The 57046-nt window shown below is 59.7% G+C and carries 49 protein-coding genes and 1 riboswitch (2 of these 50 running past the window's edge); of the genes, 21 read left to right on the plus strand and 28 right to left on the minus strand.

All coding sequences use genetic code 11. From position 1 onward, the window contains the following. Positions 1–121: the 5' portion of an elongation factor G gene (gene fusA / locus M6G53_RS00505; protein WP_253328276.1), read on the minus strand. The gene continues 1985 nt to the left of window position 1, outside the view; the window shows 121 of its 2106 coding nt (coding positions 1–121); it begins with the start codon at positions 119–121; its stop codon lies beyond the left edge, outside the window. 238 nt (positions 122–359) lie between these two features. After that, on the minus strand, positions 360–608 hold the full coding sequence (locus M6G53_RS00510; protein ID WP_004938127.1) for a glycine zipper domain-containing protein: 249 nt from the start codon (positions 606–608) through the stop codon (positions 360–362). 221 nt (positions 609–829) lie between these two features. On the opposite strand from M6G53_RS00510, the gene M6G53_RS00515 reads away from it, so the two are divergent. Then, on the plus strand, positions 830–2329 hold the full coding sequence (locus tag M6G53_RS00515; protein WP_253328277.1) for an alpha/beta hydrolase: 1500 nt from the start codon (positions 830–832) through the stop codon (positions 2327–2329). Positions 2330–2362: 33 nt separating this feature from the next. Here the strand turns inward: M6G53_RS00515 and M6G53_RS00520 are convergent, their stop codons facing one another. The 4 genes from M6G53_RS00520 to M6G53_RS00535 form a co-directional block, all read right to left on the minus strand. After that, positions 2363–3400: an ABC transporter ATP-binding protein gene (locus M6G53_RS00520; RefSeq protein ID WP_253328278.1), complete on the minus strand. Its 1038-nt coding sequence runs from the start codon at positions 3398–3400 to the stop codon at positions 2363–2365. Next, positions 3397–4980, minus strand: a complete 1584-nt coding sequence (locus M6G53_RS00525) for an ABC transporter permease (RefSeq protein ID WP_253328279.1) — start codon at positions 4978–4980, stop codon at positions 3397–3399. The genes M6G53_RS00520 and M6G53_RS00525 overlap by 4 nt, the downstream gene beginning before the upstream one ends. A gap of 33 nt (positions 4981–5013) precedes the next feature. Next, positions 5014–6030, minus strand: a complete 1017-nt coding sequence (locus M6G53_RS00530) for an iron ABC transporter substrate-binding protein (RefSeq protein ID WP_047730668.1) — start codon at positions 6028–6030, stop codon at positions 5014–5016. A gap of 273 nt (positions 6031–6303) precedes the next feature. Beyond that, positions 6304–6879: a hypothetical protein gene (locus tag M6G53_RS00535; protein WP_072627606.1), complete on the minus strand. Its 576-nt coding sequence runs from the start codon at positions 6877–6879 to the stop codon at positions 6304–6306. 710 nt (positions 6880–7589) lie between these two features. On the opposite strand from M6G53_RS00535, the gene M6G53_RS00540 reads away from it, so the two are divergent. From M6G53_RS00540 to M6G53_RS00565, 6 genes are all read left to right on the plus strand, one after another. After that, positions 7590–7859: a hypothetical protein gene (locus M6G53_RS00540; RefSeq protein WP_033643162.1), complete on the plus strand. Its 270-nt coding sequence runs from the start codon at positions 7590–7592 to the stop codon at positions 7857–7859. Between the two features lie 175 nt (positions 7860–8034). Beyond that, positions 8035–9654 carry an ABC transporter substrate-binding protein gene (locus M6G53_RS00545; protein WP_253328280.1) on the plus strand — a complete coding sequence of 540 codons (1620 nt, stop codon included), beginning with the start codon at positions 8035–8037 and terminating at the stop codon, positions 9652–9654. A 142-nt stretch (positions 9655–9796) separates the two neighbouring features. Further along, positions 9797–9970, plus strand: a riboswitch (M-box (ykoK) riboswitch). A 73-nt stretch (positions 9971–10043) separates the two neighbouring features. After that, a complete protein-coding gene (locus M6G53_RS00550; RefSeq protein ID WP_253328281.1) occupies positions 10044–11066 on the plus strand; it encodes a magnesium transporter in 1023 nt (340 codons plus the stop codon). 128 nt (positions 11067–11194) lie between these two features. Next, complete coding sequence (gene mgtS, locus M6G53_RS00555) at positions 11195–11287, plus strand: protein MgtS (protein WP_004938109.1); 93 nt, start codon at positions 11195–11197, stop codon at positions 11285–11287. A 109-nt stretch (positions 11288–11396) separates the two neighbouring features. Next, on the plus strand, positions 11397–11576 hold the full coding sequence (locus tag M6G53_RS00560; RefSeq protein ID WP_366519470.1) for a hypothetical protein: 180 nt from the start codon (positions 11397–11399) through the stop codon (positions 11574–11576). Positions 11577–11602: 26 nt separating this feature from the next. Further along, positions 11603–12979 carry a cation diffusion facilitator family transporter gene (locus M6G53_RS00565; RefSeq protein ID WP_253328283.1) on the plus strand — a complete coding sequence of 459 codons (1377 nt, stop codon included), beginning with the start codon at positions 11603–11605 and terminating at the stop codon, positions 12977–12979. Here M6G53_RS00565 and M6G53_RS00570 read toward each other — a convergent pair. The 3 genes from M6G53_RS00570 to M6G53_RS00580 form a co-directional block, all read right to left on the minus strand. Next, positions 12922–13176: a hypothetical protein gene (locus tag M6G53_RS00570; protein ID WP_253328284.1), complete on the minus strand. Its 255-nt coding sequence runs from the start codon at positions 13174–13176 to the stop codon at positions 12922–12924. The genes M6G53_RS00565 and M6G53_RS00570 overlap by 58 nt on opposite strands. Positions 13177–13242: 66 nt before the next feature. Further along, positions 13243–13683: a GNAT family N-acetyltransferase gene (locus M6G53_RS00575; protein WP_253328285.1), complete on the minus strand. Its 441-nt coding sequence runs from the start codon at positions 13681–13683 to the stop codon at positions 13243–13245. A gap of 47 nt (positions 13684–13730) precedes the next feature. After that, positions 13731–15461, minus strand: a complete 1731-nt coding sequence (locus M6G53_RS00580) for an ABC-F family ATP-binding cassette domain-containing protein (RefSeq protein WP_253328286.1) — start codon at positions 15459–15461, stop codon at positions 13731–13733. Between the two features lie 450 nt (positions 15462–15911). Here M6G53_RS00580 and M6G53_RS00585 point away from each other — a divergent pair, with 450 nt between their 5' ends. Continuing rightward, complete coding sequence (locus M6G53_RS00585; RefSeq protein ID WP_253328287.1) at positions 15912–18341, plus strand: DUF3772 domain-containing protein; 2430 nt, start codon at positions 15912–15914, stop codon at positions 18339–18341. A gap of 48 nt (positions 18342–18389) precedes the next feature. On the opposite strand, the gene M6G53_RS00590 is transcribed toward M6G53_RS00585, so the two are convergent. Then, on the minus strand, positions 18390–18557 hold the full coding sequence (locus M6G53_RS00590) for a hypothetical protein (RefSeq protein WP_253328288.1): 168 nt from the start codon (positions 18555–18557) through the stop codon (positions 18390–18392). A gap of 166 nt (positions 18558–18723) precedes the next feature. Here M6G53_RS00590 and M6G53_RS00595 point away from each other — a divergent pair, with 166 nt between their 5' ends. Further along, complete coding sequence (locus M6G53_RS00595) at positions 18724–19185, plus strand: GNAT family N-acetyltransferase (protein WP_253328289.1); 462 nt, start codon at positions 18724–18726, stop codon at positions 19183–19185. Between the two features lie 49 nt (positions 19186–19234). Here the strand turns inward: M6G53_RS00595 and M6G53_RS00600 are convergent, their stop codons facing one another. Continuing rightward, positions 19235–21373, minus strand: coding sequence for a TonB-dependent siderophore receptor (locus tag M6G53_RS00600; protein ID WP_436286506.1), 2139 nt, complete (start codon positions 21371–21373; stop codon positions 19235–19237). Between the two features lie 387 nt (positions 21374–21760). Between M6G53_RS00600 and M6G53_RS00605 the strand changes: the two genes are divergently transcribed. The 3 genes from M6G53_RS00605 (at position 21761) to dsdA (ending at position 25224) form a co-directional block, all read left to right on the plus strand. Beyond that, positions 21761–23203 carry a sensor domain-containing diguanylate cyclase gene (locus tag M6G53_RS00605; protein WP_253328290.1) on the plus strand — a complete coding sequence of 481 codons (1443 nt, stop codon included), beginning with the start codon at positions 21761–21763 and terminating at the stop codon, positions 23201–23203. A 97-nt stretch (positions 23204–23300) separates the two neighbouring features. Further along, positions 23301–23774, plus strand: a complete 474-nt coding sequence (locus M6G53_RS00610) for a VOC family protein (protein WP_253328291.1) — start codon at positions 23301–23303, stop codon at positions 23772–23774. Between the two features lie 115 nt (positions 23775–23889). Continuing rightward, a complete protein-coding gene (gene dsdA / locus M6G53_RS00615) occupies positions 23890–25224 on the plus strand; it encodes a D-serine ammonia-lyase (protein WP_253328292.1) in 1335 nt (444 codons plus the stop codon). A gap of 48 nt (positions 25225–25272) precedes the next feature. Here dsdA and M6G53_RS00620 read toward each other — a convergent pair whose 3' ends face one another. The 3 genes from M6G53_RS00620 to tet(41) form a co-directional block, all read right to left on the minus strand. Then, on the minus strand, positions 25273–26709 hold the full coding sequence (locus M6G53_RS00620) for a 6-phospho-beta-glucosidase (RefSeq protein ID WP_301286067.1): 1437 nt from the start codon (positions 26707–26709) through the stop codon (positions 25273–25275). Between the two features lie 130 nt (positions 26710–26839). After that, positions 26840–27574, minus strand: coding sequence for a MurR/RpiR family transcriptional regulator (locus M6G53_RS00625; RefSeq protein WP_253328294.1), 735 nt, complete (start codon positions 27572–27574; stop codon positions 26840–26842). Positions 27575–27830: 256 nt separating this feature from the next. Then, complete coding sequence (gene tet(41) / locus M6G53_RS00630; protein ID WP_253328295.1) at positions 27831–29012, minus strand: tetracycline efflux MFS transporter Tet(41); 1182 nt, start codon at positions 29010–29012, stop codon at positions 27831–27833. Positions 29013–29076: 64 nt separating this feature from the next. On the opposite strand from tet(41), the gene tetR reads away from it, so the two are divergent. Beyond that, complete coding sequence (tetR, locus tag M6G53_RS00635; RefSeq protein ID WP_253328296.1) at positions 29077–29709, plus strand: tetracycline resistance transcriptional repressor TetR; 633 nt, start codon at positions 29077–29079, stop codon at positions 29707–29709. Between the two features lie 212 nt (positions 29710–29921). Here tetR and M6G53_RS00640 read toward each other — a convergent pair whose 3' ends face one another. Further along, complete coding sequence (locus M6G53_RS00640) at positions 29922–30818, minus strand: DMT family transporter (protein WP_253328297.1); 897 nt, start codon at positions 30816–30818, stop codon at positions 29922–29924. Between the two features lie 129 nt (positions 30819–30947). Between M6G53_RS00640 and M6G53_RS00645 the strand changes: the two genes are divergently transcribed. Together M6G53_RS00645 and M6G53_RS00650 are read left to right on the plus strand one after the other, a co-directional pair. Beyond that, entirely contained in the window at positions 30948–31517 is a 570-nt protein-coding gene (locus M6G53_RS00645) for a helix-turn-helix domain-containing protein (protein ID WP_253328299.1), read from the plus strand. Between the two features lie 123 nt (positions 31518–31640). Then, entirely contained in the window at positions 31641–33566 is a 1926-nt protein-coding gene (locus tag M6G53_RS00650; protein WP_253328300.1) for a DUF3857 domain-containing protein, read from the plus strand. Between the two features lie 38 nt (positions 33567–33604). Here the strand turns inward: M6G53_RS00650 and M6G53_RS00655 are convergent, their stop codons facing one another. The 3 genes from M6G53_RS00655 to M6G53_RS00665 all read right to left on the minus strand — a co-directional run bounded on the left by M6G53_RS00655 (position 33605) and on the right by M6G53_RS00665 (position 36749). Then, positions 33605–33964: a DUF1937 family protein gene (locus tag M6G53_RS00655; protein WP_253328301.1), complete on the minus strand. Its 360-nt coding sequence runs from the start codon at positions 33962–33964 to the stop codon at positions 33605–33607. Positions 33965–34063: 99 nt separating this feature from the next. Continuing rightward, on the minus strand, positions 34064–35296 hold the full coding sequence (eutH, locus tag M6G53_RS00660) for an ethanolamine utilization protein EutH (protein WP_253328303.1): 1233 nt from the start codon (positions 35294–35296) through the stop codon (positions 34064–34066). Further along, positions 35289–36749, minus strand: coding sequence for an FGGY-family carbohydrate kinase (locus M6G53_RS00665; protein ID WP_253328304.1), 1461 nt, complete (start codon positions 36747–36749; stop codon positions 35289–35291). The genes eutH and M6G53_RS00665 overlap by 8 nt, the downstream gene beginning before the upstream one ends. A 257-nt stretch (positions 36750–37006) precedes the next feature. Between M6G53_RS00665 and M6G53_RS00670 the strand changes: the two genes are divergently transcribed. From M6G53_RS00670 to M6G53_RS00680, 3 genes are all read left to right on the plus strand, one after another. Then, the gene (locus M6G53_RS00670) at positions 37007–38410 is read left to right on the plus strand and encodes an NAD(P)/FAD-dependent oxidoreductase (protein WP_253328305.1); all 1404 of its coding nucleotides are present in this window, start codon (positions 37007–37009) and stop codon (positions 38408–38410) included. Next, a complete protein-coding gene (locus M6G53_RS00675) occupies positions 38400–39623 on the plus strand; it encodes an FAD-dependent oxidoreductase (protein ID WP_253328306.1) in 1224 nt (407 codons plus the stop codon). Before M6G53_RS00670 ends, M6G53_RS00675 begins: the two co-directional genes overlap by 11 nt. Positions 39624–39736: 113 nt before the next feature. Continuing rightward, a complete protein-coding gene (locus M6G53_RS00680) occupies positions 39737–40507 on the plus strand; it encodes a DeoR/GlpR family DNA-binding transcription regulator (protein ID WP_039566063.1) in 771 nt (256 codons plus the stop codon). A 62-nt stretch (positions 40508–40569) separates the two neighbouring features. Here the strand turns inward: M6G53_RS00680 and M6G53_RS25480 are convergent, their stop codons facing one another. Both M6G53_RS25480 and M6G53_RS00695 read right to left on the minus strand, forming a co-directional pair. Continuing rightward, on the minus strand, positions 40570–43335 hold the full coding sequence (locus tag M6G53_RS25480; protein ID WP_301286068.1) for a gamma-glutamyltransferase: 2766 nt from the start codon (positions 43333–43335) through the stop codon (positions 40570–40572). 161 nt (positions 43336–43496) lie between these two features. Then, positions 43497–44360 (minus strand): LysR substrate-binding domain-containing protein, encoded by an 864-nt coding sequence (locus M6G53_RS00695; protein ID WP_253328307.1) that lies wholly within the window; start codon positions 44358–44360, stop codon positions 43497–43499. A gap of 143 nt (positions 44361–44503) precedes the next feature. On the opposite strand from M6G53_RS00695, the gene M6G53_RS00700 reads away from it, so the two are divergent. Then, on the plus strand, positions 44504–45625 hold the full coding sequence (locus M6G53_RS00700) for an agmatine deiminase family protein (RefSeq protein WP_253328309.1): 1122 nt from the start codon (positions 44504–44506) through the stop codon (positions 45623–45625). 62 nt (positions 45626–45687) lie between these two features. On the opposite strand, the gene M6G53_RS00705 is transcribed toward M6G53_RS00700, so the two are convergent. The 8 genes from M6G53_RS00705 to M6G53_RS00740 form a co-directional block, all read right to left on the minus strand. Beyond that, positions 45688–46890: an MFS transporter gene (locus M6G53_RS00705; protein ID WP_253328310.1), complete on the minus strand. Its 1203-nt coding sequence runs from the start codon at positions 46888–46890 to the stop codon at positions 45688–45690. Further along, positions 46868–48097, minus strand: a complete 1230-nt coding sequence (locus M6G53_RS00710) for an ATP-grasp domain-containing protein (protein ID WP_253328311.1) — start codon at positions 48095–48097, stop codon at positions 46868–46870. The genes M6G53_RS00705 and M6G53_RS00710 overlap by 23 nt, the downstream gene beginning before the upstream one ends. Further along, positions 48094–49332, minus strand: a complete 1239-nt coding sequence (locus M6G53_RS00715) for an ATP-grasp domain-containing protein (protein ID WP_253328312.1) — start codon at positions 49330–49332, stop codon at positions 48094–48096. The genes M6G53_RS00710 and M6G53_RS00715 overlap by 4 nt, the downstream gene beginning before the upstream one ends. 26 nt (positions 49333–49358) lie before the next feature. Next, positions 49359–50138, minus strand: a complete 780-nt coding sequence (locus M6G53_RS00720; RefSeq protein WP_253328313.1) for a metallophosphoesterase family protein — start codon at positions 50136–50138, stop codon at positions 49359–49361. A gap of 22 nt (positions 50139–50160) precedes the next feature. Continuing rightward, on the minus strand, positions 50161–51216 hold the full coding sequence (locus M6G53_RS00725) for an alanine--tRNA ligase-related protein (protein ID WP_253328316.1): 1056 nt from the start codon (positions 51214–51216) through the stop codon (positions 50161–50163). Positions 51217–51221: 5 nt separating this feature from the next. Next, positions 51222–51743 (minus strand): dCTP deaminase, encoded by a 522-nt coding sequence (locus M6G53_RS00730; protein WP_253328317.1) that lies wholly within the window; start codon positions 51741–51743, stop codon positions 51222–51224. A gap of 18 nt (positions 51744–51761) precedes the next feature. Next, positions 51762–52283 (minus strand): dCTP deaminase, encoded by a 522-nt coding sequence (dcd, locus tag M6G53_RS00735; RefSeq protein WP_253328318.1) that lies wholly within the window; start codon positions 52281–52283, stop codon positions 51762–51764. A gap of 69 nt (positions 52284–52352) precedes the next feature. Continuing rightward, a complete protein-coding gene (locus M6G53_RS00740) occupies positions 52353–53141 on the minus strand; it encodes a class I SAM-dependent methyltransferase (protein WP_253328319.1) in 789 nt (262 codons plus the stop codon). Between the two features lie 593 nt (positions 53142–53734). On the opposite strand from M6G53_RS00740, the gene M6G53_RS00745 reads away from it, so the two are divergent. Together M6G53_RS00745 and M6G53_RS00750 are read left to right on the plus strand one after the other, a co-directional pair. After that, a complete protein-coding gene (locus tag M6G53_RS00745) occupies positions 53735–54877 on the plus strand; it encodes an efflux RND transporter periplasmic adaptor subunit (RefSeq protein ID WP_253328320.1) in 1143 nt (380 codons plus the stop codon). A 1-nt stretch (position 54878) separates the two neighbouring features. After that, positions 54879–57046, plus strand: the 5' portion of a protein-coding gene (locus M6G53_RS00750; RefSeq protein WP_253328321.1) for an efflux RND transporter permease subunit. 970 nt of this gene lie beyond the right edge of the window; 2168 of the gene's 3138 nt are visible here — the first part of the coding sequence; it begins with the start codon at positions 54879–54881; its stop codon lies off the right edge, out of view.

Genomic DNA, 57046 nt, shown 5'->3' on the forward strand with positions numbered 1-57046 from the left:
CCAGCTTGTGGCTGACCCCGGTGTAAAACAGAATCCGCTCGGTGGTGGTGGTCTTGCCGGCATCGATATGCGCGGAGATGCCGATATTGCGGTAACGTTCGATAGGGGTGGTGCGAGCCATAATCAACCTTTCTTAGCCGCGTGAAAGAGGGCGGCTTAAACAGCATGGATAATGGTGATAATCCTCATAGGGTTATCTGCCGGATCGCAGAGCCTCGCTCTGGTCACAAACTAATCGTAGTTGAAGGCGTTGGTTTTTTTAAGCGATGGCTGCAATAGATGAAATTTTGCGCGCAGGCGCAAAGAGGGGCGAAAAAAAGGCCCCTAACGGGCCTGTTGTCGAGCGGCGCATTTGCCGCTTATTTGCGCCCCAGCAAGAAGCCGAAAACGATGCCGACCGCCGCCGCAACGGCCACGCCGGCCAGCGGGTTGGCCTCCACCTGGGTTCTTACGCTGTCCGCTGCGTCACGGGCGGCATAACTGGCCTGGGAGGCGTATTTGCGCGCCGCGCCGCGCACCTGATGCTCCGGCGAATCGACGGCTTTGCCGAACGCTTCTTCTACCGCGCCTGCGGCTTCATTGGCTTTGTCTTCCGCTTTACCAAACATGCTGCTCTCCTGATCCTTGTGGGTTAACGAACCCTAAGCCTAGCAGGTGGACGCCGTTTTTTGCAGCATTCTGTGCGTTATAAGAACAATCCGAGCAGTGTAAAATCTGGCCGGCCGCGCGGTGACGGCTTCACCCGCGCGGCTTTTTGTGTTCTATTGGCTAGCGGTTTAACCGGGTATCGTTAACCTTTGACCGATTCGTTGAGTTGAAAGGACTCCCCATGTCAGTACTGCGTATTGTGGCGCTGCTCGTCGCGACCGCCGCCGTGTCGCCCGCCCAGGCCAAACCCGCGCCCCACGACGCGGCCGGCGCCGAAAGCGGCATCCGTTGGCAATCTTGCCTCAACAGCGGCTTTCAGCGCTGGTTCGATGAGCCGCCGCCGCCGGGGCTGCGCTGCGGCTATCTCGAGGCGCCGCTGGCCTACGGCACGCCGCCCGCTCATGCGGCGCAGGCGGGCGAACAGACCGTGCGCCTGGCGCTGACCCTGTTGCCGGCCACCGGGCCGAAAAAGGGCAGCGTGGTGATGATCAGCGGCGGGCCGGGCCTGCCGGGTATCAATCCGTATCTGGGCAACGACGCACAGGTGGCCAGACTGCGAAAATCCTACGACATCATCGGTTACGATCCGCGCGGCGTCGGCCAGTCGACGCCGAAAATCTCCTGCCAGGTGGCCGAAGGCGACGAAACCCCGTCACCGGACGACAACGACGTGGCCGGTGCTGAGAGCCAGACCCGCACCCTGATTGCCGCCTGCATCAAACAAACCGGCGCGGACGTGCTGCAACATATCGGCACCGACGAGGCGGTTAACGATCTCAACGTCATTCGCCATGCGCTGGGCGAGCCAGGGCTGACGGCGGTGGCGTACTCTTACGGCACCAAGGTGGCGGCGCTGTATGCCGAACGTTTTCCGAAGAAAACGCGCGCGCTGGTGCTGGACGGGGTGGTGGATCTGGCGGAAGACGACTTCACCCAGCGGCTGAACCAGGAGCGGGGCTTCCAGCAAAGTTTCCTGCGCTTCGCCGCCTACTGCGGCAAAACTGACAGTTGCCAGCTCGGCGGCGGCGCCAATCAGGCGCTGCAGCGCTATCATGCCTTGCTGCGCAAGCTGCGTGAGCAGCCATTTGTCACCGCGGCGGGCTATGAAATCTCCGCCGAGGATGTGCTCACGGTCACGCGCTCGCTGCTGCTGTGGCCGGAACGCTGGCATGAGCTGGCGACCGTGCTGCGCCAGCTCGATGCCGGCATCGCTGGGCAGCAAGTGTCCGATCTGATCGACGAAAGCTATTCGCCGGATGCCGATGACGCCCTGAATGTCATCACCTGTGCTGACGTCGCTAACCCGACGGCCGATCCGCAGCGGCTGCGCAGCCAGCGGCAGGAGGTCAACACCGCCGCCCTGTACGCCCACTATCTGCCACTGCACGAGTACCCGCTGGAAATGTGCGATCTGTGGCCGTACCGCGGCAAAGATCGGCCGCACACCCCGGTGGCCGCAGCCGCGCTGCCGCCGCTGCTGTTCGTCGCCCAGCGCTACGATCCGACCACGCCGTACCGCAATGCGCAGGTGATGGCCGCCGCCTTTAAAAGCCCGCTGATCACCCGCGAACGCGATGGACACACGCTGGTGCTGAACGGCATCGACAGCTGTGTTGACGAAAGCGTGGTGGATTATCTGCTGGCGCCGAAAAAGCCGCGTCGCGACAAGACTTGCCGTTGAAGAGGCCGGGCGGAAGCCCCGGCCTTAAGTGAGTCAACCGGCGAAAATATGCGCCTGGCCCATCACGTTGAGAGTGACCTGAGAGCCGGGCTGAAGACCTTCGCGGCTGACGGTTTTGATCTCGATTTGCGCGCCGCCGGCGGCCATTTGCAGGTTGAGCGTAGAGACGAAACCGGCGAAATCGATGCCGGTGATCACCGCCTGGCCGCGCTGCGCCGGATCGGACAAACCGATTTGAATCTGCTCCGGGCGCAGCATGATGCGCGCCGGGCCGCTGCGTTGCCGATCGTCGACGGCAACGCGCCCCAATGCGCAGTCGGCCCAGCCGTGCGCCAGTTCGGCGGTCAACACCAGCGTTTCGCCAAGGAAGCTGGCGGTCGGCTCATCGACCGGCCGCAGATAGAGGTCTTGCGGCGCGCCCACCTGCGCCAGCCGGCCGTTGCGCATCACCGCTACCTGATCGGCGAACGACAGCGCTTCGCTCTGATCGTGGGTGACCAGAATCGACGCCACCTTGGCCTCCGTCAGCAGTTCGGCGACCGCTTTGCGGGTGGCGGCGCGCAGGCCGGTATCCAGCGCCGAGAACGGTTCGTCCAGCAGCATCAGCCGGGGTTGCTGCGACAGGGCGCGCGCCAGTGCCACCCGTTGCTGCTGCCCGCCGGACAACTCGTGCGGCCACAGCGCGGCCAGACGGCGATCCAGCGCCACCATCTCCATCAGCGCCTCGATGCGCCGTTGTTTCTCACGCTTGCTGCCTTTAAGGCCAAAACCGATGTTGCCGGCGACGGTAAAGTGCGGGAACAGCGCGCCATCCTGCGGGACGAAGCCGATGCCGCGCAGATGCGCCGGCACCCAGCCGCCGCCGTTGCCCATGGCTTGCCCCTGCAGCAGGATCTGGCCGCCGTCAGGAATTTCAAAGCCGGCGATGATGCGCAGCAGGGTGGTTTTGCCGGAGCCGGAGGGGCCGACGATCGCCGTGCGGCTGCCGGCGGCAACCTGCAGGTCGATGTGTTCCAGCACCCTGGTGGCGTTATAAGATTTTTCGATACCGTGCAGTTCGAGCGTGCTCATAGTCCCGCCGTGCGTTTGGATTGAGAATAAAGAAGCCAGGTGAGCGGCAATGACAGCGCCACCATAATCAGCGCATAAGGCGCGGCGGCGACGTAGTCTATCTCGCTGGTCAGCGCCCAAAATCCGGTGGCCAGCGTGCGGGTGCCGTTCGGCGCCAGCAACAGCGTGGCGGTCAGTTCATTGGCGATCGCCAGAAACACCAGCGCCGCGCCCGCCGCGGCACCCGGCGCCGCCAGCCGTAGCGTAGTGCTCCACAGCGCCTGCGCCGGCGATTTGCCGAGGCTGCGCGCCACGTTTTCCAATTCCACCGGCGCCTGTGCGATGCCGGCACGCAGATTGATCAGCGCCCGAGGCATAAACATCAGCAAATACGCCAGAAGCAGGGTGATTTCGGTTTGGTAAATCGGCCGGACGCTGTGAATGGTGATGGTCACCAGGGCCAGCGCCACCACGATGCCGGGCAGCGAGCTGGTCACGTAGTTGCAGCCCTCCAGCACGCGGTACAGCCGGGCCGGATAGCGCACCGACAGCCAGGCCATCGGAATGGCGCACAGCGTGATCAGCAACGCGCCGACGGCGGACAGCGACAGCGTTTGCCACAGCGCGGGCCACAGCTCGGCGTTGCGCCACACCTCGAATCCCCCCAGCCACAGCCAGCGGGCCAGGGTAATGAAAGGCACGCCCAGCGCCAGTGCGGTCAGCGAAATCGGCAGCAGCAGCGCCAGCGCGGCGAACGGCAGCGAAAGGCGACGCGGCGTTTGGCTGCGGGCGCTGCCGGAACCGACGCGAGCATAGCGCGCGCGGCCGCGGCTGAGAGCCTCAAGCAACAGTAACCCGAGGCAGCACAGCACCAATACGCCGGCCAGCATGTTGGCCGCCGGGCCGTTGAAGGTCGACTGGAACTGATCGAAGATCGCGGTGGTGAAGGTATCGAAACGGATCATGGCATACAGGCCATACTCCGCCAGCAGGTGCAATGCGATCAGCAGGGAACCGCCCCAGACCGCCAGCTTCAGCTGCGGCAGCACCACGCGGCAAAAGACCGCCAACGGCGGGGAACCGAGCGAGGTGGCGACGTCTTCGATACCGGGATCCAGACGGCGCAGCACGGCGGCGGCCGGCAGGTAAATGAACGGGAAATAGGCGAGCACCGAGATGAAGACCCCGGCGCTCAAGCCGTGCATCGACGGCACCAGGCTGATCCAGGCATAGCTTTGCACAAAGGCCGGCACTGCCAGCGGCGCGGTGGCCAATACCGCCCAGAGACGGCGGCCCGGCAGCGTGGTGCGCTCGGTCAACCAGGCCAGGGCCACGCCCAGCACGGCGCAGACAGGCAGCGTCAGCACCACCAACAGCAGGGTGTTCAACAGCAGTTCCGCCACGCGCGGGCGGAAAACCAGAGCGTTGACCGTTTGCCAGCCGGTTTCAAACGCCACGCCGATAACGAATCCCAGCGGCAACAGCGCCAGCAGCGACAGCAGCACGGCGCTGGCCACCACGATCGCCCCCGGCCGCGGGTGACGAGGGACAACAGAATAACGCCGCGCGGTCTGCGCGGCGTGGGGACTCGGGTTTGACATAACGATCAACAACTCTCGGTTTGCCGGCGGGCCTTACAGCAGGCCGGCTTCGGTCATCAGTTCGACCACTTTTTTACTGTTCAGCTGCGCGGCGTCTACTTTCGGTGCGTCCAGATCTTTCAGCGGCACCAGTTTCGGGTTGGAGGCCGCGCCGACGCCGACGGCGTATTCGAAGGCGTTGTTGGTGCGCAGGATCTCCTGGCCCTGTTTGCCGGTGATCCACTTGATGAACGCCTGCGCCTGCTGCTGATGCTTGCTGGAAGCCAGCACGCCGCCGCCGGAGATGCTGACGAACGCGCCCGGATCCTGATGTTTGAAGTAGTACAGCTTGATGTTGTTGCTGTTCTCGCCGGTTTTAGCGCCATCCACGAACGGGTAGTAGTGATAGATCACGCCGCTGTCGACCTGGCCGGCATTGACCGCTTTCATTACCGTGCTGTTGCCCTTATAGGCGGTGAAGTTGGTTTTCATCGCTTTCAGCCATTCCAGCGTCGCTTTCTCGCCTTTCAACGCCAGCAGCGCGCTGACGATCGCCTGGAAATCGGCGCCCGACGGCGAGGCGGCCCAGCGGCCTTTCCATTCCGGCTTGGCCAGGTCCAGCAGCGACTTCGGCAGCTGCGCTTCGGTCAGCTTGGCCGGGTTGTAGACGAACACGGTAGAGCGGGCGGCGATGCCGATCCAGCGGCCGTGGCTTGGGCGATACTGCGGTTCCACCTGGGCCAGCGTCGCGGCGTCCAGCGGGGCGAACAGCTTGGCGTTATCCACCAACACCATCGCCGGGGAGTTTTCCGTCAGGAAGACATCGGCAGGCGAAGCGCTGCCTTCTTGCACCAGCTGATTGCCCAGCTCGCTGTCGCCGCCGTTGCGCAGCGTGACCTTGATGCCGGTGTCTTTGGTAAACCCGTCGACCCAGGATTTCACCAGGTTTTCATGTTGGGCGTTGTAAATGACGATGCCCTGATCGGCCGAGGCCGCCTGAGCGCCGAAGGCCAGCATCATCGAGGAGGCGAGCAGGGCGACGGGGCCGAGAGATGAAATACGCAGCTTCATGCAGTTATCCTTTTAGCGTTCGAATGAGGAAAACGAATATCGCCTGGCAAGCGCAAGCAGCCCGATTTTAGCCAAGAACATCAATAATGATAGTGAAAACGATTCGTATTAAATTATTTTTGACGATCGCTCACAAAATGAATGGCCCTAAGGATAAGTTAAGTTTCGGCTGGAAAAATCTGAATTGATTGTCTGAATAGAATTGGGCTGCGTTATCTCACAGTGAGCGGCCACCTGCCATCGCAGGCAGCCGCCCGTCAGGCTTGCTTCTTGTCACGCCAGCACAAACTCACCGTTGCCAACGCCGAAGAACTGCCCGTTGATGCTGCCCGCCCACTGCGGCGGATGAACCAAAGAGGCCAGCACCCGGCCATTCTCCAGCAGCGTCAGGACGATCGAACCGGGGTTGATGGCCAATTGCAGGGTTAACGGAACGCCGATCAGATTTTCGGCATCGGGCACGGTGCCTTGCAAATAAATCGTCGGGATGTTGATGTTACCGTCTGAGCCAGTGCCGGTGGCCTGGCCGACAAAACGCACCGATGTACCGCTTGATGGGGCATTGGGACCGATATTGGCAAGCTGCGCGGAAATTTGCACGGTCTCCGCATGTGGCGCGCAGCCACACCCGCATCCACAGCCCTGGAAGCTGAAGTAGCCGCAGATATTTTGTTGGCACCCGCATCCACACAAGGATTGCGGATGCACTTGCTGGTTGAACGCCGGTTTCAATTGCGGATGTTGGTTGAGCAGCGCCTGGCGGCTCTGCACTTCCGCGTTATAAGCGTCACGTGATTGTTTATTCAATGCGTTAGCCTGTTCAGGCGTAATATCTTGCAATGAAGGCATAGGTAAACTCCTGTGATTTTTTGCTGAGTCAGTCTGAAGTGCATATCACGCTGAATCCGGTTAGCCACCAGACAGGTAATTGCATCTGAATGGAAATAGTCATTGCCCTCGAAAGAAAAACGGTATGGAAAGCAGACCGTTGCATCTTATTCTCACGGCAAGCGTTTATATTTCCGGTTTGTTCTTACGGGAATTATTTTTGATTCAATCATTCGCCAGTCATTGATTTTATAACCGGCGGTGGCTTCATGTATATCTCGAAGCCATTTAAAGGTAGTTAGGTGTCATAGAGATATCAAGTGAGGTTTTTAATTTTATTTTTAAATGGAAATGCTACTGATTTCTTTAGTCCATTATTTTGCTGTTAACCTTTTTTTGCAACCAATTAATTAATATGAATTAAGTGATTATTATATTTTATCATGTTGATTTTTATTAAATTATTTTTCTGTTTCATTTTTTTTAAATATTCTCAGTGTATTCATAGAGGTGACAGGTAAGTGTGGATTTACATTTGACTTACATCAGTTCCTTGTCAACGCTGTAATGGCAATTAAGCTGTTGCAATGGTGACGTCTTGTTATCGAACGGCGTTCTTTTTCTCCAGTCTTTTCATATCGTTCTTCAGCGTTTCGTTCAGGTATTAATAACACGGCCTGTCAACGCGAATGACGAGCCATATTCAGTAAAAAATCGTGAGAGAGGTGCCTATGTCTAATGGTCCGTTTTATACCAATCCTATCGTGGTCATCGATGTAGCTAATGATTGCGTGCATGTGGAAATGGCGATCGATGGAGGATTATACGAAAACGTGTTTCCGCTGTCGGTAGCGGCTAATGAACCCTATCCGAAATTGCTGGTGAATCTGGCGATCCAGGCGCAGGCGAGCGGTAAATCCTTAATGGTATGGGGGGAGCCCGGTCCAGAGCCGGTTAAAGGCCTGCCGCTGTTTGGTATCACGACCGTGAACATCAAGTAGAGGACGGCAACGCACATTGTGTTTGCAAGCGAAAAGCGCGGTGAGGGATATTCCTTTGATAATGAAAGAAATTCAACACCGCTTTTGGTTATGACTCATAGCGATTAATGATTTAATTTATTCCACTGCCACATTGCATATTGAACGCGATAAAACACTAAACAGGGATATCGACGTGAAATATTCATTTAATGGCAAGAATTTGGCTGGTTTAATCCTCCTGGCTTTTAACGCGGCGGTCGCTCAGGCGGCCGATGTACCGGCGGACGCTAAACTGGCGCCGGTACAGGAATTGGTGCGCGCCAACGGGTATGAACCGGCGACGCTGGATCCGAACCTGGCCGAGAGCAATGTGGAGTTCTACATTTTCAACGATCTGTTCGAAGGTTTGCTGCGCGTCGGGAAAGACGGCGAAGCGATCCCGGCGCTGGCGCAGAAATGGGAGCAGCAGGGCAACGTCTGGACCTTCCATCTGCGGCCGCAGGCCAAATGGTCGAACGGCGATCCGGTGACCGCCGACGATTTCGTCTACAGCTGGCGGCGCCTCACCGATCCGCAGACCGCGTCGCCGTACGGCAGCTATCTGGCTTCGGCCTACGTGCTGAATGCCGCGGCAATCAACGCCGGCAGCAAACCGCCGAGCGAGCTGGGCGTCAAGGCGCTGGACGCGCACACCCTGCAGGTGACGCTGTCGGAGCCCAACTCCTACCTGCTCAAGCAGCTGGTGCATTTTCCGGTCTTGCCGGTTAACCGCAAGGTGGTGGAGCAGTACGGCAAAAACTGGACTCAACCGGCGCATTTTGTCGGCAACGGCGCGTTCCGCCTCAGCCAGTGGGTGGTGAACGAAAAGGTGGTGGTGGAGCGTAACCCGCAGTATTGGGACAATGCCAACACCGTGCTCAACAAGGTGACGTTCTTGCCGATACAGGGCTTCCCGGAAGTGGCGCGCTTTCGCGCCGGCGAGGTTGAGTTAGGGTATACCACGCCGCCGGAGCTGTATCAGCAGCTGAAAAAAACGCTCGGTGAGCAACAGCTGGTGACCTATCCGCTGCTCTCCACCAGTTATTTCGCCTTCAACAACCGCCAGGCGCCGTTTAACGATGTGCGGGTGCGCCAGGCGCTGAATCTGGCGCTGGACAAAGAGATTATCGCCGGCAAGGTGCTGGGGTACGGCCAACAGCCGGCCTGGACCTTTACCCCCACGGGGGCGGGCGGCTATAGCCTGCAGCCCGGCGCTGCGGCCGGCTGGACGCCGGAGCAACGCCACGCCCAGGCCAAGCAACTGCTGGCGCAGGCCGGTTTCAACGCCGAAAATCCGCTGCGCTTTACCGTGCTGTACAGCAACGACGCCACCATCAAGAAGATCGTCATCGCCGCCGCCGCCATGTGGAAAAAGAACCTTGGGGTAGAGGCCACCTTGCAAAGCCAGGAGCGTAAAGTGACGCTGGATACTATCAACCGCGGGCAGTACGGCGTGGCCTTTACCCGCTGGCTGGCGGATTACAACGATCCGTCTACCTTCCTGAACGTGTTCCGCTCCGACAGCAGCGAGAACAGCCCCAAATACCATAACCCGGACTATGACCGTATTCTGCATCAGGCGACGGCGGCGCAGACGCCGCAGCAGGTGCAGAACTACTTCCAGCAGGCCGAGACGGTGCTGGCTGCCGATACGCCGGTGGCGCCGCTGTACTACGAGGCCAATGCCACGCTCATTAAACCCTACGTGAAGGGGATCGATTTTACCCGTCAGGGCGCCTTGTACGATAAAAACGTCTACCTTCTCGAGCACTGAGAAATATAAAAGCGGCTGATTTATATCAGCCGCTTTTATAGATTCGTGTTTAATAACATTATCCTAAATACTCCATAAACGACGGGCAATCTTTTCTTCCCGCTGAAGAAAACACCGCCTATACTGCGCCGGTAGTTTATATGCAGTATCTCGTTTGGCGAGGCTCCTATACAAACACAGGTTACTGATCTGACGACATCGAGAGATGCCCAAGGTTAAGACAGGCTTTATCGGATTAAGGTTCAGCCCAAAGTAACTTCCGAGCAACAATTCGGATACGTTGTATAGTGCTAAAACCTGGACGCGGAGATAGGCAGTCTGCACTCCCTCTGTGGTTACGCCCCTATGCGATTCGCTGTTGAAGTTCAAAACAGAAATAGGGACTGACAATGATCAAGTCACATCAACATTATTCTTCTCCGGCGCTGAGCGCGACTGAAACTCTCGACGAGACCTCGGTCGCCGGCTATATGAACGCCGATTTTATTACTGTTCCCGCGACGATGACGGTCAATCATGCCCGGGAATATTTACTTTCACAGCTTAAAACGGACGAAATTCCCACCCAGGTATTTATTACCGCAGACGATTATCATCTGCGCGGCACGCTGTCGGTGAAAAAACTGCTGCAGTGCGACGAGCAGGATAAAGCGGTCGGCGTGATGATGGATCACAGCTATTTTCAGGTTTCCCCCGACGACGATCGCAACGACGTGGCGCATCTGCTCGGCAAGGGCGGCCTGGACGTGGTGCCGGTGGTGGCGAACAATACGCTGGTCGGCGTGCTGGGGGAGCGAGAGATCGCCCGCCTGGTCGAGGATGAAAATACCGAAGATGCGCAGCGCCAGGGCGCGAGCCTGCCGCTGGACAAGCCTTATCTGGAAACCAGCCCGTGGGCGCTGTGGCGCAAACGCTCGGTCTGGCTGCTGATGCTGTTCGTCGCCGAGGCTTACACCGGCAACGTGCTGAAGGCGTTTGAGGATCAGCTCGAAGCGGCGATTGCGCTGGCGTTCTTCATCCCGCTGCTGATCGGCACCGGCGGCAACAGCGGTACCCAGATCACCTCCACGCTGGTGCGTGCCATGGCGCTGGGCGAAGTCAGCTTGCGTAATCTGGGCGCGGTGATCCGCAAAGAGGTCACGACCTCGCTGCTGATCGCCGTCACCATCGGCCTGGCGGCCTGGGTGCGTGCCTGGATCATGGGCGTCGGCATGGAGGTGACGCTGGTGGTCAGCCTGTCGCTGGTGGCGATCACCGTGTGGAGCGCGATTGTCTCGTCGATCATTCCGATGCTGCTGAAACGGCTCGGTATCGATCCGGCGGTGGTGTCGGCGCCGTTTATCGCCACCTTTATCGACGGCACCGGCCTGATTATTTATTTCAAAATTGCCCAGTACGTCTTGGGAATTTAAACGGATCCCGCTCTAAAAAGGGCGGGAATGTAAAAAAGAGGAGGACGTTAAAAACCATGGATACCGACCAACCCCGATATTTAACGCAAGGGGCTTTTATCGATAACATTTAACCTGAGGACAAAATAATGGGAAACATGACTATTTTTATGGGGTTTCTGGCAATGATCAGCTCACTGGGCCTGTTGGCGGCCTATATGAGCACCAAATGGGATGATTGATGAACGCAAAAGATCCGCCTAGATGCATCCTCCCCGTAACCGCTGTTTATTATGGGGAGGATTTTTAGCGGCGCGCCGAACGCGCGGCCTGATACGGGAGTTGATAATAATGACGATTCTTATTCTGGGATTGCTCTACGCCATTTTAATGATCTCGGTGGGCGTTAATGAGATTTATTTTTATTCCACCGGAGAGTCCAATTTTCTTACCAGCCTCATGCTGACATTTTCCGGCAGTATGCTGCTGATCGCCTTTGTCTGGCAATTATCCGCTAAAGTAAAAAAATAAATCACCGTCCGAATGTGAGCAGCACAATGCAAAATGAAAAGCAGGCCGTGGCCAGAAACTCGATGATTGCCAGCGGGTTACTGGCTACGGGCAAGTTCGTCGCCGGCATTTTTACCGGCAGTATTGGCCTGATATCCGAAGGGATCCACTCTTTTACCGACTTTATCGCCACCAGCATCACCTGGCTGGCGGTGCGCATCAGCGATAAGCCCGCCGATGACGATCACCACTTCGGCCACGGCAAGGTGGAAAACCTGGCGGCGCTGTTCGAGGTGCTGCTGTTGTTGGGGGCCGCCGGCTGGATCGTTTATGAGGCGGGCAGCAGCCTGCTCGGGCAGCCGCATGAGATCGTCGCCGCGCCGGTGGTGATCGCGGTGCTGCTGATTTCCATCTGCGTCGATTTCTTCCGCGTGCGGGCGCTTAACCGCGTCGCCAAAGCGACCGACAGCGCGGCGCTGGAAGCGGATGCGCTGCATTTCTTCTCCGATATGCTTTCGTCCGGCGTGGTGCTGCTGGGCATGGTGTTTGTGCTGCTGGGCTTTGGCCGCGCGGACGCCATCGCCGCGCTGATCGTCGCCGGCTTTATCTTTGTCGCCGCGATCAAACTGGGTAAACGCTCCTTCGACTCGCTGATGGATGCCGCACCCGCCGGGGCCACCGAGGCGATCCGCGCCACGCTGGAGCGTTTTCCGGCGGTGCTGGCCTGCGACAGCGTGCGCATTCGCAACGCCGGTGCGGTGCTGTTCGTCGAAATCACGGTGGCGGTGTGCCGCACCTTGCCGCTGGAACGCATCGACGCGCTGAAGCGAGAGATCGTCGAGCGGCTGCGGGAGCCGTACGCCAGGGCGGAATTCACCGTCATTGCGGTGCCGCAGACCCGCAGCGATGAAGACATGGCGACGCGCATTCGGGCGATCGCCGCCAACCACGGCGCGCTGGTGCAAAATGTCACCTTGCAGCAGTTGCCGACGCGCATGGCGATCGGCATGGATTTGGCGGTGCCGGCCCACGCCAGCGTGGCGCAGGCGCATGACATCGCCACGGAGATAGAGGGGATCCTGCGTCAGGCGATCGGTGAAGACACCGAGATAGAGACCCACCTGGAGCCGCAGACGCCGCATTGGCTGACCAGCGAGGATGTCGATGCGACGGAACTGGCCGATATTCGGCGCATCCTGCAGTCGGCGCTGGAGCAGGGAGAGAGCGTGCAAGACGTACACAACGTCCGCGCGCGCAAGACCGACGGCGGTATCATCGTCAACTTCCACTGCCGGGTGTCGCCGGCGGTGACCATCGCCGCCGCGCACGACGCGGTCGATCTTGTCGAGCGGCGGCTGCGCTTGCTTTATCCGGCCATCACGCGCGCGATAGGGCACGTCGAGCCGATCAAACCCGGCATGTGAATCAGCTCGGCCAACTGCGGATAGAGCGCCGCGTTGGCCAACAGCAGCGGGTTGCCGCGCCGCAGCCCCTGTTTGAAGTCGACCGCCAGGCTTTGCCGCCGTTGATAAAAGCTGAAGGCGAGATCGGCGGCAGCGCGGGCGATCTCACGCGCAAAGCGGTAACGCGCCTCGATGTCCCGTGGGGAAAGTGAAGTCATGGCAGGCTCGATAGCAAAGAACGAATCGGGTTACCCTGCCATAAAAGGATGAAGGTAATGTGTCGCTCAGCGCGGCGGGTAAGAAAAACGTAGCAATATCATGGCATCAGGGGCCGAAAGCGGTTCGGTCGTGGCCCCGGCCGGTATTACCGAGCGCCAAAACGCCAACCCGCGCGGATTATCCGGGCTGACCGACAGCGACCAGCCGCCGGGGTGCTGCGCGAACAGGGCGCGGGCGGCCCGTTGCCCCATCCCGGTACGCCGCCATTCAGGCTTGATGTAGAACTCCGCCATTTCGACGGTGGCGCTGTCCAGGCGCCTGACCAACGCGAAACCGGCCGTTTGCCGATCGCTCAAAATCAAATAAGGGTAGCGGCCGGCCTCGCGCCAGTAGAGCGGCAGATAGGGGTATGCCTCATCGGCGCCCAGCTCGCGCAGGCAAGCGGACAGCATGGCCGCCAGCAGCGGCCGCTGTGCGCACGAGGCTGATACCAGGGAAAATGGCATGCTGTTCTCCGTCAAAAAACAGGCCGCCGCCCGGCGGCCTGTCTGGGTTAGCCCAGATTCAATCGGGCGGTGATGTCGGCAATCTCGCGGCGCCAGCGCGCCTGCAGCGCCGGTTTCTGGTGCTTCGGCTTGCGCGCCAGATCGTCCGCCAGTTTGCTTTCGAGGGTAAACAGGGCGGTCAACAGCGCGTCTTCGCCTTCCAGCCGCTCGGCCGGCGTCGGGTTTTCTGCGTTGGCTGGGTTCGCCGTCGGCAGCGCCGGCGCTTCGCCCGCCAGGCGCTGATACACCGGCGCCAGATCGTGCCACTCCTCCAGTTTTTGCTGGTCGATCAGCCAAAAGCGGTTGCAGCTCTGTTCGATCAGCATCCGGTCATGGGTGACCAACATGACGGCGCCGGCGAACTGGCGCAGCGTTTCCGCCAGCTCTTCTTTGCCCGCCATGTCCAGGTGGTTGGTGGGCTCGTCCAGCAGCAGCAGCGAATGGTTGGCCAGCGTCAGGCCGACGAACAGCAGCCGCGAACGCTCGCCGCCGCTCAGCGAACGGATCTGCTGATGGTGGCGCAGGTAAGGGAAACCGGCGCCGATCAGCGCCATTTTCCGCTGTTCCTCGGTCAGCGGCGCAAACTGCGCCAGCGCTTCGCTCAACGTGTCTTCATCGCGCAGCTGTTGCAGGCTCTGATCGTAATAGCCGATGCGCACGCGCGGGTGGAAGATCGCCGGGCGTTCGGTGGGCTGCTGATATGCCTGCCACAGCAAACGCAGCAGCGACGATTTGCCACAGCCGTTGCGCCCGACGATGGCGATGCGATCGCCGCTTTTGACGCGCAGATGCTCCAGGCTGAACAGCACCGGCGCATCCGGCGCCGGGCGCACGGCCCATTGCGGCAGCGCCAGCAGGCGATCGGCGTCCAGCGCCTCTCCCTGTAATCGCAGCCGCCACGGGCTGCCGGCGGTCAGGGTGGTCTGTTCTTCCTTCAACCGATCGACACGCTTTTCCATTTGCTTGGCTTTGCGCGCCAGATCTTCGTTGTCGTAGACCTTGCCCCAGGTCGCCAGGCGTTTAGCGCTTTTTTCCACCCGATCGATCTCTTTTTGCTCGGCCTGGCGACGGTGCTCATCCGCAGCGTCCTGTTCCGCCAGCGCGGCGCGCGCAGCGGAGCAGGGCAAACGGAAGCACTGCAGCGTTTTGTCGCGCAGGATCCAGGTGCAGTTGGTCACCTGGTCGAGCAAATAGCGATCGTGCGATACCAGCACGAAGCTGCCGCTCCAGCTGCGCAAGAACTGCTCCAGCCACAGCAGCGTGGGCAGATCCAGGTGGTTGCTGGGTTCGTCGAGCAGCAGCAGATCGGGCTGGCGGATCAGCGCGCGCGCCAGCAGCAGGCGGGTGTGCTGGCCGCCGCTGAGGGTGCCGGCGGTCAACGCCCAGCTCGCCGGTTCAAACCCCAGCTCGGCAAGCAGCGCTTCACAGCGCCAGCGTTCGCTGAGGTGTTGGCCCGCGGGTAACTGCGCCAGTACCGCATCCAGCAGGGTGCTGGCGTGCAGCTCAGACGGCAGGTGTTGTTCGATGCGCGCCATCAGGCATTGGTGTGACAATGTCACCATTCCGCTGTGGATGGGCAGGGCGCCGCTGAGCAGTTGCAGCAGGGTGCTTTTGCCGCAGCCGTTGTCGCCGATCAAACCGATGCGATCGCCTGTTTTCAGGCTGAAGGAAATCTCGCTCAGCAGGACGCCGAACGCGTTGTCGTAACCGACAGATTGTGCAGACAGTAGTGTGCTCATTGCTTACTCAAGAGTTACAGGCATGACAATGCCTATCGTCAAACATCGCTGACGACAACCCGGTAAGCCGGAGGGAAGATCCTGGATTTTAGTAAGCTTCGCTCAAGCTGGGTTATCGCAGCACGATACCGGTAATGCTTGAGCGGCGACGATTACCAAAGAAGTGTGAGTGAAAAAACAATTCACACGTCAGCATAGTCAGTCTCCTTTTATTGGTTGCGGGTTAATCGGTGGCAGGAGTATAGAGCGCTTTACGCCGAGCCGCCAGTGTCAAAGCGCCTGAATAATCAGCAGGCTAAGTACGGCGGCAGCGCGTGGCACACAATGGGAATAATTACTGTATTTCGGCCGACATTAAGCAGCTATTATAATTAGCGTTTATGGTTAAGCGACGGTTCATCCGCCGCCTGTTCGTCTGTCTATCAGATAATGATGCTGAGCACTGAATTTATGTTAAAGCCTCGTCCGTTCCTGCTGTTGTTGTTATTGCTGTTGGGTTTGCAGCTGACGCCGCTCGGCGCCGTCGCCGCCACCCAGGATGATCCCGCCGCCGAAAGCGCACCCGATCCCGCCACGCAGCTGAAAGCCGCGCAAAAGCAGTTGGACAGCATGAAACAGCTGGTGTCCAAAGCCACCACCGACACCCAGCTCAGCAAGCTGCGGCTGGCGACCGACGATCTGGTCGCGGGCATGGACAAACTGTCTGCCGATCTGCAGCCGCTGCAGGAGAAACTGCAGGCGCAGCTGGACGTTCTGGGGCCGGCGCCGGCGGCCGGCGCGCTGCCGGAAACCCCGGCGGTGGCCCAGCAGCGCAACGCGCTGAACAACAGCAAGAAACAGCTGGACGATGCGGTAAAACGCGCGCAGGCCATCAAAAGCAGCGCCTTCGATCTGGGGCAGCAGATCGGCGATCTGCGCCGGGTGGCGTTTAAAACCCAGCTGGCGCTGAATACCGGCAGTATTTTGGGCATCAAATTCTGGGCGCCGGTGGTGCAGCCGTCCGCGGATGACGTGCAGCGGCTGGATCAGTTCAACGCCGAGATGAAAGCGGCCTGGGACGCCAGCTGGCAGGACGAGTGGCGTTACGGCACGCTGGCATTGCTGGCGCTGGCGGTGATCGTCTGGTCCTGGGGGCGCTATTTTTCCGAGCGCTTCCTCGCCTGGGTCAGCATCCGTTTCCTGCCGGACGGGCGACTGCGCCGCAGCTTCATGGCGATCGTCACCGTGGCGGTGACGGTGATCACCACCTCGATCGCGCTGAACCTGCTGTATTACGTCTTTGTGCGCGTGCAGCCGCTGCCGGTGACGCTGGAGGATTTCGCCGAAGGCTTCAATCGCCTGGGGATTTTCTGCGCGCTGATCGCCGGGCTGGGGCGTGCGGCGCTGTCGTTGAATCGCCCGTCGTGGCGTCTGGCTTCCATGGATAACGACGTGGCCGCCGGGCTGCGTTACTTCTCGCCGCTGCTGGCCGGCCTGGCGCTGGCGTTCGGCACCGTCGAGCTTATCAACAACGTCGTCAGCGCCTCATTGGCCACCACCATCTTCGGCAACGGCCTGGTGGCGGGCCTGATCGGCATGGTGCTGCTGGCGGCGCCGCTGCGCGGCCAACGCATTCGTCGCCGTCTGGAACAGCAGGGCGCGCACCTGGAAAAACGCACGCTGATCGGCGGCCTGGTGCACATCGTTACCCTGGTCTGTTCGATGGTGATCCTGCTTTCCCTGCTCATCGGCTACATCGCCTTCGCCCGCTTCCTGACCTACCAGTTGATCTGGGTGGTGCTGGTGCTGATGGCGTTCTACTTTATGGTGCTGTTCGCCACCGATTTGTGCGCCGCGCTGTTTTCGCCGCAGACCGTCAGCGGCAAGATGCTGAAGAAAACTCTCAGCTTCAAGGATCGTCATCTGGAGCAGATGGCGATCATCACCACCGCGCTGGCCAAATGTTCACTGTTGCTGTTGATGATCGTCGCGCTGTTCAACGGCTCGTTCGGCAGCACCACGCCAGGCTCGCTAATGGAGAAAATCGTCTCCATTCTGACCGGTGAAGGGTTGCAGCGTTTCAACATCGTGCCCGGCAACTTGCTCAATGCCGTGATCTGCCTGGCGATCGGTATCTACATTCTGCGCGCGGTGCGGCGCTGGCTGGGATCCGAACTGCTGCCGAAAACCATTTCGGACGTCGGCATCCGCGCCTCGCTGGTGACGCTGTTCAGCAATATCGGCTATGTGCTGGTGATTCTGATCACCCTGGCGGCGCTGGGTATCCAATGGAGCAACCTGGCGTGGATCGTCAGCGCCCTGTCGGTCGGTATCGGTTTCGGTTTGCAGGAGATCGTGAAGAACTTTATTTCCGGCCTGATTCTGCTGACCGAGCGCCCGGTGAAGGTAGGGGATATGATCGGCATCGGCGGCGTGGAAGGCGACGTGCGGCGCATCAACGTACGCGCCACCGAAATCCAGCTCAGCGACCGTTCCACCATGATCGTGCCGAACTCGCAGCTGATCTCGCAGAACGTGCGCAACGCCACCATGGGCAACGCGCAAGGGGTGGTGACCATCGCGCTGACCTTCCCGACCTCCATCGATCCGGAGCAGGTGCGCAATATCTTGCTCAGCGCTTACAACGAGTACGAAACCATTCTGGAAACGCCGGCGCCTTATGTACGCTTCAGCCAGCTGGGGCCGGACGGCATTATCCTGAGCGTGACCGGCTACGTGCCGAGCCCGCGCATGGTCGGCGCCACCAAGAGCGAACTGCTGTTCAACATCCTCAAGCTGCTGCGCGCGCAGGAAGTGAGCTTGTCCAGCCCGCAGGAAGTGGTGTTCATGAAACAGCAGGCGACGCGATATCAGGCCAACGAAGAGGAGCAGTCTTCTTAGTTCAGGCCTGAGGCGGCGGGCCGTTTATCGACGGTCCGCCCAGCGCGGCTAGTACATCGACGGCTCCACCGATTGCGAGCAGTCGCTGTTGGCACCGGAGTTGCTGCAGGTATACGGCTCATTCGGCGACGCCGGCGGAGCATTTGACGGACCGCCACCGCCGCCGATACACCCGCTCAGCATCAGCATCAAAAACACGAGAATAATCTTCTTCATTCCACCGTCCTCCATTGCGATTTATCCCTTAAGTATATGTCGGGAAAGCGAACGCCACCGCTCGCCGGTGGATTTTCTCGCCGATGTGATGCCGCCGCCTGCGCGTTGACCTCAGCTGTTCTATGCTGGAGGCGGGGCAATTTCTACATCATCGACAGGGGACATCATGAACGAAAGCATCGTGGTCAGACCGCTGGAAGCGCGGGATTACGCCGCCTGGCTGGCGCTGTGGCAAGGGTATAACGCATTTTACGGCCGTGAGGGGGCAACGGCGCTGCCGGACGAGGTGACGCAGGCCACCTGGCGGCGTTTTTTCGACGCCTACGAACCGATGTTTGCGCTGGTCGCCGAACATCAGGGCCAGGTGGTCGGGTTGACGCACTATCTCCTGCACCGCAGCACCATCCAGCTACAGCCTAACTGTTATCTGCAGGATCTGTTCACGGCGCAGAGGGTGCGCGGCAAAGGCGTGGCGAGGGCGCTGATCGCGGCGGTCTATGAACGTGCGCAGCAGCTGGGGCTGCCGCGTGTTTACTGGAATACCCACGAAACCAACCAGACCGCCATGCGGCTGTATGACAAGGTGGCGGAGCGCCCCGGTTTTGTGATGTACCGCAAGGCGCTTTGACGCCGGGCGAAAAGAAAACGGGCGCCAAACGGCGCCCGGAGATGGGGGGTTAGAAATCGACCGTCGCCTGCAGGCTGAGGCTGCGCGGTTCGCCTTCAATCACGCGCAGGTTACCGGCGCTGGAGGCGTAGTATTCGCGGTTAAACAGGTTTTTCACATTCAGTTTCAGCTGAGTATGTTTGCCAAGCAGCTTGCTGTCCCAGGCGACAAAGGCATCCGCCACGGTGTAGGCCGGCATGGTGAAGCTGTTCTCCGGATCGCCGGCGCGGCGGCCGACATAGCGCGCACCGCCGCCCACGCGCACCTCGCCGGGCACCACCGGCAGCGTCATGCGGTGGCTGAGATACAGGCCGCCCATGTTGGTCGGGGCGTTGACCAGCCGGTTGCCGACGTTGGCCGGATTGAGGTTGTCTTCGACGATCTCGGTTTTATCGTAGCTGTAGTTGGCGGTGAGATCCCAGTTGGGCGCCACTTCGCCGTTCAACTCCAGTTCAGCACCGGTGGATCGCGCCTTGGGAATGCTGCGGGTCACGCCGTTGATAAAGATCGACATATTGCTTTCTTCAATACGATAGAGCGCCAGCGTGGCGTCGAACGCCGGGGTGATCTGCCATTTGCCGCCCACCTCATAGGTGGTGCCGGTTTCCGGCGTGGCGACGTTGCCGTTATCGTCGATGGCGGTGGACGGCGTGAAGGAACGGCTGTAGTTACCGTACAGAGACAGGTTCGGCGTCAGCTTATACACCAGCCCCGCCTGCGGCAAAAACTGATCGTCTTTGTCATTGAGCGTATTTTTCGGCTTCTGGAAACCGTTGCTGTTGTTCTGGTAATACGACTGATAGCGGGCGCCGAGCACCGCAATCCACCGGTCGGTGAGATGAATGCTGTCCTTGGCGTACAGGGAGCGGCTGAACAGCGTCGTGCGCAGGTTGCTCAATGCGTCGTTGTAGGTGGTGCTGTCGGTGACGGGCGCTTCGCCATACGCCGGATCGTACATGTTGAACGTCTTCGACACCTTGCCGCGATAGGAGTAGGCCTTGTAAGTCTGGTTCTTCTCGTAGTCCACGCCCAGCAGCAGATCGTGTTGCATGCCGAACACTTCCGGCGAACCGGTCACATCCCAGGAATAATAATCGGTCTGGTGATTGAAGCCGCGGTTGGCGTCGGCGCGGCGCGAAACGATGCCGGTCGCGGTGTCGATCGCGGTGGCGCGCACTTCGTTGCTGTCGTAACGGCGCTGCAGCCAGGCGTAGTTGAGGCGGGTGGTCCAGATCGGATCCAGCGCATATTCATAATGGGCGTTCAGACGTTTGTTCTTGCCCCAGGCGCGGTTGGCGTAGTCATCCAGCCGGCGGTTATAGGGCACATCGACCGGTTTGCCGTCGATAAACGCGGTGCCGCGATCGTAAGGAATGTCGTATTTGTACTCGCTGTAGGCGATGTTAAAGGAAGCCTGGTCGCCGAACCAGCTGAGTGAAGGAGCGATCAGCGTGTGTTCGTCGCTGCCGAAGTTACGCCAGTAATCCTCGTGCTGGCGCTCGGCGATCAGGCGGAAGGCGAAGCCGCCGCCCAGCGGGCCGGTCACATCGACGCTGCCGCTGCCGCCGCCGAAGCTGTTGGTGGCGCCGCTAATGCGGGTGTTCCAGTCATACTGCGGTTTTTTGCTGATCAGGTTGATGACGCCGCCGGGGCTGAGGATGCCATACAGCAGCGAAGCGGAACCTTTCAGCACCTCGACGCGATCGGTGGTGGCGTCCATGCTCAGCCCCTGGTTGCTGCGCACGCCGTCGATGAACACCGAACCGTCGGAGTTAACCCCGAAACCGCGTTTGACGAAGCCATCCTCGGTGCCGCCGAGCGTGTTACCCTGGGTGACGCCGCTGACGAATTTCATCGCGTCATTGACGCTTTTGACCTGGAAGTCGTCAATCACCTGCGAGGTAACGACGCTGACCGATTGCGGCAGTTCACCGATTGGCGTGGCGGTTTTGCTGCCGGTTGAGGCGGTATCGGCGCTATAGCTGCCGGCAGGCAGGGCGGTGGCGGTCACCGTGATGGCGTCTTCCTTTTTTGCGTCGGGCGCGGCGGCGATCGCCAGGGCGGGGAACAGGCCGGCAAGCAGGGGCAGCGTACGAAGAACGTGATTTTTATTTCTTTTATTGGGGTGGCGAAGAACTGACTGGTGCATATCATTCCATGTTAAATTATAAATAATAACGATTATCATTATAATTATTGTTTACTTGGCTTGCATAGAGGGCAAAGGAGAGATCCGCGCATTGCCCGATTTTATTTTGTCATCAAAGAAAAAGACGGTGGTTTTAGCGATAAAAATCCGACGAGTTGACCATAATGATCAAGACGGTCGGGATGCCTTGGCAGTTTCTGCGCCAGATGGGTGAGTATCGTCAATATATTGATACACAAATATATTTTTCCTTGATGAATAAACAGGTGTCCGAGCCGGTAAAACTGGCAATAATAGTGGGGTCGGTCGTTAATATTCTTCTCATTGCCGACGGGCATGACGCCAACAGATTGTCACCTTACGCAAGCGGAAGTCTCTGGATCCAAGATGCAAACCACTTCGTTGTCCGCTACCCGGAAAATCTGGCCTGCGATCACCGTTTTCTTGCTGGTGTTCGTACTGTGCCTGCTGGGTATCCTGAGCCGCCCCGGTGGCTTTCTGGCGATATTCTGGCCGGCGAATGCCGTGCTGCTGGCGGTATTGGTCCGCCGTCCGCAGTGGGCCACGGGCGCCGGTTGGGGAATGGCGGTGCTGGGTTATCTGGCGGCGGATCTGCTGACCGGCAGTTCGTTGGAAAAGGCGCTGCTGCTGAACGCCGCCAACCTGACCGGCGTAGTGGTAGGGTATCTGATGTTCATGCGGCTCTCGCCGCCGGCACGCATGTTGCAGCGCGGCGCTTCCAGCATGTACCTGTTCGCTATCTGCCTGGCCGCCGCCGCCGCTACCGGCGTAGTGGGGGCCGTTGCCTCGCAGTGGTTGTTCGGCAAACCCTATCTGACCTCGGTGGTGCTGTGGTTCTCTTCCGAATTCACCAATTACGTCACGCTGATGCCGTTTATTCTGGTCTTTCCCGCCGATGGGCACCTGCGCCTGCGCGCGGCCTGCGCCATGCTGATGCAGCGCCGCCAGTGGACGCATGTGGGGCGGAAACTGGCCGTATTGGCGCTGCTGGTGCTGGCGGCGGTTTGCAGCGTGCTGATCGGCGGCCCCGGCGCCGTGATCTTCCCGATGCCGGGGCTGCTGTGGCTGGCGATGTCCTTTTCGCTGTTCAGCACCATGATCGCGGTCCTGGTTTACGTGCTGTGGTGCCATCTGGCGATCGATTTTGGGTTGCTGAGCACGACGCTCGACATGAAGGTGTTGCAAAACGCGGTGTCGATGCGTTTGGGCATCGCGCTGTTGGCGCTGGGGCCGATCGCCGTCGCCAGCATGAACTATGCGCGCAACGCGCTGTTACGCACGCTGGAGCACGTGGCCAATCACGATGCGTTGACGCACGTACTGACGCGCAATGCGTTTATGCAGCGCGGTGAGCGGGTGATCGACCAAAAAGGCGAGCTGGTGTGCGTCATGATGCTCGATATCGACTATTTCAAATCGATTAACGATCGTTTCGGCCATGCCGGCGGCGATCAGGCGCTGATGGCCTTTACCCGGGCGATCGCCGCCGATCTGAGCGTCGACGATCTGTTCGGCCGCATGGGGGGCGAAGAGTTTGCCATCGTCTCGACGCTTGGCCAGCCGCAGCAGGGGTTGCAACTGGCCGAACGGCTGCGGCAACGCATCGAAGCGGAGTCGATCACCATGCCGGCCGGCCATCCGCTGCAGATCACCGTCAGCATCGGTATGGTGACCTGCCTGGGCGGTTCCGGCCACAGCCTGGCCGATCTGCTGAAGCTGGCCGATCTGGCGGTGTACAAAGCAAAACACGCCGGCCGTAACCGCGTCGCCACGCCGGAATTTTCCCCCTCGGTTGATGGCGAACGCTGAACTTCCGATCCGGGCCGCGCACAGGCCGTCTAAACTGGTAGGGCGCGCAGGCGACTTCGCCCGCGTATTTCTCTCCAACGCTAAAACGGAGACGCCGATGGCCAGAATTACGCAACATCTGTGGTTTGAAAAAGAGATGGAAGCAGCGTTGAACTGTTATGTCGCGCTGATCCCCGGTTCGTCCGTGAACTGGTTTTCCGAGCTGCCGGCCGAGACGCCGAGTGGCCCCGCCGGCAGCGTCAAGCTGGCGTCCTTCACCCTGGGCGACCAGCGCTATGCGGCGATAGAAGCCGGGCCGCTGGATCCGTTCAACCACAGCTTTTCCATCATGGTGGAGTGCGACGATCAGGCGGAAGTGGACAGGCTGTGGGAAACGCTGAGCGACGGCGGCGAGGCGGAGCAGTGCGGCTGGCTGCGCGATCGCTGGGGGCTGTGTTGGCAGATCGTGCCGCGGCGCCTGACGGAACTGATGAACGATCCCGACGCCGCGCGCGTGCGGCGGGTGACGGAGGCGATGCTGATGATGGGCAAAATCGACATCGCCGGCCTGGAAGCGGCGGCGCGGGACTAGCGGCTGGCGCCGCGCTTGCATCAATCTGCTGCACCTCAAGCTCAGTATTTATCATTTGTCAGCCGCCGGCGTTCGCGGCATGGTGACGGCAACGCCAAATCAGTCAGGAACAGTTATGCAAAAATCACAGATTCAACCGTGGGTTGCGCAGCATCCGCTGTTGCAACGAATGGTCGCCCTCGAGCCGATCACCTGGTTCAATCCGCGCGCGACAACGCTGGCCGCAGGCTTGCCCCATGTCGGCCTGAGCGCCGCCGACGTCGCCGCAGCGGAGCAGCGCCTGGCGCGCTTCGCGCCTTATCTCGCCGTGGCCTTCCCCGAGACTCAAGCGACCGGGGGGATTATCGAATCCGAACTGGTGGCGATCCCCGCCATGCAGCAGGCGTTGGATCGGCGCTACGGGCTGCGGCTTGGCGGGAAGCTGCTGCTGAAAAAGGACAGCCATCTGCCGATCTCCGGCTCAATCAAGGCGCGCGGCGGCATCTACGAGGTGCTGACGCACGCGGAGACGCTGGCGCTGGCGGCGGGGCTGCTGCAGACCGGCGACGACTACGCCCGGCTGTTTTCCGACGAGTTTCGTCAGTTCTTCAGCCAGTACCGCATCGCCGTCGGATCGACCGGCAATCTGGGGTTGTCGATCGGCATCATCAGCGCCCGGCTGGGGTTTGACGTCAGCGTGCACATGTCGGCGGATGCGCGGGCGTGGAAGAAACAAAAGCTGCGCGATAACGGCGTCACGGTGGTGGAGTACGCCGAAGATTACGGCGTGGCGGTCGAACAGGGGCGCAAACAGGCGGCGAACGATCCGCGCTGCTTCTTTATCGACGATGAAAACTCGCAGACCCTGTTCCTCGGCTACGCGGTGGCCGGCGGCCGCCTGAAGCGGCAGTTCGCCGAACAGGGCATCGTGGTGGACGCGCAGCACCCGCTGTTCGTGTATCTGCCGTGCGGCGTCGGCGGCGGGCCGGGCGGCGTGGCGTTTGGCCTCAAGCTGGCGTTCGGCGATCACGTTCACTGTATTTTCGCCGAACCAACCCATTCGCCCTGCATGCTGCTCGGCGTCTACAGCGGGTTGCATGACGGCATTGCGGTGCAAGATCTCGGTATCGATAACCGCACCGCGGCGGACGGGCTGGCGGTAGGGCGCGCCTCCGGCTTTGTCGGCCGGGCGATGGAGCGCCTGCTGAGCGCGTTTTACACCCTGAGCGACGAAGAGATGTTTGCGCTGCTCGGGCTGTTGGACAAGCACGAGCATCTTCAGCTGGAGCCGTCTGCGCTGGCCGGCATGGCCGGGCCGTGGCGCGTTGCAGCCCATGCGAAGGCGCTCAGCGAGCAAGGCATCAGCGCCGAGAGTCTGGCGCAGGCGACGCACCTGGTGTGGGCGACCGGTGGTGGCATGGTGCCGCCGGTGGAAATGGCGAAGTATCTCGCCGCCGGGCAGGCGGAATAAGGCGCAGTAAAAAGGGGCGAAAATCGCCCCTGATTGTCTGCCGCGCGGTTACAGCTGTTCGCCGTTGCTGGCGATCACCCGGCGGTACCAGTCGAAGCTCTTCTTGCGCGAACGCTCGAGCGTGCCGGTGCCGTCGTCATGCTTGTCGACGTAAATGAAGCCGTAGCGTTTGCCGTACTCGCCGGTGGTGAACGACACGCAGTCGATGCAGCCCCACGGCGTATAGCCGATCAGGTCTACGCCGTCTTCAATCACCGCTTTCTTCATCTCTTCGATATGGGCGCGCAGATAGTCGATGCGATAGTCATCGTTGATCCGGCCGTCCGCTTCCACCTTGTCGAAGGCACCGAAGCCGTTCTCCACGATAAACAGCGGCTTCTGGTAGCGTTCATACAGCACGTTCAGCGAATAGCGCAGCCCGACCGGATCGATCTGCCAGCCCCAGTCGGAAGCTTTGACGTGCGGGTTCGGCACGTTGCCCGGGAAGCCGAACATGCCGTCGCTGCCGTCCACCGCGTTAGCCTGCAGGGCGTTGCTCATGTAATAGCTGAAGCCGATGTAGTCGGTGCAGCCCTCGCGCAGGATCTGCGCGTCCTGCGGCTGCATCTCGATCTTCAGCCCCTTGCGTTCCCAATCGCGCAGCAGGTAGCTCGGGTAGTAGCCGCGCATCTGCACGTCGGTATACAGATAGCGCTGGTGCATCGCCTCGACGGCGTACATCACGTCGTCCGGCTTGCAGGAATACGGGTAGAACGGCACGCAGGCCAGCATGCAGCCAATCTTGAATTCCGGGTTGATCTGATGGCCGAGTTTGACCACCTGCGCGCTGGCGACGAACTGGTGGTGCAGCACCTGGTACAGCGCCTGTTCCGGGTTGTCTTCCCGGGTGTAATCCACGCCGGAGCAGCAGTAGCCGAACAGCGGATAGCGATAGTTGCTCTGGTTGTTGATCTCGTTGAAGGTCATCCAGTACTTCACTTTTTCGCGGTAGCGGCGCATCACCACCTCGCTGAAGCGCACGAAGAACTCCACCACCCGGCGATTTTTCCAGCCGCCGTAGGCCTTCACCAGATGGTAAGGCATTTCGAAGTGGGACAGGGTGATCACCGGCTGGATGCCGTATTTCAGCAGTTCGTCGAACAGATCGTCGTAAAACTGCAGACCGGCCTCGTTCGGCGTCGTTTCGTCGCCGTTCGGGAAGATGCGCGTCCAGGCGATCGAGGTGCGGAAGCATTTGAAGCCCATCTCGGCGAACAGCGCCACGTCCTGCTTATAGCGGCCGTAGAAATCCACCGCTTCGTGGTTAGGGTAGCGATAGCCGTCGAGCACGCCGTCGGTCATCACGCGATCCACGCCGTGCGAGCCGCCGGACAGCACGTCGGCGATGCTGGGCCCTTTGCCGCCCCGATCCCAACCGCCTTCAACCTGGTGCGCGGCGACCGCGCCCCCCCACAGAAAATCCTTCGGCAACTGTTTCATCGTCAATGTCTCATCGGTTTATTTAATGAAGGGTAATAACGCTGCGTTGAGAATAGAGTAGCAAGACCGAAAGAAATGTCACGATATAACAAACCACCGTGGAAAGTGATTTGTCACAATAAAAAAACAGCCTGTTTTATTTGGCCGAATTAATATGCCCGAGCCGTTTACCGATGGTTTCAATAATGTAAAGCACGGGGATCTGCGTGGTGATATTGTGATGCCCGCCGATCAAATGCTGCGGAACGTGGTAGGAGAGGTTGAAGTCCGCCAGCCGCGCCAGCGAAGAGGTTTCGTTGTTGGTGATGCTGATGATCTTGCAGTGGTGCAGGCTGAACTGGCTGGCCAGCCGCAGGATCTCTTCGGTTTCGCCGGTAACCGACAGCATGATCGCCACCGCGTTTTTATACATGTCGCTGTTGACGGGATAATAAGGATCGTCGATGTGGGTACTGAATTTCCCGACGTTGGAAAAGAAACGCGCGCCATATTTCCCCAATGCGCCTGAGGTGCTGATACCGACGAAAATAATTCGCTCGGCGGCGGCGATATGTTGCACCGCCTGATCGATCAGCTGATTAAACTCTTCGTTGCTGACGCTTTTAAAAAAGCTGAGGATTTCGCCGATGCCGGAATCGACCGGCGGCGCATCGGTTTGTTCCAGGTACAGCTTGAATCGGATGCGAAATTCCGAATAGCCGTCACAGCCCATTTTCTTGCAAAACCGCAGCACGGTGGTGGTGGACACGCCGGCGGCCTCGGCCAGCTCGCGGATGGTCATGTACATCACTTGATTCTTGTGTTTGCTGACGTAGTTATAAACCATCAGCTCCAGGGCGTTGAGCTCGGCGATTGCTTTATGGGTAAACATGAGTCGATCCGGCGGCTGAAAACGGGAAGCTTATCTGCGGGTTAACATAGCAAAATTCACCGCCGCTGGCACTGCCGGGCAAAAAGAAAAGCCGCACCAGTCAGGCGCGGCCCAGGGTTCACGACGAACAAGTAAAGCAAAACGTTCCGGAAGACGTGCCATGAAAACGCGTTTCATCACACAGCGTTAGCATAGGCCAGCGGATCCCGGCGGCAAAATGCCGGTTTTTGCTTACTAAAGCGAAAGATTGGCAAAGTTATGGCATCGCCTGTTTGGCGCGTGAACGCGCGAGCAAAGGCGGTACCAGCAGATACAGCGCGGCGGCCAACGCCCACACCAGGCCGGGCCAGACATCGCGCGTGGCGGCATACAGTGCCGTCGCCACCAGTGGCCCCGCGACGCCGATCAGGCTGCCCATGCTGGCGAGCGTCCCTTGCAGCTCGCCCTGATGATCGTCGTCCACCTTGTGCGCCATCAGCGCTTGCAGCGCGGGCAACGCCATGCCGCCCGCGGCGAAGAACGGCAGCAGGGCGAAAGGCGCCCAGCCGCGCGTGGCGACAGACAACAGCACCAGGCCCAGGGCGTCGGCGGCCAGGCCGATCAGCAGCGCCTTGCGTTCGCCGAGCCGTGCGACCAGCGGGCCGATGGCAAAGGCCTGCGACAGCGCGTGGCAGGCGCCGTAGCCGGCCAGCGAGAGGCCTGCCACCATCATGCTCCAACCGAAACGATCCTGGCCGTATAAAATCCACAGCGTGGCCGGTGCCTGCGAAACCAGCGCCATGATCAGGTAAATGCCGGCCAGCGGCAGCAGGCCGGGCTTGCCGTGCAGCCGCCGCAATGACGAGAAGGGGTTAAGGCGAATTTTCTCGGCGGCGCGGGGGCGTGTTTGACGCGATTCGGGCAGCAGGAAAAACGCCATCGCCAGGTTGAGAGCATTCATCACCGCCGCCGCCAGGAAGGGCGCATGCAGATGCCATTCGCCCAGCGAACCGCCGAGCAACGGGCCGACGATAAAGCCGACGCCGAACACCGCGCCCACCAGGCCGAAACGCCGCGCGCGCTGGCCGGCAGGGGTAATATCGGTGACGTAAGCGGTGGCGACCGCCATGTTGGCGCCGGTGATGCCCGCCAGCAACCGCCCCAGATAGAGCCAGGCCAGCGTCGGCGCGAACGCCATCAGCAGGTAGTCGGCCGCCGCGCCGGCGAGCGAAATCAGCAGTACCGGCCGCCGTCCGAAGCGATCGCTCAGCGCGCCGAGGATCGGCGAAAACAGGAATTGCATCAACGCATAGGCCGCCAGCAGGGCGCCGTAATGCACGCTGCCGGCATCGAGACCGCCCAGCGAGCGCAACAGCGCCGGCAGAATCGGCATGATCAGACCGATGCCCACCGCATCCAGCAGCACCGTCAACAAAATAACCAACATCGGTTTTTTCAAAATTGTGACTCTAACAGTGATAGAGTATGGAGTATTCCACAGTTACCCTATCAGTGATAGAGAGATGAGCGAAAAAAATAGTGCGGCGCGTTTAACGCGTGAAACCGTCCTGCGCGGGGCGCTGGCGTTGCTCGATGACATCGGCATCGATGCCCTGAGCACCCGCCGCCTGGCGCAACATCTGGGCGTGCAATCTCCCACGCTCTATTGGCATTTCAAGAACAAGGCCGAGCTGCTGAAGGCGATGGCGGAAACCATCATGTTGGATCACCGCGAAGAGGTGCCCGCCGACATCCCCTGGCAAGCCTGGGTGACCGCCAATGCGGTCAACTTCCGCCGCGCGTTGCTGGCTTACCGCGACGGGGCGCGCCTGCACGCCGGCACTCGGCCGCAGGCGCCGCAATTCGCCATGATTGAGGCCAAGGTGGCGCTGCTGTGCCGGGCGGGCTTTACGCCGGAACGCGCCGTTAATCTGCTGTTCGCCGTCGGGCGTTTCGTGGTGGGTTGGGTGCTGGAAGAGCAGCAAATGCAACCGGATGATGCGCTGAACGAAGCCGATCGCCGGCGCTACCCGCTGCTGTGTGAAGGCTGGAATAAGCTGCAGGAGCAGGGAGCAGACGGGCTGTTCGAAGCTGGCTTACGGCTGCTGGTCGACGGTGCCGCGGCCGAATTGGCGGCATCTTCGCCCATATGCTGATGGCTGCCCTCGGCACATGACAAAAGGGAAGGCCTGTGCCTTCCCTTGTTTTTTACGACGCACAGTTCGTTCCAGTAGCTGAAACGGATGCGCCGTTGCAGGCGGTGATGCCACATAGCCAACTCCTTCTACCTTACACGGTTTAAATAAATAGCACCGCGCCCGGCGCAAGGCGAATGCCTTATTGTGCAAAGCTTGCCCGGCGGGCGGGATTAACCGGTTTTATCGGCCCGCCGCCTGACCGGCGCCAGCCGCCAACCGAAATTCATGCCCGCCGCGGCACCCAGGATCGCCAGCGTGCCCAGCAGTTGCAGCAGGCTGAGGCGGTGGCCGAACACCGCCCAGTCCACCACGATCGCCACCGCCGGGTAGATGAACGACAGGGCGCCGACCAGAGCCGTGGGGATGTTCTGAATGGCGCCGTACAGCAGCGTGGACATCAAGCCGGTATGCACCAGGCCGAGGATCGCCAGCAGCAGCCAGTCGATGGGGGCCGCAGGAAGCGTGCTCAGGCCGGCGAACGGTGCCAGCGCCAACGCGCCGACGGTCAACTGAATCAACACGATCAGCTGCGGCGGCAGCATGGCCAGCTGTTTGACGATCGCCGCCGCAATGGCGTACATCAGGGCCGCGCCCAGCGCCAGCGCCACGCCGAGCTGGTAGTCATCGCCGCCGCCGCCGCTTTGCCGGCCGGTGACGATCAACACCATCCCCGCGAACGCCAACAGAAGCCAGCCCAGCCGATGAGCCGTCAGTTTTTCGCCGAACAGCAGCACCCCCAGCGCCACCAACATGAACGGCTGAACGTGGTAGGTGACGGTGGCGACAGCGATCGAAGCATGCTTATAGGCGGCAAACAGCAGCGTCCAGTTAAGCACCAGCGCGATGCCCCCCAGAATGGCGAAGGCCAGCTGGCGCCGGTTGATCGCACCTTGTTTCAACTGACCGAGTGCGGCGCAGGTCGCCAGCATGGCCAGCGCGCCGAACGCGCAGCGCCAGAACACCACCGTCGCGGGCGGCTGCCCCAAAACGAGCACTGGCCACCCCACGGTGCCGGAGATGGTCATGGCGAGGATCATTTGCACTGCGCCGCGCGTTTTCGTTTTCATGTCGTTTCCCTCGTGGTCTGACCGTACTTGTGGTGAAGCGGATTAATCATTAAAATGAACAATCGAACATTATGATGAACACGAATACAAGTGTTCGTCAAGTCGAACAAATGGATGGTATAGCGAACAATGAGTGACGATCGGATGCAGAACATCACGCCTATCGGCCTGCTGTCGGCGGCGATCCGCCGCGAGCGGGAGCGGTTGAACCTGTCGGTGACCGAACTGGCGAAGCGTGCGGGCATCGCCAAATCCACGCTGTCGCAGCTGGAAGCCGGCAGCGGCAATCCCAGCCTGGAAACGCTGTGGGCGCTGGCGATGGCGCTGGATGTACCGGTCAGCCGGCTGATTTCACAGCCGAGCAGGCAGGTGCAAGTGATCCGCGCCCATGAAGGCACGCCGGCGCTGTCGGAGCAGGGCAACTACGCCGCCACGCTGCTGGCCACCTGCCCGCCGGGGGCGCAGCGCGATATTTATCGGCTGCGGGTGCAACCCGGCGAGGCCAAACTTTCCCGGCCGCATCCCCCCGGCACCGTCGAGCATGTGATTATCAGCAGCGGGCGGGCGCGTCTGGGGCCGGCGGATCAGCCGCTGGAGCTGAGCGCCGGCGATTACATCAGCTATGCCGCCGATCGCGAGCATGTTTTCGAAGCGCTGGAGCCGGAGACCACCGCCGTGATGCTGATAGAGCAGGGCTAACCTGGGCGTTGAAGGTCCGTTTATTGAAAATGATTCTCAATTATATTAGTGTGCCCGCCTGTTTTGACGCCGGGACGGGCGTATAGCCCGGCGTCGCCGTTTATTGCCCTTCAAGGACCGAAGATGAAAATCGCTATTCCTTCCCTGCTGTTATTCGCCGGTTTGACGGCAACGCACCCGGCCACCGTGTTGGCCGTTGCACCGCCCGCCGCGGCGGATCAGAGCCAGAACGACACGGCCAACAACGATTTCAGCTTCGTGCGTTATCGCGCGGATTACCGCGTCAACGCCAACGCCACCAACGTGAAGACGGAAAGCTACGACGTGCTGCTGAAGACCAAGGCGGCGGTCGAGAAATTCAGCCAGATCCGCCTGAGCTACAGCGAAAAAATGGAAACGCTGGAGGTGGTCGCCGCCTACACGCTGACCGCCGACGGCCAGCGCCACGACGTGGCGCCCGATCGCATCTATACCCAGGAAAGCTACTCCAGCGCCACGGCGCCGCTGTATGCCGACCGCAAAGTGCGCGTCATCGTGTTCTCCAACCTGGCGCCGGGATCGCGCGTGGTGTATGAGCTGCGCCGCACGCAAAACACCCCGTATTTCCCTGACTATTTCGGCCTGTGGGAGACGTTCAGCGTTTTCGATCAGTTTGACGACGCCGAAGTGACCCTGCAGGCGCCGGCCAAGCTGCCGATGCATATCTTCACGCGCGGCGTGGAAGGCGGGGACCAGCCGCAGATCCGCGACGGGCAGGCGCACTGGCGCTGGCATTATTCGCGCAGCGCGCCGATGAAGGCGCAAAACTGGGCGGCGGACAGCTGGACCTTCAGCCCGACCATCATGGCCAGTACCTACCGCGAGTGGCCGCAGTTGGCCAAGGCCTACCAGCTGAAGGCCGGCGCGGCGGCGCAGGTGACGCCGGGCATTCAGGCGCTGGCGGACAACATCACCGCCGGCATCAGCGATCGGCGCGAACAGGCGGAGGCCCTCTACCGCTGGGTGGCGCAAAACATTCGCTACGTGGCGGTGTACCTGGGCAACGGCGGGCTGGAGCCGAATTCGGCGCAGAGCATTCTCGACAACCACTACGGCGACTGTAAGGACCACGTGGTGATCCTCGAGGCGCTGCTCGCCGCCAAAGGCATTGCAAGCTCGCCGGTGCTGATCGGCATGGACCAAGGCCCGATACTGCCTAAAGTGCCGTTGCTCAGCCGCTTTAACCACGCCATCACCTACGTGCCGGAGTTCAAACTGTACCTGGACTCCACCAATCCGTGGGCGCGGTTCGGGCAACTGCCGGAAGGCGACCTGGGGGCGCCGGTGCTGCTGACGCGCGAAGCCAAACTGGCGCGCACGCCGGGCAGCGACGAGCAGCCGGTCAAGAGCGCGCTGAGCGTCGATTTCGTGTTCGACAAAGCGGGCAATCTGCACGGGCAAACCGAGCGTCGGCTGAGCGAAGTGGAAGAGATTGACCTGCGGGGCTACTTCTCGCAGATCAACCGGCAGAACCGGGCGCAGGCCGAAGCCTCGATCATGTCCGCCTCCGGCATCGACGGCAGCGGCGAGGTGGCGATGAACAGCGATCCGCTGGATCTCAAAAAACAGTTCGGTTATCGCTTCCGCTTCAAAGCGGACGACTACGTCGATTTCGGCGTGGTGGGCGGCATGACGCTGCCGAATCCACCCGGCGGCAAGTCGTTCCGCACGCTGTATACCACCACGGCGGCGCCGGGCAACGAAACGCCGTTCTACTGCAGCGCGCAGCGCTACGACGAAACCTACCGTCTGCAGCTGCCGGCCAACGTGCCGATCATCGCCATTCCGCAAGACAGGCAATTCCGCAATGCAGCGGGCGATTACCGCGTGGCGTGGCGGCGCGACGGGCAGCAGGTGATCGTCAATCATCAGCTGCAGGTGAACGCCATTCGCGGCAAGGAAGCGCTGTGCCAGGCGCAGGATTACCCGGCGTTCCGCGAGCTGTTCCAGCAGGTGCGGCGCGGTTTCCGCGGCCAGGTGGTGTACGGCGAATTGGCCACCGGCAAATAAGCCGATGCCCCGCCGCGTTCGGCGGCGGGGCGCAGGCCTCAATAATTGAACTCGCCCGCGACCTCGGACCACAGGCTGACGCGGCAGCCGCGCGCGGCGAAAGAGTCCATCTCGCGTTTGATGCCGCCGCTTTCTTGCCAACCCGGCAAATCGAGCACGATCAACTCATCCATTGCCGCCATGAACAGGGCGTCGATCGGCGCCCACAGCCTGCCGATGGCGGTTTTGTCGAACTCTTGCAAACACAGATTGATCGGATGCGACATGCTGACCTGGCTAAAAACGGCGCTGCCGGCGCGCACGATAGCGGCGGCGACCTCGTTGCAGGCGATAAAGCGTTGCTGCACGACGTTGGCGTCGGCGTGGCTGTAGGGGCAGGCCAAAAATATCTTTCTCATTACCGTTTTCTCTCTCAATAACTCGATCGTGGGGGAAAAAAGGGCGCAGCTTCCCCGTGAGGCGGCGCCCCGTTTATTTGTTCTGGTGCAGGGATAAATTCAGCGAGCGGCGGCGGCGATGGCCGTCGGCTGCCTTTGCGTCTGTTGTTTTTCCAGCAATTCGGCTTCCTGCACCGAGATCTTGATGGCGATCAGCACGGCAATCATGCCGCCGAGGAATTTACCCATCATGATCGGCAGCACCAGCGAAGGTTGGAAGTTGGCGGTAAACGCCAGGTGATCGCCCAACGTCGCCTGCGCACAGATGCCGAAGGCGACGCACAGCACCTTATCGCGCGCCCGCATGCCTTTGAACAGGTGATAAACCGCGATGATATTGGCCAGCACCATAATAAAGCCCAGCGCGCCGGTATCCGACAGGCCGAGTTTTTTGCCGATGAAATGCATCGGCTTGCGGCAATAGCGCTGGAACAAATAACAAATGGGGAATGTGCCCGCCAACATAATGCCGATGTAACCGGCAATCTCGATGGCGCGGAATAATTCGTCTTTGTCGGCGAATAACGGATCGAATACCCAGCCGCCGAAGACCTTTTTAAACACGCCGGTGAAATGCTCGATGATGCACAGCGCCAACACCAGTTTGATAAAGGCGTCCGCCGCCTTGCCGAAGATCAGGAACCCTTTCACCATGGCCGCCGGCCGCAGCTTCAGGCCCAGCGCCAGCAGGAAACACAGGGCAAACAGCGGCGACAGCAGCCGCAGCGCCTGCAGGAAGTCCAGCTGCAGATAGTGCGCGGCGGGCGAGGTGGTGGAAATGATCTCCCTGACCGGCAGGTTGTTGAAGGTGATGGTCACCAGGGCGATCAGCACGGCGAACGGAATGCTGATCAGGCCCGCCATCGCGCCCAGCGCCAGATATTTATGGTCGTCGCGGTTCAGCATGATAAGCCCGACGGGAATCAGGTACACGATGCTGGCCCCGGAGGTGTAACCCACCAGCATGGCGACGATCCACATGTCGCGGTTGGCGGCGATGGCGTCGGCCAGCTGATAGCCGCCCATGTCCACGGCGATCACCGCCAGCGCCGCGATCGAGGCGTCGGAGCCCAGCGCCGAGAAGAAGGGGCCGATGCTGTACATGATCAGGTAAGAGATGATCGGGATCGCCGCCATGATGCCCGCCTGGGCGAGAAACACCGGGCCGATGGCGTGAATGCCGTTGACGAACTCGCGCCCCAGTTCACCTTCCGGTTTGACGATCGACGCCAGCGCTCCGATCAGGGTGCCGGCCATGATGATATAGATGATGAAATTACCGAACTCAGCCATGGTGTTCCTCCTGCGATGAACGTAAGCCGCGTGAGCGGGCGATGATTTCCTGATAGCGGGCGAACCAGAGCGCCATATCGACTTCGGCGGGTTCCGTCACTTCATAGCGATTGAGCACCTTGAGCGGCTGTTCCACGCCCAGCCCTTTACGCGCCAACTGCGCCACGCCCTGGGCGGTGATCTCTTTGTTGGCGGGCGTAACGATGCGCTTTTGGATCAGGTTGGCGAGGAACTGCGTGAAATAGCGGTTGGCGGACAGACCGCCGTCCACCGAAATGCTGTCGCCGATCGGTTTCAACTTATCCATGGCGTTGATCACCTCGGCGGAACGCATGGCGATGCCTTCGAGGATCGACTGCAGCAGATCCTTGCGTTCGGTTTCCAGCGACAGGCCGGCCCACACCCCGGCGGCGGAGCGATCCCAATACGGGCAGGCCAGCCCGGAAAGCGCGGGCACAAAGGCCAGGCCGCGCGCGATGGCCGGCTGGGCCGGGAAATCGCCGAATTCATCGACGTCGCTGAACAGGCCGATCTTTCTTGCCCAGTTGATGGCGGAAGCCGCGTTATAAACGCCGCCGTCCAGGCCATACACCGGCTCGCTGCCGGGCAGCTTCCAGCACAGCGTGGGCAACAGGCCGGACTCGCCGGCGTCGAGCGGGCGCGGCCCGGTGATCGCCTGTAAAAAGGCGCCGGTACCGAAGGTGATCTTCATCTGCCCCGGTTGATGGCAGCCGTGGCCGTATGTGCCGGCAAACTGGTCGACGATGCAGGCCGTCAGCGGCACCGGTTTGCCGTTGAGCGTGACGTCGCCGAAGTGGCCGATGTTGTCTCTGACCTCGGGCAGGCTGTCGATCGGCACGCCGAACAAACGGCACAGCTCTTCATCCCATTGCAGGGTATGAATGTTGAACAACGAAGTGCGCGAGGCCGAGTTATAGTCGGTGAGATGCCGGCCGCACAGGTGGAACAGGAAGAAGGCGTCCATGGTGCCGAGCCGCAGGCGGCCGCGTTGCGCCAGCTGCCTGGCCCCCGGCGCGTTGTTCATCAGCCAGCCCATCTTGCTGGCGGAGAAGTAGGTATCGAGCGGCAGGCCGGTTTTCGCCCTCACCAGCGGCTCGACGCCTTCGCGTTTCAGGCGCTGGATCTCCGGCTCGGTGCGCTGATCTTGCCAAACGATGGCGTTGTACAGCGGCAGGCCGCTGTCGGCGTCCCAGGCCAGCAGGCTTTCGCCCTGATGCCCTAAACCGATGGCGTCCACCATGTCGCACTGGCTGAGACAGCGGCGGATATTCGCCAAAATCTCCAGGGCGTCGTGTTCCACCCAGCCCGGATTGGGGGTGATCTGCTTGTGCGGCATGCTGGCCGGCGAATGGTGCCTGCCGTCTTCGCCGAACACCACGACCCGGGTGCCGGTGGTTCCCTGATCAATCGCGGCATAACGTTGATTCATCATCGCTTCGCTCTCTTATAGGTTTTGTTTTTTATTGTGCCTGATGTTGGTTGTGTGACTGTTTTAATAATCTATCTTCAATTTCACACATTAAAGCAACATAAATCACAAGATAAAATAACCCCGCGTGATCGACCTCATACTTTTTGCTTATCACCCCGTTCTGCGGCTTTTTTTTGGGAGTTATGTTGTTTTTGCCATTTCAAATGCGGTTATTGTGTGGTTTTATTGTGGTTATCACATCAAAACGGGACATCAGCATGATGGAAGAACAAACGGGTTGGGACATTGTCGTGATTGGCGGCGGTGTGGTCGGGTGTGCGGTATTCCGCAAATTCTGCCTGATGGGCGCCCGTACGCTGCTGTTGGAAAAGGGGGGCGATATCCTGTCCGGCGCCAGCAAAGCCAACAGTGCGCTGCTGCATACCGGCTTCGATGCGCCCAGCGGCAGCCTGGAGCTGCGCTGCATGCAGGCCGGCTACCGGGAATTTATCGCCATCCGCGAACGAATGAATCTGCCGCTGCTGCCCACCGGCGCGCTGGTCGTGGCCTGGGACGAGCAGCAGTTGGCGGCGCTGCCCGCGATCGTGCAGCAGGCGCATGACAACGGCGTGCCGGACGTGGCGCAGATCGACGCCGCCGAGCTGTATCGCCGTGAACCGCAGCTGGCGCCCGGCGCATTGGCGGCGGTAGCGGTGCCGGGCGAGAGCGTGATCGATCCCTGGAGCACGCCGCTGGCTTACCTGACGCAGGGCGTCAAACACGGCGGCGACTATCGCTTCAATACCGAGGTGACCGGCGCCGAACGCTTGCCGACCGGCTGGCGGCTAACCAGCAACCGGGGCGAGTTTCACGGCAAAATCGTCATCAACTGCGCCGGCAATCAGGGCGACCGGGTAGAAAGTTTCTGCCATCAGCCCGAGTTTGAAATCCGCCCGCGCAAAGGGCAGTTCCTGGTATTCGACAAGGCCGCCGCCGGGCAGGTCAACGCCATCATCTTGCCGGTACCGACGGCGATCACCAAAGGGGTGCTGCTGTCGAAAACCATCTTCGGCAATCTGTTGCTGGGGCCGACCGCCGAAGAACAGCAGGATCGCGAGACGGCGACGGTGGACGAATCCAAAATGCGCGAGCTGATCGAGCAGGGGACGCGGCTGCTGCCCACGCTGGCAAATTACAGCGTGACCGCCAGCTATGCCGGATTGCGCCCGGCGACCGAGCAGAAACACTACCGCATTCAGCCCTATCCCGAGCGGCAGTGGATCTGCGTGGCGGGCATTCGCTCCACCGGCCTGACGGCGGCGCTCGGCATCGCGCAATACGTGGAGCAGCTTTACCGCGACCATTTTACGCCGTGCTTCACGCCGACGGCGCCGCAGACCGTGCATTGGCCGCAGATGCCGATGCTCGCCGACTACGCGCTGCGCGATTACGCGCGCCCGGACAACGGCGGCATCGTTTGCCATTGCGAGCTGGTGACCCAGCGGGAAATCGAGGCGGCGTTCGATTCCGCCGTGCCGCCGGAGTGCATCGGCGGGCTGCGGCGGCGCACGCGCGTGATGATGGGGCGCTGCAACGGTTTTTATTGCAGCAGCCGGGTGGCGGAAATGGTGGGCGATCGTTTTGGCCAGACGCTGGCCGTAGGGAGCATTGATGAAAACTGAGTATCAGGTGGCGATTGTCGGCGCCGGGCCGGCCGGGATCGCGGCGGCGACCGCACTGCGGCAGGCGGGGATCGAGGAGGTGGTTCTCCTGGAGCGGGAGCAGCAGGCGGGCGGCGTGCCCAGGCACTGTCGGCACCCCACCTTCGGGCTGCAAACCTTTTACCGGCCGATGCTCGGCTCCACCTATGTCGAAAAGATACTGGCGCGCGCCGGGCCGGTGGAGATCCGCACCGGCGTGACGGTGCTCGCCATCAAACCGGACGGCGAGCTGACCATCACGGATCGCCGCGGCGTCAGCACCTTGAAAGCGCAGCGGGTGATCCTGGCGACCGGCGTGCGCGAGACGCCGCGCCATCCGCGCCTGGTGAGCGGCCTGCGGCCGCAGGGCGTGCTGACCGCCGGCGCGCTGCAACAGTTCGTCTATCTGCGCGGGCTGCAGCCGGGCAAGGCGCCGGTGGTGGTTGGCACCGAACTGGTCAGTTTCTCCGCGCTGTGGACGCTGCGCAACGCCGGCGTGCGCGCCGTCGCCATGATTGAAAACGGCGACAGGCCCGTCGCCTGGCGTCTGAGCGCGCTCTATGCGCGCCTGATGGGGGTGCCGATCCACTACTCTTCGCGGGTGAGCGATATTGCTGGCCGCGATCGGGTCGAATCCATCGAGGTGGAAAACCGCCTTGGGGAGAAACAGCGCATCGCCTGCGACAGCCTGATCTTCACCGGCCGCTTTACCGGGGAGTATACGCTGATCCGCCAGAGCCACCTGGCGCAGCGGCCGGACAGCGGCTGCCCGCTGACCGATCAGTTCGGCCGCTGTTCCGACACCGCCTATTTCGCCGTCGGCAACATGCTGCATCCGGCGGACATGGGTGACCAGTGTTATCAGGAAGGGCTGCGCGTTGGCGAAGCCGTTGCCCGTTCGCTGCAACGCACGCTGCCGCCGGCGCGGCAAATTCTCCCGGTGCGACACGACGAGCGGATCCGCCTGACCGCGCCTGCCAACGTGGCGCTGATCGGCAAACCCACCCGGGTCACGATCAATATGCGGGTGGAACGGGCGGTGTCCGGTTCGGTGGTGGTGCGGCTGGGCGAGGAAGTGCTGTATCGCAAAACGCATCGCTGCCTGCCGGAACGGCGGATCCTGCTGCGCAACATCGCTTTGCCGGCCGACGGCGAGCGTGATGCGCTGCACATCAGCATCGAATCCGCCGGATGAACAACGGCAACGGCTTGCGTCTAACGCCCTGAAACCCGTAGTATTCCGTCAGTTGACGCCGCGAATCTCGGCGCAAGCAGTCACTCTTACTTAAGGCAGCGAGTGTAATGTGAATGGATATCTCTAATTCCGTGGATAGGCGCAATGAAATACTGGCGCTGATCCAGGCCAACGGCCGGGTTTACGTGAATGAGCTGGCGGATAAATTCCAGGTTTCGCAGGAAACCATTCGGCGCGATCTCAACAAGCTGGAAGATTATCGGCTGATCAAGAAGATCCACGGCGGTGCGGTCAGCAGCCAGTTCAAATTCGAGCATGAGTTCAACGAACGGGCCAAAATCGCCGAGGCCGAGAAGCGCGCCATCGCGGAGAAAGCGGTGACGCTGATCCAGCCGGGCGATACGGTGTTCGTGGATTTCGGCTCCACCACGCTGGAGTTCGCCCGGCAGTTGGCGACCGTCGATCAGCTGACGGTCATCACCAATTCGCCGCTGATCGCCAACGTCTGTCTGGAAAATGACTCCATCGACGTGGTGCTGATCGGCGGGCAGTTCATCGGCTCCAAAATGGAGTGCCTGGGGGCGATCGCACTGAATAACATCGAGGCATTTTTCGCCGATTACGCCATCATCGGCGCCGGCGCGGTCAATGTGCAGACCGGGGTGATGGATCAAAACGTCAATGAGGCGGCCATCGCGCGCAAAATGATTGCGCAAAGCCGCAAATGCATCGTGTTGGCGGACGAAAACAAGCTGCGTGGGCATGCGATGACGTTGGTGGCCAAATGGCCAGAGATCGATTATCTGGTGACCTCCGACAGCGGCAACGCGTTGGAAGGGCTGGTGTTCCCGGCCAACGTCAATGTGTTGGTCGCACAGGTATAAAGTTGATGAGAAGCCTTTCTCCGGGCCGAGCAACCCGGAGAAGGCCTCCAAACCGCTTTCCTCTAGGCGATGTTGACCTCGCGCACCTCTTTGGATCTCAGTGTCACGCGGATCGGCACCGATTTGTACGAAGGCGTGCCGCTTTCCTCATCGATGTAATGCAGCGGCACCAGCACGTTGGCCTCCGGATAGTAGGCGCCGACCGAACCGGCTGAAATGTTGTAGGCGATCACCGTGATGCCCTCCAGGCGTTGAGTGCAGCCGGGCAGCGCCGTTTCCAGGTCGACCACGTCGCCATGCTCCAGCCCCAAGCGTTGCAGATCGCTGTCATTCATGAACAAGACGTCGCGCCGGCCGAAAACCCCGCGGTAGCGATCATCCAGGGCATAGATGGTGGTGTTGTACTGATCGTGGCTGCGCAGCGTAATCAGCCGCAGCGTGTCTTGGTCTGCGATAGTTTCATCTTCATGCAGCCCGCTGAACACGGAAAACATCGCTTTACCCGTCGGCGTCGGCCACCGGCGCTCGGTTGGCGGCAACGGCATGCGGAAACCGCCCGGCTGGCGGATGCGCGCGTTGTAATCGTCGAAGCCCGGAATGGTTTTTTCGATCAGATCGCGGATCACATCGTAATCTTCGATCAGCTCATCCCAGGGCACCTTGCTGGCGGGCATCACCGCTTTGGCCATGCCGGCCACAATGGCGGGTTCCGAACGCAACAGCTCCGACGCCGGTTTTAATTTGCCGGACGAGGCATGCACCATCGACATTGAATCCTCCACCGTCACCGATTGCCGCCCGCCGGCCTGCAGATCCAGTTCGGTGCGCCCCAGACAGGGCAGAATGAGGGTTTGTTTCGCCACCAACAGATGGCTGCGGTTGAGTTTGGTGCCGATATGCACGCTTAACTCCAGCGCCTTCATCGCCGGGAAGCTCTGCTCGGGATCCGGCAGCGCCACGGCGAAGTTGCCACCCAGGCAGATCAACGCTTTCGAGTCGCCGTCGATCATCGCCTGCATGCACTTCACGGCATCATGCCCGTGGGCGTTGGGCGGCGTGAAGCCAAACACCGATTCCAGCTTTGCCAAAAAATCGGCCGAGGGTTTTTCGGTGATGCCGACGGTGCGGTTACCCTGCACGTTGGAGTGGCCGCGCAGCGGGCAGATGCCGGCGCCCGGTTTGCCGATGTTGCCGCACAGCAGCAGCAGATCGGCGGCGAAAGCGGCAAATCCTGCCGTGTGCTCGGCAATAAAGGCGTGATCCACGGCATTGCCCTGTGTTTCATCCAGCTGCAGCAGCGCCTTGGCGATGCCTTTCAGCGCTGCGGCGTCGCCGCCGGCTTTCACCTGATAGTAGGTTGAAGCGATAGGGGTCGAACTGTAGGTCGCCATTTCGATGACGTTCTGCGGATCGGTGAAACGTTCGAGCGCCCGCTCGCGCAGCGGGTTGAACACGATGATCGGCACCTTTTTGCGCGCCAGCTCATGCAGCGTGCCCATCATGCGCGGGTGATTGGTGCCCGGATTGTGCCCGATGGAGATAACCAGCTCCGCACTGTCGAAGTCGTCCAGCGAGACGGTGCCTTTGCCAATGCCAATGGACTGCGGCAGGCCAACGTTGGTCGGTTCATGGCACATGTTGGAACAGTCGGGGAAGTTATTGCTGCCGAAGTCCCAGTTGAGCGTATAGGTGTTGCTGACCGCGTTGCCGGCGGCATCAACGATCGAGAAGTGGGTGGTTTGGTGGGTTTCCAGTCCTGGCCGCACCTGTTCGGTCGGCGAGATCGCCGTCGGGTTGATTTCGGCGGCGCGTTTTTGCAGGTAGTCGGGGGCGATCAACTGCGCTTCCGGCACTTGAGTGAAATCCGGGTCGCCGAGGTAGTCGGCGCGATCGGCGAACACGCGCTTTTCGATTTCCGCCAGCAGGTGGATATAGCGCGCCGAGTTCAGCGGCACGCCCTTGAAGTCGGCGGCGCGATCTTCTTTTATCCCCAGCAGCTGCGCCAGCGCGATGCCGCCGGAGCTGGGCAGCGGGGCGGTATACAGGGTGTTGCCGCGCCAGCTGATGCGCATCGGTTCACGCCATTTCACCCGATAGTCGGCCAAATCCGCCGCGCCGATCAGCCCGTTGTCGCGCTGCATTTGCGCCACCAGCAGGCGCGCGGTTTCGCCGTGATAAAAATCGTCGGCGCCCGACTTGGCGATGCGCTCGAGGGTGGCGGCCAGCTCCGGCTGTTTGAATACCGTGCCGGGCTTCATGGCACCGAAATAGTCGCCAAAGTTGGTTTTACCGGCGAACAGTTTGTTGGCGTCTTCACGGTACTGATACTGCTGATCCGCCACGGTGAACCCTTGCCGGGCGTAACCGATCGCCGGCGTCAGCAGTTCGGCCCACGGCAGCTTGCCGAAGCGTTGGTGGGCTTCCCACAGCCCCAGCACGGTGCCCGGCACGCCGGCGGCGCGGCTGCCCACCAGGCTGAGATTTTCGATCACTTCACCTTTTTCATTCAGGTATAGGGTTTTGTTGGCGGCCTTGGGCGCCACTTCACGGTAGTCGAGGAAATAGGGTTTGCCGTCGACGTACAGCGTCATAAAACCACCGCCGCCGATATTGCCGGCTTCAGGGTAGGTGACCGCCAGGGTAAAGGCGGTGGCGACCGCCGCGTCGACCGCGTTGCCGCCGGCCTGCAGAATGTGCGCGGCGACTTTGGCGCCATACCGATCCGGGGCGGCGACCGCGCCGGCGGTCAGATCGGCGGCAAAGGCGGTGGGAACGGTGCAGGCCAGGGCCACGCTCAGAGCTATCGTTTTCAATAAACCGGCAGACATAGAAGATCCTTTTAGCGATTTTCAGTTATCAGGTGAATTCAACTAATTATTTTGAAACAGCAGGTTAGCGCGTTTTCTTCGGGCTGTTGCGGCGCTTTATTGAAGGTAGCAGCGGTCAGGCGGGGCCGCCTGACCAGAGTAACGAAGCGTGACGTGGCGCGTTATGCGCCGGCGGGCAGCGCCGACTGCAGCCACTGGCAGAAGTGCCGGGCGAGCGGGTTGTGTTCGCTGTCGCGGTGCAGCAGCCATGCCCAGTTGGCGCCGCGCACGCGCTGCCTGGTTAACGGTTGCAGCAGCCCGGCGTCGCACGCGTGCTGCGCCAGCAGTTGGCTGACCAGCGCGATGCCGAGGCCGTTGCAGGCGGCGTCCAGCAGCAGACCGGGATCGGAGAAGTTCAGCCCGCTGTCGCGTTGGCCGACGTGCGCGCCGCCCGCCACCGTCCAGTGGCTCCAGTCCATCTCTCGTTCGCCGTGCAGGGTCACGCGCTGCTCCGGCGCCAACGCCAGCAGGCTGGGGTGGCAGGCGGGATAGAGCCGGTCGGTGCAGAGCGGGTTAAAGGTGCAGTCCGCCTGCGCGCTAAGATCGTCGCGGATCGCCAAATCGATGCTGTCCGTCGCCATGTTCGGCGGTTCAAAGCTGGTGAACAACCACAGATCGACCTGTGGATGCTGCCGATTGAAGTCGCCCAGCCGCGGCGTCAGCCAGTGGCGGGCGAAAGCCGGGGTCGTGTTGACGATCAGCTGGTTGGGTTTGCGGTACTGATCCAAACGGCGAATGCCGACGGCCAGCTGCTGCAGCATCACCTGCGCGGTGCTGAACAGATCGTGACCGGCGTCGGTCAGCGCCATGCTGCGGCCGGTGCGGAAGAACAGCGGTTGCTCCAGAAACGCCTCGAGGCTGCGGATCTGCTGGCTGATGGCCGACTGGGTAAGGTGCAGCTCTTCGGCAGCCTGATGAAAACTGCCCAGGCGCGCCGCCGCTTCGAAACCGCGCAGCGCGTTCAGGGGGGGCCAGTGTTTTAACATTATCGATAAGCCTGTCTAATCAGATATCCACTAAATATATCGTTTGTCGCGGTGGCAGGGGAAGACTAGCATAAGATTCGGTCGTGCAAACGTAATTTTTACGGTTAACTTTTTGAATTATAAATGATTGAAAGAGGTCTTTCATGTCAACTCGCCGCATGTTTATTAAACAGCTTTCCGCCGTCGCCGGGGTCGGTCTGACGGCCTCGCTGGGGATCCCGTTACGCGGTCACGCAAAAGCTGCGCTTAATCCGGCCTGGCGGATGCCCGACGAAGGGGAACCGCAACAGCGGGCGTTTCTCGCCTTCGGCGCGCAGCGAGCCATCTGGGGCGCATTCACGGCGGATGTGCAGGCGGCGCAGGGGCGTATCGCGCGTGCCATCGCCGAGTTTCAGCCGGTGACGGTATTTTGCCGCAGCAATGAACGGCAGTTGGCCGAGGCGACCTGCGGCAGCCATAACGTCAGCTATGTCGTCACCGAGCTGGATGACATCTGGGTGCGCGACTTCGGTGCCAATTTCGTCGTTAACGATGCCGGCGAACTCGGGGCGGTGGATTTCAACTTCAACGGCTGGGGCAATAAACAGCGACATGCCAAGGATGCACGCCTGGCGGCGTTTGCCGCCAACCGCTACGGCGCCGCTCAACTGCGCCGCAGCGCACTGGTGGGCGAAGGCGGCGGTATCGAAGTGGACGGGCACGGCACCGGCATCATGACCGAGAGCAGCTGGGTGAATGCGAACCGTAATCCGGGCTGGAGCCGGGACCGGGTAGAGCAGGAGCTGAAAGCGCTGCTCGGCCTGCGCAAAATTATCTGGCTGCCGGGCATTAAAGGCCGGGACATCACCGACGCCCACGTCGATTTTTACGCCCGCTTCGTGCGGCCGGGCGTGGTGGTGGCCAACCTGGACACCGATCCGGCCTCTTATGATCATGCGGTTACCCAGCAACATCTGGCAATCCTCAAGGCGGCGACCGACGCCGACGGCCGCCAACTGCAGGTGCATACGCTTTCGCCGCCGCTGGCGCCGCGCGACAGCCGTTTCAGCCGCAGCAACCCGGACTTTGCCGCGGGCTATATCAACTATTTCGTCATCAACGGCGCGGTGATCGCCCCGGAGTTCGGCGATCCGCAGGCGGACCAGGCGGCGCTTGAGCTGCTGACCGCGCTCTACCCACAGCGCAAGGTGGTGCAGTTGGAGATCGACGCCATCGCTGCCGGCGGCGGCGGTATTCACTGCGCGACCAACCAACTGCCGAAATGACCGCACGCTTAGACGGACGTTGGAAACAAGGCGTCGGCAGGATTTCAGTGCCTGTCGGCGTTTCAGCTCACCGGTTTTTCATGGGTTGCCAATTCATCATTCGGTGCAAATAAGGCCCTGAAGGCAATGACATACGCTAACGTAAACAGGGTCAGAACACTGAAAATCAGGAAGCAGTAGCCGGAGTTTTTGATCAAATAAATACCGAGAAATCCACCCGCACCTTCGCCAATGCCCATGGCAACCGAGTTGATGGCCAACACGCTGATCAGAATATCTTTCGCCGCATAGCCGGAAATACAGCTTTGCAACGTCGGGATCAGCAGCAACTCACCCAACGTCCAGACAAAGAGTGCGAGGTAGAGTTCCGTTTGCGTTGTTGCATAATGCAGCCATAAAGAGCCTGCTGCATGGGCCACCAGTGAAAAGCACAGCGTTTGAAACGCATTGACGTTATAGCGGGTGAACAGTGCTTGAAGCCTGGGGGCCAGTAGGATCGACAAGATGGCGTTGAATGTCAGCAAGTAGCCGAACTGGCTGGTATCGTCCAGCAACTGGTTAACCTGCAGCGGCAAAGAGGTAAACAATTGTGAATAGATCATCCAGCATAACGCCGTGAGCAGAAAATAGTGACGCAATGTGACGTTATGCAGCTGTTCACGCAGTGCATGGGTCCACTTTTTCTGCGCCGCCAGCGTCGGCCAGAAGGCGCGTCCCCAGACCACGACCAGTGCAAAGCAGAACATCAGTGCGGAAGCAATGAGGAACGGCAGCCGGGGAGAAACGTGATTATAAAGATAGAGAGCGATTAATGGTGCCAACATTGACGCCAGATTGGTGATGACGGACAAACGCACAAAAATGGCGGCGCGTTGGTGCGCGTTTTCTGTCGCGCCGGCGACGGCCCGGATCAGTATGCTGTTCGTTCCATAGGCAATCCCGAAGGTGCCGATAGCGCACAACAGCACCAGATATTGCTGTGACAGTGCGATCATCAAGCAGCTCAGGCTCATGACCAAGGCCGAGAGAGAGACGATATAGGCCGGCGTCATCACATCGAGGAATGGTGAAATCAGCAGGCGGGTGACCTTGGATCCGATGGAGGACACCATGACGATACTGGCCGTTTCCAGCGCTGTCAGACCAAGGTAGGCATCCATATAGAGTGCCAAAATGGCCAACGTCATAAAGTAGGTGAAGGAAAATAAAAAAGAGTCCACGCTAATCGTGGCCATACCGTTTTTAAACGGTGTCGAAATGAACATGTGCCGCCATCTCCATTGCTGTTTGCCTTGCTTTATCGCTATTTGCCTCGCGTACAACGACACATCCTGCCCGCTTGCCGGAATCCGTACAGGCCACGAGCGTAGCTCCGGGTTTTACCATCAGTTCTGTCAGCAAAACCTGGGTATTTTGCCGCACGTTCTCCAGACCGTGGATCGTCTTCAGTTTTCCCTCGGGAGCATCAAAGTATTTCACTGCGGCGGCACAGCTGTAGGCGATCGCCGGAGGCGCGGCGTTACTGCGGGAGGATAACGGCAAATACTGTTCGAATACCGCCGCATAAGTGGGGATCCCCGTAGCGACCTCCGTCAACAGATGAATGTAGTCCCCGCCTGGACGGCCGTGCATTTCTCCGATGATGATACTTTCACCCGCGAGCCAAAATTCCAGGTGAAAATGTCCAAACGTCAGACCGATGCACGCCAGTGCCTGTTGCGCCAGGGCATACACGCCGTCTCGCGTTTCTGCCGGCAGCGCAGCGGGGAAGACATGCATGTCTTCTACAAAAGCGCCGCCGGGTTTGAGACTTTTCTCCGTGATCCCTTGAAAGACGGCTTTGCCGCGGTGGAAGAATCCCTCCAGGCTGAATTCTCTGCCTTCAATAAAACGTTCAATCAGGAATTGTTGCTGTTGGTCGGGCATCAAACGGGAAAAGGCGCGATGCAGATCCCGTATCGAGTTGTGGGTGATACGGCTGACGCCCTGGCTACCGGAGGCGTCAATAGGCTTCAGGATCCAATCGGCGGGGGCCCGTGCGTTTAAAAAGTCTTCGGCCGGTTCCAGGCCGTTAAAAATACGTGACTCCGGCTGCGGCAAACCGTGTTCTGCCAGGATCCGGCGGCAGAGATTTTTGTTGCGAACTCGCAAGATGGCGTCCGTGGAATTGTGGGCAAAGCCAAACGTGGCACAGAGCTGTGAGCAGGTTTCCACCGAGAACTCTTCGAACGTGTAAATGCCCACTACCGGGAATGTGGCGCACAGCGTTTTTATCTGCGGCAAGCATTCATCGTAGTTTTTTGATTTAACGGCATAAGCGGGAACCTGCGGTAGCGCTCTGGCCGACAGATTGGCGAGGTTCTCATGAGTATCGACCAGAATAACATCCAAACCCAGAGACTGAGCCTGAGCAATGGCGCGGGGCCCCTGACGGTGTGAGGCGCAACCGAATAAGATGAGGACATTTTTCATTGAATAGTAAACCTGATTTGTTCGGCCGCCCATTCCAGGGTATCGGCAAGCTGCTGATAGCTTTCGCCGGTGGCAATCAGCACGCCGAGCCGGTAAGCGCTGTAATCTTCAGGCGGCAATGTCACCGCGTGTCCCGGTGCGAAATGTAAATACAGATGCTGAATGGCGGGGTGGTTGAGCACTCGGGCAACGTTGTCAACGCTCTGCAACGTGCCGGCCTTTTCAGCAAACAGATAGCGTACGCCGATAAAATCGCCGCTGAGCTGCAGATCGACGGGGGGAAGGCCGCGGCAGAGTTGAACATAATTTTGTAAGTGTTGGTAGCGGCTGGCGTACTGCAACAGATGGGTTGAGATGTACCCCCCCGCAGGCCTGGCGGCGCATTCGATAAATTTGAACCCCTTGCTCGAATACTTGCCTTCGAGGTGGAAAACCGTGTGATTAATACCGAGCTCGCGCACAATATTACGGGCGCATTGCTTTATCTCTTCCTGAATGCCATCGCTATGATGAGAAGGGAAAATATGGCGGTTTTCCACAAAGGTGACGGGGTCTGACTGGTAGTCGGTAATGCCGATAACGGTAATCTGTTCGTCTGCCACATAGCCGTCAACGCTAAACTCCGGCCCGTCAACAAACTCCTCCAGGATAATCTGCCCTCCGAAGGCGCTAAAGACGGTATCGAAGGTATCGGTAGCGATATTGGCAAGCTGCGCCAGTGCCTGCGCCAACTCACCCTCGTCGCTGACCTTAAAGATGCCTTTTGACCCGGAACCCGAGGCGGGTTTGACAATAACCGGATAGCCCCATTGCCTGGCTGCCTGTTGCGCATCTTTCAGGGAAGTGACTTGCTGGAAAGCGGGGATCATGGGGCCAAGGTGTTGCAGCCGCTGTTTCATCGCAATTTTATCGCGGCTATGCCGCACCGCCTGTTCACTCATCGCCGCCAAATGCAGCTCTCGGGCAAGGAAGTTCTTTAACGGCACGTCGGTTTCAGACCAGCAGACGATGCCGCTAAACGCATATTTCTGGTGCAACGAACGGGCAACCGTGAGGCAGGCGGCGAAGTCATCCAAATCGACCAGGGCGGTCTCGTCGGCCAACTCCGCGGCATAGGCGGGGATCTGTTTGGCCATCAGGATAATACTCAAACCTAAAGCGCGTGCCGCCCGCATCTCCGCCAACCGCTCATGGGGGTTTTGTCGGCCGTTAATGTACAAAATGCAGTTGTTCATGATGGCTTCTCATTGGTTCATGGGGGTCAGATGCTGGAGGGGATCTGATGTAACGGCGTGCCCAGCGCGATAGCAGAAAGGGTCATCTCATCGCTGTCATAGATCATGATGCCGTTCGCCATGGTGCCTTTGGAGACTGTCGGTCCGGTTATCCAGGTGAGTCCAGTTCCCAACTCGTACCTTTCGAATCCGGTTTGTACGACACGTTCAGGGGTGAAGATTTTCATGCCCGGGATATGGTCGTTGCCGGAAAGCCCATGTCGGCAATGACGTTCATTCATCAAAGTGAAATGTGCGGCAAGATCGTGATGGTGGTTGACTTCAAAGGTGCATGAGCCGGTCAGGTCGGGCAAGGCATAGTGAGACAGCAAGACATTGTGAGTACGGAACGGCTTAACGATGGTTTCAGGTAAAGAATGCAGATAGCTGAGGCTATTGTCATTCAGCAGGCTCGGTAACTCATGGTCTTCGTACAAAAAAATCCTTCCTTCGGCCAATGCTTTACGCTGTGAGAAGTCAAGTTGATACCAATTGGCCGGATAGTTGAAGCCTGCCGCTGCGGAGGGGACTTTGCGGATCGCAAAGAGATCATGGTTGCCGATAACAACCTCGGAGCAGCACTGCTGCACCAACGTCAGGCAGCGGTTGGCATCTCGCGTTGCCAGATAACCATAAAAGGGCACGGAGTACCCCACAATGTCACCCAGGCAGATCACCTCATCGACACCGAGCTTTTCCAATAACTTCAGCGACTCTTCGAGCCTAACCACGTCTTCATGAATATCAGAGATAACACCTGTTTTCATAACGCGCCTGGATCCTGTGATTTTATTTATACAAGCTGCGGGAAATGCGCTTATTCATGGCCGGCATCGTATGCTCTTGGCCTGCAAGTTGCGTATGTTGATGCAGATATTGTTCAATACGCGTGTAGATATGCTGAGTGCCGTAATGGCTGGCTTCGAACTCCCTGGCGACGTCCACGATAAAATCGAGCGACATGGCGACGTTTAAGCGCAACCTGTTGAGGCCTTGAAGATAACGCCGCAGGACCCGGCCGCGGTTATCCGCTATCGGCCGGATATCGAGTGACATGATGGCCACGCAGGCGATCAGCGCATCGATAATGTACAGCTCTTCCGCAGAAAAATGAGAGAAGCGCGGCGCGGCGCTTAGAGCGAGAATGGAGCTGCTCAACCCATGCAGACGGGTAATGATGGTTTCCACCCCAAATGCCGCTTCAATGGCGAGAGGCACCTGCGGCGTTTCGATCACGATCAGGTTGCCGATATCCATAAACGCGCCGCCATCGCAACTGACCGCCAGATTGCAATTGCGGCCGGTGACGCCGTCCATTCCGAACTTATGGCGGTAATACGCGGGGGAGTGGCTGTCAAAGTGGAGATAAGGCGACAGGCCTTCTGCCGTCAGCATCTCGATAAGGTCATGATCCTGGCTTGAGATATTGATCCGCAGGCGGTCCGGTGCGGTAAGCTCCAACTGTGTCATGAAATCGTGTAATGCCTGGGTGATGAGAAACCGATCTTGGTATCTCCCGATAGCGCCGACGCTACAAAACAGCGATGACCATTTGGGGTAGCTGTTAGCCAGCTGCAGCGCATGATTGTTCTGCGTGCGCAGACAGTCCTGCACGGTAAACATGGGTTTCAGCTCATATTCCGCATGCTGAAGCAGGTAGGGCTTGAAGGTACTGATAGTGGAGCCGGTAAATAGGGTGGACTTGTCATGGCTGGGTATCAGCGCGTCAGGCGGGTGAAAAGCAAAACCAGCCGCGGTAAACGCCGACGTGAATGCTTGCTTGACACGCGTTTTTTCAGCTGCCATCAACGACAGCCTGGCTTCATCCGCACGGGTGTTTGTCATTGTGATCATACGGATTCAACCAATGGCATGATTTTCGACACCTGCGGGTTGTTATAGGCGGAATATCCGCCGTGATACAGCCCCAGGGCCCCTTGATTGACCCAGAAAGATATCTGGCCGATCCGCATGCCGGGATAGAGACGGAACGGACGAGCCGCGACGAGTTCCAACGTCCACTGATGGCATGCGCCGGTATGACCAAGATTGGCTGAAACCTGCAAAAACAAGCCCAGACGCCCTAACGAGCTGCGTCCGATCAGCGACATCGCAAACTTATCGCTGCCAAGAATTTCCAGGGTATGGCCCAGGTAAGTGGTACCGGCCTCCATCACATAGCCTTCGGGCGGGATATCGATAAAATCGAACGTGACGTTCTCGCCCTGGATGCGTGGAATGCCCAACTTGGGCCCCAAACGATAGTTGTAGCTGTTTGGATTGAGCTGGCCTTCGTTAAATGGCGCAATGGTAATATCGTTACAGGCGTTTCTCTTTTTAATTTCGCTGCCGGTAAGAATCATGGTCGTCATTCCAGTGTCGTAATTGGATTACTGCTTGAAGTCTGAATAGGCCAGAGAGACCCGTGGCCCTTCAGAACCTTGATATTTCCCATTGTAGGGAATGATATCGCCCAACGGTTTCCAGAAAGTTACCTGGCCTATCTTCATTCCAGGGAACAGCCTGATAGGCAATGTACTGTGCAATTGAAAAGTTACGCAGCCGAATGACCCTATATCAATTAAGTCCGCTGTAACATGCACAAACAACCCCAGTCTGGCGATGCTTGATTTGGCATGAATGATTGGAACGTATTTATTGCTGCCTAATTTCTCTACGCTGTGGGCTAATACAAAATCGCCTTTATTCAGCATGATTCCTTCCGCACCGCATTCGATAATGTCATGACGATTTTCCTTTTTGGGATCCATGACTTCTTCGCGGTAACGAATAAAACGACTGCCTAATGTAAGATCGTAAGAGTTTGTCGTTATATGGTTAGCCGAAAATGGAGAAATAGCTATATCGCCGTTTCTGACAAACGCCTCGATAGATTTTCCTGTCAGTATCATATTTTAAACACCTTGAGTACACCCGGATGATGGCAGCCTTTCCAGGGAAAGGTTGCCATGACGACCTGATTAGCGACGTACGCAAATGGCGACGTATTCAGACCCAAAATATTCATTGGGATCGGAAGCGCCTGGTGCATCGGTTACCCAGGAAGGGTGCTCGTAAAGGTAGATTTCTTCGATACGGAAAAACGGCTCTAGCAAAGCGGCGGTGTTGGCCGCATTGAGGAAGGTGTGAATCAAGCCTTTTTCAGGGCCCGACTCCGGGATATAGGAGACGTCTTCTTCGACTTCCGTGCCTTTTTTCCAGTCTGATGCGCGTTCTGAAGAGAAGGTGACGAAGAATAATCCGCCTTTTTTGGTGGTTCGGGCAACTTCAAAAATAGTCTTTTTGACGTCCTGTAAAGACGCGTGGTTTATCACTGCGCGCGAAATGGTGATATCGAAATAATCATTCTCAAACGGCAGTTCGGTCATGGGGCAAAGGACCAACTCCGCCGTTTGCTGACGGCGTGCCAATTCTGCTTTAGTAAACGCAATGGCATTTTCAGAAAGATCGCTTCCTGTCACGTCAAAGCCGCGCTCGTTGAAATAAAATAAATGACGGCCGCCGCCACAACCAAGATCGTGGAGCTTGTTTCCTGTCAAAGAAAACCGTTGGCGTAATGCCAGGGAAGGATTGACGATATATTTATGGTAAAAGTCTATGACTTCGTCGGCGGGATTCATCAAAATCCATTTAGGTGACTCAAAGAGACCATGCCATGCATTTTTCTTGATTATTGAAGCCAGATCTTGATTGTACGCTATATTACCGGCGAGCTCTTCCTGCTGCCAGATCGGGTTATGGATAGGCACGTTGCTTCCTTTTTTGATGTTATGTTTCAAATTTCCCACTTAGGGATATTCAGTCGAACGAAACTGAATTTTTATTTATGTCTTTTCGGTCGATTTTATGCCTGACAAAGTGATAGTCAAGATGATTTTTTTAGCACTGTTTATGTAAAAATAAAAAAATGTCGTCCAATAGAACAATGACAGTTAGTGAATTGATTTTTTCATTTAAAATTCATTTGGTTAAGGTGATTTCGCGGGTGAAGCAACCGATTGCCAAGATACCGGGAAAGCTAAATATTTTTTTATGTATTGACGGTTTTCATTTATTGGTCTAACGAAAGGTAGGCAGGCACTTATGGTTAGCTTAACTTATTCATATTCCGTGTTTATGACGATAGCCTTCGGGTGCAGGCTGCTGCCTGCAATGTCATCTCTGTTTCAACCAGCAAGCCTGCCGGAAACGCGAAAACGAGAAAGATAGAAGCATCGCTGCTCCAAACGCGGGCCCGTCTTGGTGCGATAAGATTTTACGCAATTCTTACGTAACCCTTTCAGAAGCGAATGTCGGCATTCGATATATTGAGAATAGTCATTCTCAACAGGATCGTATTGCAATGCAGAGGAAAACGCTTTTGGTGCTTGTGCTGTCGCTGTTGCTGGCCGCCTGCGATGGGCAAAACGCCGGTGCGCCAGCCGGCGCGGGCGGTGAGCAGGAGGTCGGTGTCGTCACGCTGCGCGCCCAGTCAGTGCCCCTGAGCAGCGAGTTGACCGGCCGGGTCAATGCCACCATGACTTCCGACGTGCGGCCGCAGGTCGACGGGATTATCAAGCAGCGGCTGTTTAGCGAAGGGGCCGAGGTCAAGGCCGGGCAGGTATTGTACCAAATTGACCCTGCCAGCTATCAGGCCAGCTACGATCAGGCCGCCGCCCAGCTGAAAAATGCCCAGGCCACGGTGCAATCCACCCGGCTCAAATCGCAGCGCTATGCGGCGCTGGTGAAAGCGAACGGCGTTTCTCAGCAAGATGCCGACGACGCCAAGGCCGCCTATCTGGCGGCCGTAGCCTCGGTGGCCCAATATCAGGCGGCACTGGAAACGGCGCGCATCAACCTCGCCTATACCCAGGTGCGGGCGCCGATCGCCGGGCGTATCGGTATCTCGTCGGTGACGCCGGGCGCGCTGGTCACCGCCGGCCAGAGCGATGCGCTGGCCACCATCCGCACGCTCGACCCGATCTATGTCGATCTGACCCAGTCCAGCGCCCAGCTGCTTAAACTGCGGCGCCAGCAGGCGGCGCTACAGCGCGGCGCCGTCACGCCGGTCGCCATCAAGCTGGAGGACGGCACGCCTTATGCCCACGCCGGCAAGCTCGAGCTGACCGAGGTGGCGGTGGACGAAGCCACCGGTTCGGTCACGCTGCGCGCGGTGTTCCCCAACCCCGAACATGAGCTGCTGCCCGGCATGTATGTCCACGCCACGGTGGATAACGGCGTCGATCCCAAAGCCATTCTGGCGCCGCAGCAGGGCATAACCCGCAACGTCAAAGGGGAAGCCACCGCGTTGGTGGTGGACGCGCAAAACAGAGTGGCGCAGCGCACCGTCAGCGCTGAACGGGTGGTGGGCAGCCACTGGCTGATCGGCAGCGGCCTGAACGAAGGCGATCGCCTGATCGTCGAAGGCACCAGCAAGGTCACGATCGGCGCCGCGGTGAAGCCGGTTGAGGTCTCGGTCGACAAAACCCAAAGCGGGGAGCAGTGATATGGCGCAGTTCTTTATCCGGCGGCCGGTATTCGCCTGGGTGATCGCCATCATCATCATGCTGTGCGGCCTGATGTCGATCAATTCGTTGCCCGTTTCGCAGTACCCGGACGTCTCACCGCCGCAGATCTCCATCTCCGCCACCTATCCGGGCGCGGACGCGCAAACGCTGGAAAACAGCGTCACCCAGGTGATTGAGCAGCAGCTCACCGGCCTGGACGGCCTGCTGTATTTTTCTTCGACCAGCAGCTCCAGCGGCTCGGTCAGCATCAACGTCACCTTTGATCAGGGCACCGATCCGGATATCGCTCAGGTGCAGGTGCAAAACAAGGTGCAGCAGGCGGAAAGCCGTTTGCCGAGCGCGGTCACCGCGCAGGGCGTGACGGTCAAGAAATCCCAGAGCAGCTTCCTGCTGATCGTCGGGCTGTATGACGAAAGCGACAAGACGACGATGGCCGATATCTCCGACTATCTGGTCAGCAACCTGCAGGATCCGCTGTCGCGCATCGAGGGCGTGGGGGACGTGCAGGTGTTCGGCTCGGAATATGCGATGCGCATCTGGCTGGATCCGACCAAGCTGGCGAGCTATGTGCTGATGCCTTCCGACGTGCAGACGGCGATCGAAGCGCAAAACACCCAGGTGTCCGCCGGCAAGATCGGCGATCTGCCGGCCGCCGCCGATCAGCAGCTGACCGCCACGGTAAAGGCGCAGTCGCGGCTGCAAACGCCGGAACAGTTTCGCAATATCATCCTGAAAAGCGACAGCAGCGGCGCGCTGGTGCGGCTGGGCGACGTAGCGCGGGTTGAGCTGGGCAACGAGGACTACTCCGCCAGCGCACACCTCAACGGCCACCCGGCGGCGGGGATCGCGGTCAAGCTGGCGGCGGGCGCCAACGCCCTCAACACCGCCAAGCTGGTGAAGGCCAAGGTGGCGGAATACCAAAGCGCGATGCCGCAGGGCTACAAGGTGGCCTACCCCAAAGACAGCACCGACTTTATCAACATCTCGATCGAGGAGGTGGTGAAAACGCTGTTCGAAGCGGTGGCGTTAGTGGTGGTGGTGATGTTCGTGTTCCTGCAAAACCTGCGCACCACGTTGATCCCGACCATCACCGTGCCGGTGGTATTGCTGGGCACTTTCGGCGTGCTGGCGGCGTTCGGCTATTCAATCAATACCCTGACGCTGTTCGGCATGGTGTTGGCGATCGGGCTGTTGGTGGACGACGCCATCGTGGTGGTGGAAAACGTCGAACGCGTGATGCGGGAGGATAAGCTGCCGCCGCGCGAGGCGACGGAGAAATCGATGCGCGAAATCACCGGCGCATTGGTCGGCATCGCGCTGGTGCTGTCGGCGGTGTTTCTGCCGATGGCGTTCTTCGGCGGCTCCACCGGGGTGATCTATCGCCAGTTTTCGATCACCGTTGTCTCCTCGATGGTGCTGTCGGTGGTGCTGGCGTTGACGCTGGCGCCGGCATTGTGCGCCACGTTGCTGAAACCGGCGCACGACGCGCAGACCGACAAGGGCTTGCTGGGCAAATTCAACCGCGGCTATGACCGGCTGCAGGAGAAGTACGCCGACAAGGTCGGTGGGGTGATCCACCGGCCGACGCGCTATCTGCTGCTGTACGGCCTGCTGTTGATCGCCGCCGCCGTGATGTACCTGCGCTTGCCGACCGGCTTTCTGCCCAACGAGGATCAGGGCACGGTGATGGTGCAGTACACCTTGCCGGCAGGCGCCACCAACGTGCGCACCTCGGCGGTGAGCGAAGCGGTGACCGCCTATTTCCTCGACCGGGAAAAGGCCAACGTCAGCACCATTTTCACCATCAACGGTTTCGGCTTCAGCGGCAGCGGGCAAAACGCCGGCATGGCGTTCGTCAGCCTCAAAGACTGGAGCCAGCGCAGCGGCAGCGCGAACACCGCCGACGCCATCGCCAAACGCGCCATGGCGCACTTCGCCTCGCTGCGCGACGCCCAGGTCTTCTCCATGAGCCCACCGGCGATCGACGGTTTCGGCCAGTCCGACGGCTTCACCTTCGAGCTGCAGGCCAAAGGGGCGACCACCCGCGCCGAGCTGCAGGCGATGCGCGACCAGATCGTTGCCGCCACCGGCAACAACCCGGCGCTGCTGGCGGTGCGCGCCAACACCTTGCCGGACACCCCGCAGCT

The sequence above is a fragment of the Serratia nevei genome, from assembly GCF_024160145.1.
GTDB classification, from domain to species: domain Bacteria; phylum Pseudomonadota; class Gammaproteobacteria; order Enterobacterales; family Enterobacteriaceae; genus Serratia; species Serratia nevei_A.

What these genes read in the sequence shown, in the direction of transcription:
- M6G53_RS00570 (WP_253328284.1), bottom strand. Translation starts at nt 13,176, where the DNA reads ATGACTTCACTTTCCCCACGGGACATCGAGGCGCGTTACCGCTTTGCG.
- eutH (WP_253328303.1), bottom strand. Translation starts at nt 35,296, where the DNA reads ATGGCTGAGTTCGGTAATTTCATCATCTATATCATCATGGCCGGCACC.
- M6G53_RS00710 (WP_253328311.1), bottom strand. Translation starts at nt 48,097, where the DNA reads ATGAAAAATGTCCTCATCTTATTCGGTTGCGCCTCACACCGTCAGGGG.
- M6G53_RS00595 (WP_253328289.1), top strand. Translation starts at nt 18,724, where the DNA reads ATGAACGAAAGCATCGTGGTCAGACCGCTGGAAGCGCGGGATTACGCC.
- M6G53_RS00540 (WP_033643162.1), top strand. Translation starts at nt 7,590, where the DNA reads ATGTCTAATGGTCCGTTTTATACCAATCCTATCGTGGTCATCGATGTA.
- dsdA (WP_253328292.1), top strand. Translation starts at nt 23,890, where the DNA reads ATGCAAAAATCACAGATTCAACCGTGGGTTGCGCAGCATCCGCTGTTG.
- M6G53_RS00590 (WP_253328288.1), bottom strand. Translation starts at nt 18,557, where the DNA reads ATGAAGAAGATTATTCTCGTGTTTTTGATGCTGATGCTGAGCGGGTGT.
- M6G53_RS00665 (WP_253328304.1), bottom strand. Translation starts at nt 36,749, where the DNA reads ATGATGAATCAACGTTATGCCGCGATTGATCAGGGAACCACCGGCACC.
- M6G53_RS00550 (WP_253328281.1), top strand. Translation starts at nt 10,044, where the DNA reads ATGATCAAGTCACATCAACATTATTCTTCTCCGGCGCTGAGCGCGACT.
- tetR (WP_253328296.1), top strand. Translation starts at nt 29,077, where the DNA reads ATGAGCGAAAAAAATAGTGCGGCGCGTTTAACGCGTGAAACCGTCCTG.
- M6G53_RS00560 (WP_366519470.1), top strand. Translation starts at nt 11,397, where the DNA reads ATGACGATTCTTATTCTGGGATTGCTCTACGCCATTTTAATGATCTCG.
- M6G53_RS00675 (WP_253328306.1), top strand. Translation starts at nt 38,400, where the DNA reads ATGAAAACTGAGTATCAGGTGGCGATTGTCGGCGCCGGGCCGGCCGGG.
- M6G53_RS00580 (WP_253328286.1), bottom strand. Translation starts at nt 15,461, where the DNA reads ATGAGCACACTACTGTCTGCACAATCTGTCGGTTACGACAACGCGTTC.
- M6G53_RS00520 (WP_253328278.1), bottom strand. Translation starts at nt 3,400, where the DNA reads ATGAGCACGCTCGAACTGCACGGTATCGAAAAATCTTATAACGCCACC.
- M6G53_RS00575 (WP_253328285.1), bottom strand. Translation starts at nt 13,683, where the DNA reads ATGCCATTTTCCCTGGTATCAGCCTCGTGCGCACAGCGGCCGCTGCTG.
- M6G53_RS00530 (WP_047730668.1), bottom strand. Translation starts at nt 6,030, where the DNA reads ATGAAGCTGCGTATTTCATCTCTCGGCCCCGTCGCCCTGCTCGCCTCC.
- M6G53_RS00535 (WP_072627606.1), bottom strand. Translation starts at nt 6,879, where the DNA reads ATGCCTTCATTGCAAGATATTACGCCTGAACAGGCTAACGCATTGAAT.
- M6G53_RS00730 (WP_253328317.1), bottom strand. Translation starts at nt 51,743, where the DNA reads ATGACGACCATGATTCTTACCGGCAGCGAAATTAAAAAGAGAAACGCC.
- M6G53_RS00510 (WP_004938127.1), bottom strand. Translation starts at nt 608, where the DNA reads ATGTTTGGTAAAGCGGAAGACAAAGCCAATGAAGCCGCAGGCGCGGTA.
- M6G53_RS00585 (WP_253328287.1), top strand. Translation starts at nt 15,912, where the DNA reads ATGTTAAAGCCTCGTCCGTTCCTGCTGTTGTTGTTATTGCTGTTGGGT.
- M6G53_RS00645 (WP_253328299.1), top strand. Translation starts at nt 30,948, where the DNA reads ATGAGTGACGATCGGATGCAGAACATCACGCCTATCGGCCTGCTGTCG.
- M6G53_RS00720 (WP_253328313.1), bottom strand. Translation starts at nt 50,138, where the DNA reads ATGAAAACAGGTGTTATCTCTGATATTCATGAAGACGTGGTTAGGCTC.
- M6G53_RS00670 (WP_253328305.1), top strand. Translation starts at nt 37,007, where the DNA reads ATGATGGAAGAACAAACGGGTTGGGACATTGTCGTGATTGGCGGCGGT.
- M6G53_RS00715 (WP_253328312.1), bottom strand. Translation starts at nt 49,332, where the DNA reads ATGAACAACTGCATTTTGTACATTAACGGCCGACAAAACCCCCATGAG.
- M6G53_RS00565 (WP_253328283.1), top strand. Translation starts at nt 11,603, where the DNA reads ATGCAAAATGAAAAGCAGGCCGTGGCCAGAAACTCGATGATTGCCAGC.
- M6G53_RS00700 (WP_253328309.1), top strand. Translation starts at nt 44,504, where the DNA reads ATGTCAACTCGCCGCATGTTTATTAAACAGCTTTCCGCCGTCGCCGGG.
- M6G53_RS00705 (WP_253328310.1), bottom strand. Translation starts at nt 46,890, where the DNA reads ATGTTCATTTCGACACCGTTTAAAAACGGTATGGCCACGATTAGCGTG.
- M6G53_RS25480 (WP_301286068.1), bottom strand. Translation starts at nt 43,335, where the DNA reads ATGTCTGCCGGTTTATTGAAAACGATAGCTCTGAGCGTGGCCCTGGCC.
- M6G53_RS00695 (WP_253328307.1), bottom strand. Translation starts at nt 44,360, where the DNA reads ATGTTAAAACACTGGCCCCCCCTGAACGCGCTGCGCGGTTTCGAAGCG.
- M6G53_RS00655 (WP_253328301.1), bottom strand. Translation starts at nt 33,964, where the DNA reads ATGAGAAAGATATTTTTGGCCTGCCCCTACAGCCACGCCGACGCCAAC.
- M6G53_RS00525 (WP_253328279.1), bottom strand. Translation starts at nt 4,980, where the DNA reads ATGTCAAACCCGAGTCCCCACGCCGCGCAGACCGCGCGGCGTTATTCT.
- M6G53_RS00515 (WP_253328277.1), top strand. Translation starts at nt 830, where the DNA reads ATGTCAGTACTGCGTATTGTGGCGCTGCTCGTCGCGACCGCCGCCGTG.
- M6G53_RS00605 (WP_253328290.1), top strand. Translation starts at nt 21,761, where the DNA reads ATGCAAACCACTTCGTTGTCCGCTACCCGGAAAATCTGGCCTGCGATC.
- M6G53_RS00725 (WP_253328316.1), bottom strand. Translation starts at nt 51,216, where the DNA reads ATGACAAACACCCGTGCGGATGAAGCCAGGCTGTCGTTGATGGCAGCT.
- dcd (WP_253328318.1), bottom strand. Translation starts at nt 52,283, where the DNA reads ATGATACTGACAGGAAAATCTATCGAGGCGTTTGTCAGAAACGGCGAT.
- M6G53_RS00640 (WP_253328297.1), bottom strand. Translation starts at nt 30,818, where the DNA reads ATGAAAACGAAAACGCGCGGCGCAGTGCAAATGATCCTCGCCATGACC.
- M6G53_RS00680 (WP_039566063.1), top strand. Translation starts at nt 39,737, where the DNA reads ATGGATATCTCTAATTCCGTGGATAGGCGCAATGAAATACTGGCGCTG.
- mgtS (WP_004938109.1), top strand. Translation starts at nt 11,195, where the DNA reads ATGGGAAACATGACTATTTTTATGGGGTTTCTGGCAATGATCAGCTCA.
- M6G53_RS00600 (WP_436286506.1), bottom strand. Translation starts at nt 21,373, where the DNA reads ATGCACCAGTCAGTTCTTCGCCACCCCAATAAAAGAAATAAAAATCAC.
- M6G53_RS00625 (WP_253328294.1), bottom strand. Translation starts at nt 27,574, where the DNA reads ATGTTTACCCATAAAGCAATCGCCGAGCTCAACGCCCTGGAGCTGATG.
- M6G53_RS00745 (WP_253328320.1), top strand. Translation starts at nt 53,735, where the DNA reads ATGCAGAGGAAAACGCTTTTGGTGCTTGTGCTGTCGCTGTTGCTGGCC.
- M6G53_RS00610 (WP_253328291.1), top strand. Translation starts at nt 23,301, where the DNA reads ATGGCCAGAATTACGCAACATCTGTGGTTTGAAAAAGAGATGGAAGCA.
- M6G53_RS00650 (WP_253328300.1), top strand. Translation starts at nt 31,641, where the DNA reads ATGAAAATCGCTATTCCTTCCCTGCTGTTATTCGCCGGTTTGACGGCA.